A 54,801-nucleotide genomic window follows, 5' to 3' on the forward strand; every position below is an offset into this window, starting at 1 on the left:
CGGCAGGTGCTCGGCCAGCCGGTGGCCGGCCCGCTCGGGCAGACGTTCTGCGGCGGTGGCGACGTCACCGCGTGCCGCCAGGCGCTCGTCGACTCGCTGACCACCGCCGCCGGCCAGGCCGCGAACACCGTCTACCCCGGTGACGCGAACTGCTCGGCCGGTGACCAGTGGTGCGCCGACTCGATCGTGCAGAACCCGCTCGGCGGCATCACGCAGGACAAGATCAGCTGGCAGAACCGCCCGACGTTCCAGCAGGTCGTCGAGTACGCCGCCCACCGCGGGGACAACGTCGCGAACCTCGCGGCCACGAAGACGGTCAGCGCCACCAGCGCCGAGTCCGGCTTCTACAACTCGCCGGCGTCGAACGCGATCGACGGGAACGCCTCGACCCGCTGGGCCAGTGACTGGAGCGACGACCAGGCGATCACCGTCGACCTCGGCTCGGTCCAGCAGGTTTCGCGGGTGATGCTCGACTGGGAGTCCGCGTACGGCAAGGGCTACCGGATCCAGCTCTCGCCGGACGCGGTCACCTGGACGGACGCGGCCGTGGTGACCGACGGGAACGGCGGGCAGGACAACGTCTCGTTCGCCACGACCCCGGCCCGGTTCGTCAAGCTGCAGGGCGTCCAGCGCGGGACGAAGTACGGCTACTCGCTGTACGAGTTCGAGGTCTACGCGCACTGAGCCCGGCCGGGGCACTCGCGGACGCGTGAGTGCCCCGGCCTCCCCTTATCGTGGGCGGATGGACGACTGGACGCCCCGCACCAAGGCCATCGCCGCCGGCCGGCCGCACGGCCCCGGCGAGCCGCTGAACACCCCGCTCGTCGCCACCAGCACCTACCAGGCCGGTGGCGATTTCGTGTACGCCCGCGGCGACGGGACGCCGACCTGGCACGCGCTCGAAGAAGCCGTCGGGGCGTTGGAAGGCGGGCAGGCGACGGCGTTCGCGTCCGGGGTCGCCACGCTCTCCGCGGTGCTGGATTTGCTGCCGGTCGGGTCGCGGGTCGCCGTGCCGACGTTCAGCTACGCGGTGACACGCGGGGTGCTGGCCCACGCGCAGAAGCTCGGCAAGCTCGCCGTCACCGAGCTGGCGCCGACCGACACCGCCGCCTGGGTGGCCGAGGCCGCGACGGCCGACCTGGTCTGGCTCGAGTCGCCGACCAACCCCACCCTCGACGTGATGGACATCGAGACGATCGCCGCCGCGGCGCGCGGCCGGGTCGTCGTCGACAACACCTTCGCGACGCCGTTGCAGCAGCGGCCGCTCGAACTGGGCGCCGACGTCGTCGTGCACAGTGCGACCAAGCTGATCGGCGGCCACAGCGACCTGCTGCTCGGCGTCACGATCGCCAAGGACCCCGCCGTCGCGGAGGAACTGCGCGCCGCGCGGACGCGGGTCGGGTCGACACCGGGCGCCCTCGAAGCCTGGCTCGCCCTCAGGGGGCTGCGGACCATGCCCGTCCGGCTCGCGGAGCAGTCCCGCACCGCCGCGTTGCTGGCGGAGCGGCTCGCCGGGCACCCCGCGGTGCGGCGGGTGCGCTACCCGGGCTTCGGGATGATGGTCGCCTTCGACCTGGCCGACGCCGAGACGGCGGACCGGTTCTGCGCGTCGGTCCGGCTGATCCGGTCGGCGACCAGCCTCGGCGGGGTCGAGAGCCTGGTCGAGCGGCGGGCGTGGCTCGCCGGCGAGGAGCGCGTGCCGCCCGGCCTGATCCGGTTCAGCGTCGGCCTCGAGGACCCGGAGGACCTGTGGCGCGACCTCACGTTCGCCCTCTCGGAGTAACACGGCCGGGTGAATCGTCGATAGTCGCGACGTCGTAGGTCCACCGCCGTTGGGAGTCTCCGTGGGTAGAACGTTGAGCCGGGTCGCGGGAATCGTGTCCGCCGGTGCGCTGATCACCCTCGCCGCCGCGCCGGTCGCGCTGGCCGAGGACGAGACTCCCACGTCCGAGACGACCACGGCCACGGCGGAGACGACGACCACCACGGCACCGTCCTCGACGGAGACCACGGCACCGTCCTCGCCGGTCACGACCACCGGGACGACGTCGGCCCCGGCGACGACCGAGGTCACGACCACCACGACCCCGAAGACCACGTCTTCGGCGCCGGAATCGACCGAGCCGCCGAAGGACGACTACCAGGACAACGCCGGCCACGGTTTCGTCGGCGTCGGCGGCGAGGGTGTCCTGGTCATCGCGTGCGCGTCCGGCAAGCTCGGCGCGGTCTCGACCCAGTACCTGAGCGTCACCGGTGGTCCGGACCAGGACGAGTCCGACGGCCGCTACTGGAACTACTCGGTGCGCGTGGTCGACGCTCCGGCCGGCACGACGACCGCCAAGTTCAGCTGGACCTGCGACGGCGTCGAGGGCAACGGCACCGTCGACTTCGAGCAGGAGCAGCCGCCGGTGACGACGAGCACCAGCACCGCGCCGTCGAGCACCAGCACGGCGCCGTCGAGCACCAGCACGGCGCCGTCGAGCACCAGCGCTTCGCCGTCGAGCACCGCGCCGGTCACCACGGCGACCTCCAGCTCGGCGCCCGCGGCCGGGAACAGCGCGCCGAAGGCCCAGGTCAAGGTCGCGCCCAAGGGCGGGGTCGACACCGGCTTCGGCGGCACGGCCCGGTGACGGCCCGCCGGGCGGGCGCGGCGCTCGCCCTGGTGCTGACCCTGGCCGGGTGCAGCACCGCCGAGCCACCGAAGGCCGTGGCGCCCGTCCCTTCCTCGGTGCCGGTCAGCGTGCCGTTCAAGGGACTCCGGCCGACGTCGGTGAAGATCCCCAAGATCGGCGCGGAGTCCAGCCTGCTGGCCGTCGCCGTGAAACCCGACGGCTCGATCTCCGTCCCGTCGGTGCACACGCCGATGCAGGCGGCCTGGTACAAGCTCTCGCCGGTGCCTGGCGACGTCGGCCCGGCCATCGTGCTCGGGCACGTCGACGGCGACAAGAAGCCCGGCATCTTCTTCAAGCTCAAGGATCTCGCGCCCGGCGACGAGGTCGACGTCGACCGCAGCGACGGGAAGAAGCTGAAGTTCGTCGTCGACCGCGTCACCCAGGTCCCGAAGGACACGTTCCCGCGTGACGCCGTCTACGGCAACAGCGACAAACCGGAGCTGCGGCTGATCACCTGCGGCGGCGCGTTCGACCACGCCGAGCACAGCTACCGGGACAACATCGTCGTCTACGCGAACCTAGCCGACGCCTGAGCCGGGGTACGGGAACTCCGGTTTCAGCAGGGTTCCCGGGCAAACCCAGCGCCGCATGCCCGCGTCGCAGACCGCGTAACCCCAGTTGATCAGCTGGTCCTGCGTCGTCTCGGACATCCTGGCCAGCCGGGTCTTCGTCTCGGCGAGTTGCCTGGTCTGCTCGACGGGGGCCGGCAGGGCGTCCGGCAGCTCGAAGTTCTCGATGTTGCTGTAGGTCGCCCAGTACGTGCCCGCGTACGTCTTGTCCTCGTAGCACTTCAGCAGCGTGCCGGTCCGCAGTTCGCGGACCTGGTTGTCCATCACGGTCAGCACGCGCAGCAGCTGCATCGGCCAGTTGCGCTTCGGCTTGGCCTGGTGCTTCATCTTCTTGCCGGCGTCGCTGACCAGGACGGTCGCCCGCTGGTTCTCGATGGGGTCGAGGCCGAGGTTGTCGTACACGCCCGCGTCGCTGAGCACGATCTTGCGGCCGGGCTGGTGCGGGTCCGGGATCACGACCGGCGAGAGCATCGGCGGGAAGGCCGACGACGCGGCGACCGCGGTCGCGAGCGGGATCTGCCCGTGCGGGCCCGGCTGCCGGAAGAACCACCACAGCGAACCGTCCTGCAGGCTGGTCGCGGTGAACACGAAGTTCGGCCCGGCCGGGTCGAGGTCCGCGAGGCAGCAGTCCCCGAAGAGGTGCTCCGCGTAGCGGCGCGCGAGTTCCTCTCCGGCGCTTCGCCACGGGATGAACATCGCCTTCAGCGTGACCGGGATGTCGAGGTTGGTGCGGGCGAGTTTCCGCAGCGGCTGCACGACTTCCTTGCCGAAGTTCTCCGCGACGCCGTCTTCGCCGAAATACAGCTTGTGCCACGCGTGTGCGAGCAGCCCGGCCGCGATCGAACCGCCGGAGACGCTGGAGACCGTGGTCAGCTTCGGCAGCCAGCCGAGCTCGTTGAGCCGCCAGAGCGCGCCGGCGTGGAAGAGCATTGCGCGGTAGCCGCCGCCCGAGAGCGCGAGGCCGACGCCGTCCCGTTTCGCCGAATCCACGCGGCCGAGTCTAGGGCCGCAGCAACGGCGTGAGCAGCGGCCGTTGCCCAGCCGGGACGTATTCGGCGTAGTTGTCGTACAACGCCTGTTTGGCCAGGTGCGCCGCGCCGGCGCCGTCGGCCGACCGGATCGCGTCGAGCACCTCGGCGTGGTGCGCGAGCCACGTGCGCATCAGCGACGTCCGGTTGCTGGCGTGCTCGAGCTTGTCCTCGATCAGTTCCAGCACGACCCCGCGCACGACTTCTTCGCTGACGACCAGCAGCGGATTCCGGGAGATGCGCGCGATGACCTCGTGGAAGGCGACGTCGGCGCGGCTGAACTCGGCGTAACCGCGCGAGACGCCTTCGCGCATCGACTCCAGTGCCGCGTCGAGGCCGGTCAGGTCGGCTTCGGTGCGGAGCTCGGCGGCGAGCAGGTGCGCCGAGCCGTCGAGGATCATCCGGAACTGCAGCAGTTCGGCGAGCCCGACGTGGTCGGCGCGCGCGAGCCGGTGCATCGAGCGGTGCAACGCGGCGGGTGACGCGGCCAGCACCTCCGGGCCGCGCGGGTCGCCGGGCCGGGACCGGATCATCTCGGCCGCCTGCAGAACCCGCAGGGCTTCCCGGACCGTCGAGCGGCCGACGCCGAACTGCGTCATCAGCTCACGCTCGCTCGGCAGGCGTTCCCCCGGCTTGAGCGCGCCGCTGACCACGGCCTGCTCGATCTGCTCGACGACCCGCTCGTACGCGCGGACCGGAGCCACCGGTTCGAACCGCATCCCTTGACCTCGACGTCCGTCGCGTGCAGGCTACTGGTCTGACCAGTGTACCGACCTGGAGGACGAATGAAAGCCCGGCTTCACGTGCTGGCAGCGGCGCTGCTGCTCGTGGTGTCCGGTTGCTCGGCCGGCTCGTCGGCGAGCGTTTCCGCTGGCCCGGACACACTTTCCGTCGGCTTCACGGCGGAGCCGGCGAACTTCGACTTCACCCGCACCGACGGCGCCGCCATTCCGCAGGCGCTGCTCTACAACGTCTACGAAGGCCTGGTGAAGCTCGACGCGCAGGGCCGCGTGGTGCCGCTGCTCGCGAAGTCGTGGACGATCAGCCCGGACCGGCGGACCTACGATTTCCAGCTCCAGCCGGGCGTCAAGTTCAGCAACGGCGCCCCCTTCACCGCCGAGGACGTCAAGTTCTCGCTCATGCGGGTGAAATCGGACTGGACGATCTCGATCAAGTCGACGATGGACGTCGTCGACCACGTCGACGCCGTCGCGCCGGACCACGCGCGGGTCGTGCTGTCGAAACCGTCCAACGGCTGGCTGTTCAGCCTGACCAGCAGGCTCGGCGCGATGTTCAGCCCCACCGGCGTCGCCGACCTGGCGAACAAGCCGGTCGGCACCGGCCCGTACGTCGTGGCGGCGCGCAAGCGCGGCGACTCCGTCGTGCTCAAGGCGAATTCCGCGTACTGGGGCCGGAAACCGGCGTACGCCACGGTGGTCCTCAAGTACATCAAGGACCCGACCGCGCTGAACAACGCGCTCTACAGCAACGGCATCGACGTCATCTCGGCGATCACCGCGCCGGACTCGATCCCGCAGTTCCAGGCCGACGACCGGTTCCAGGTCGTCCAGGGCACGACGAACTCCGAGGTCACGCTGGCGTTCAACAACCAGCGCAAGCCGCTGAACGACGTCCGCGTGCGCCAAGCGCTCACGTACGCGATCGACCGGAAGGCGTTGCTGGACACGGCGTGGGCCGGGCGCGGCACGTTGATCGGCAGCATGGTCCCGCCGACGGATCCCTGGTACGAGGATCTGTCGAACGTCCACCCGTTCGATCCCGCGAAGGCCAAGGCGCTGCTGTCCGAGGCGGGCGCGACGAACCTGAACCTGCGGATGCGGATCCCGAACCTGCCGTACGCGGTGTCGGCCGCACAAGTCGTCCAGTCGCAGCTCGCCGACGTCGGCGTGCGGACCACGATCGAGCCCCTCGACTTTCCGGCGGTCTGGCTCAAGCAGGTGTTCACCGACCACGATTACGACCTGTCGATCATCCAGCACGTCGAGGCCCGCGACATCACGACGTTCGGCAAGCCGAAGTACTACTGGGGGTACGACGACAAGCGCGTCCAGCAGCTGCTCGCCGAAGCCGACAGCGGGACGCCGGAGCAGCAGGTCGCGGACATGAAGCAGGTGGCGCGGCAGCTGACCACCGAGGCGGCCGCGGACTGGCTGTTCCTGTTCCCCAACGTGATCGTCGCGAAGACGAAGGTCGGCGGGTTCGCGGCGAACCAGGTCAGCGAGTCGTTCGACCTCACCGGATTGGCGCCGCGATGACCGCCAGGGTGCTGCGCCGGGTGGCGATCTTCGCGGTCAGCGTGCTGGTCGCGTCGATCGTGGTGTTCGTGTTCATGGCCGTGCTGCCGGGCGATCCGGCGCAGGTCGCGCTCGGCGTCAACGCGACGCCGGAGCTGCTCGCCAAGACACGCGCGGAGTTCGGCATCGACCGTCCGCTGGTCACGCAGTACTTCGACTGGATCGGGGGCGTGCTGCACGGCGATTTCGGCCGCTCGTACGTGACGCGGGACGCGATCGGCCCGCAGTTGCTCGACCGTCTCGGCGTCACGCTGTGGCTGGTCGGCGCCGGCGTGCTGGTGGCGCTGGTGATCGCCGTGCCGGCGGGGACCTTCGCGGCGGTGAAGCACCGGAAGGCGGCCGGCGCGGGGGTGTCCGGGCTGTCGCAGATCGGCGTCGCGATCCCCGCGTTCCTCGCCGGGATCATCCTCGTGCAGATCTTCGCCGTGCAGCTGCGCTGGCTGCCCTCGGGCGGCTGGACTCCGCCCAACCAGGACTTCGGCGAATTCGCGCGTGGCCTGGTGCTTCCGGCGCTGTCGCTCGGCCTGGTCCAGGGCGCGGTCCTCACCCGCTACGTGCGCTCGGCGGTGCTCGACACGCTCGGCCAGGACTACCTGCGCACCGCGCGGTCGAAGGGGCTGCGTCCCGGGCAGGCGCTGGTGCGGCACGGCCTGCGGAACGCGTCCGTGCCCGTCGTGACCGTGCTGGGGCTGCAGCTGGCGACCCTCCTGATCGGCGCGGTCGTCGTCGAGCGCGTCTTCGTGCTGCCGGGACTGGGCTCGATGCTGCTGGACGCCGTCTCCGCGCGTGACCTGCTGACCGTGCAGGGCATCGTGCTCGTGCTGGTGGCCGGCGTGCTGCTGGTCAACTTCGTCGTCGACCTCCTCTACACGGTGCTCGACCCGAGATTGCGGGGTTCCTGATGCGCAATCTCCTCATCGGCGGGGTGCTCGTCGGCCTGGTCGTGCTGGCCGCGCTGCTGTCGTTCCTGTGGACGCCGTTCGACCCGGTGAAGGTGGACGCGACCCACCGGCTGCTCGGCTGCGGCGCGTCCCACTGGTTCGGCACCGACAAGTTCGGGCGGGACCTGCTGAGCCAGCTCATGGTCGGCGCCCGCACGACGCTGTACGTCGGTGTCGTCGCCGTCGGCATCGCCGCGGTGATCGGCACGCCGCTGGGCGTCCTCGCCGGGATGTCCCCGCGGTGGCTCGGCGAGTTCGTCATGCGCGCCAACGACCTCGTGCTCGCGTTCCCCGCGCTGCTGCTGGCCATCATGTTCGGCGCGGTGTTCGGGGCCGACACGCTGACCGCGATGGTGGCGATCGGCATCGCCACCATCCCGTCGTTCGCGCGGATCGCCCGGTCCGGGACGCTGCAGGTGATGAGCACCGAGTTCGTGCTCGCGGCCCGCGCGGGCGGGCGGTCGCGGCTGACCATCGCGCTGCGGCACGTGCTGCCGAACATCTCCGGCCTGCTGATCGTGCAGGCCTCGGTGTCGTTCGCGATCGCCGTGCTCGCCGAGGCGGCGCTGTCGTTCCTCGGCTTCGGCACGCGGCCGCCGACGCCGTCGTGGGGCCGGATGCTGCAGGAGTCCCAGGAACTGCTGACCGTGCAGCCGCGGCTGGCGCTCGTGCCGGGCATCGCGATCGCCGTCGCCGTCCTCGGCTTCAACCTCCTCGGCGACGGCCTGCGCGACCGCCTGGATCCCCGATTGGCGGCTCGCGTATGACGCTCTCGGTTGCGGGCCTTCGCGTCGGTTCCCTGGTCCGGGACGTGTCCTTCGAGATCGGCGCCGGCGAGCGCGTCGGCCTGATCGGCGAGTCCGGGTCCGGGAAGTCGCTGACGGCGTTGTCGATCATGGGCTTGCTGCCCGAGGAGCTGCCCGCCTCCGGCTCGGTTTCGCTGCACGGCCGCGAGTTGCTGGGCATGTCCGAAAAGGACCTGTCCCGGCTGCGCGGTGACGAGCTGGCCATGGTGTTCCAGGAGCCGATGACGGCGTTGAACCCGGCCATGCGCGTCGGCCGCCAGGTCACCGAGCCCGGCCGCATCCACGGACGCCGTCACCGCGCCGAGGACCTGTTGTCCGCGGTGGGCCTGCCGGGCACCGCCCGCGCGTACCCGCACCAGCTGTCCGGCGGGCAGCGGCAGCGGGTCGTGCTCGCGATGGCGCTGGCGAACGAGCCGTCGCTGCTGATCTGCGACGAGCCGACGACCGCGCTCGACGTCACCGTGCAGGCCCAGATCCTCTCGCTGATCAAGACGTCGTTGCCCGCCGACAGCGCGCTGCTGTTCATCACGCACGACCTCGCGGTGGTTGCGTCGGTGTGCGAGCGCGTGCTGGTGATGCTCGACGGCGAGATCGTCGAAGCGGGCTCGACGCGCGAAGTGCTGACGCAGCCGAAGCACGAGTACACGCGCAAGCTCTTGGACGCCTCGGATCTGGAGGCCCGGCGATGATCATCGAAGTCCGCGACCTCGAACGCCGCTACGCCCGCCGGGACGTGCACGCCTTGCGCGGTGTCAGCTTCGACGTCGAGGCGGGACAGCGGTTCGGCATCGTCGGCGAGTCCGGCTCCGGCAAGTCCACGCTGGTCCGGCTGCTGGCCGCGCTCGACAAGCCGACGTCCGGCACGGTCTCGTTCCAGGGCCGGCGCATCGACCACCTGCCGGAGCGTCGCCTCGGCTTCCTGCGGTCGGAGCTGCAGATCGTCTTCCAGGACCCGATGGGCTCGCTCGACCCGCGGATGCGCGTGCGCGACATCATTTCCGAACCCCTGGGACGCCGGGAGCCCGATCGCGTCGCGGAGCTGCTCGCCGCCGTCGGCCTGCCCGCCGACGCCGCTCAGCGCTACCCGCACCAGTTCTCCGGCGGCCAGCGGCAGCGGATCTCGATCGCCCGGGCGCTGGCGCCGAACCCGAGCGTCCTGATCGCCGACGAACCGGTCAGCGCCCTCGACGTCTCCGTGCGCGGCCAGATCCTCGACCTGCTCGGCTCGCTGGTGGAGCAGTTCGCGCTGACGCTGATCTTCGTGTCGCACGACCTCGGCGTCGTGCGGCACGTCTGCGACCGGGTCGCGGTGATGCGCCGCGGCGAGATCGTCGAGCTGGGCGACGTCGGCCAGGTCTACGGCGCGCCCCGGCACGAGTACACCCGGGAACTCCTGGACGCCGCGCCGAACCTGCGCGCGGAGCTGGCCCGGCTGCGTGGAGGTGATGATGGCTGACTATCCGGAAGGCCTGCCGGTCGGCGCGGGCTGGGTGTCCACTGTGGATACCGAAGAAATCGTTTTCCCCTACGACGGGAGCGTGGTCGGCGCCGCCCCGGTGGGAACGCCCGAGCTCGCGCGTCGCGCTGTGGACGAAGCTGTCGCCGTCGCGCGCGAAGTCGCTTCGCTGCCGTCGCGGACTCGCCGTTCTCTCCTCAACGACGTCGCGGCGGCCATCGCCGAGAGGCGCGAGGAACTCGAGAACCTGCTCGTCCTGGAGACGGGCAAGCCGCTGGTCGACTGCCGCGTCGAGGTCGCGCGCACGATCGTCACCTGGGAGGCCGCCGCCGAAGAGGTGTCGCGGCTGCACGGCGAGACCGTGCCGCTGGACCTCCTGCCCTCGGGTGACGGCCTGGTCGGCTTCTGGAAGCGCAAGCCGATCGGGGTCGTCGTCGGCATCGCGGGCTTCAACTACCCGCTGCTGCTGGCGTCGCACAAGATCGCGCCGTCGATCGCCGCGGGCTGCCCGGTGATCGTCAAGCCGGCGCCGCAGACGCCGCTGGCCACGCTGTGGCTGGTGCACCTGGTCAGGTCGGTCGCGCCGGTCCCGGCGATGGTCCAGCTGGTCACCGGGGACGCGTCCGTGGGCGCGGCGCTGACGACCGACCGCCGGATCGGCGCGGTGTCGTTCACCGGCTCGGCCGCGGTCGGGCACCGCATCGCGCGGGACGCGGCGCCGGTGAAGACGTTGCTGGAGCTGGGTTCGAACGCGGCCCTCGTGGTCGCTCCCGATGCCGATCTCGACGCGGCCGTGGACGCCGTGCTGCGCGGCGGGTTCTACGCCTCGGGCCAGGCCTGCATCTCGGTGCAGCGCGTGCTGGTCGTTTCGTCGGTGGCCGCGGAATTCACCGAACGGCTGCTGGCGCGGCTCGGCGAAGTCGTCGTCGGCGACCCGCGGGACGAGAAGACGCGGGTGTCGGCGCTGATCGACCCGGCCTCGACCGCCCGGGTGGCGGACTGGATCGCGGCGGCGGTCGACGCCGGCGCCCGGCAGGCCGGCGGCGGTGCCGAAGGCACGGTACTGCGGCCGACGGTCCTCCTGGACGTCCCGGACGGCGTCGAAGCCTGGGACGAAGAGATCTTCGGCCCGGTCGTCTGCGTGCGGACGGTGTCCGATGTGGACGAAGCGTTCGCCGCGGTGAACGCGTCCCGCTACGGGCTCCACGCGAGCGTCTACAGCAAGTCGCTGAACACGGCGTTCCGCGCGCTCGACGAGCTGGAGGTCGGCGGCGTCGTGGTCAACGAGGTGCCCGGCTTCCGCTCGGACACCATGCCCTACGGCGGCGTGAAGGACTCCGGCATCGGCCGCGAGGGGCCCCGGTTCGCCGTCGAGGAACTGACCGTGACGAGGATGGCGGTGCTGCGCCCGTGAACTACTCGACGTTGTTCCGGCTCGACGGACGGCGGGCCGTCGTGCTCGGCGCGGGCGGCATCGGCCGCGAGGCGGCCCGGGCACTGGCCGCGCACGGCGCTGACGTGGTGTGCGCCGATCGTGACGTCGAAGCCGCGCGCGAGGCGGGCGTGGGGGAGCCGTACGAGATCGACCTCCTGGCCCCCGGGGCCGTCGAACGCGCCGCGGCCGAATGGGGAGACGTCGACGTCGTCGTGCTGACCGCCGCGACGAACGTGCGCAAGCGGCTGGCGGACTACACCCGCGAGGAGTTCGACCGCGTCATCGCGCTCAACCTCGGCGCGAGCTTCGAAGTCGTGCGCGCGTTCGGTCCCCGCATGGCCGCGCGCGGGCGGGGCAGCATCATCGGGTTCTCGTCGATCCGCGGCACGACCGTCGAGCCCGGCCAAGGGCCGTACGCGGCGACGAAGGCGGGGCTCGTCCAGCTGTTCCGGACGGCGGCGGCGGAGTTCGGCCCGGCCGGCGTGCGGGTCAACGCGATCGCCCCCGGCGTTGTCGAGACGCCGCTGACCGCACAGATCAAGGCGAACCCGGAGTGGTACGACGCCTACGCGGCGAAGGGGGCGCTGGGCCGCTGGGCGCGTCCGGACGAACTCGCCGGAGCGGTCGTGTACCTCGCTTCGGACGCTTCGTCGTTCGTGACCGGCTCCGTGCTGGCCGTGGACGGTGGCTGGACCGCCGTCGACGGCCGCTTCGAACCGCCTGCCTCGTAAGGAGCGCTCATGACCGAGCTGCCTGATCTGACTGCTGTCGAACTCGTCGCGCAGTACCGCGCGAAGACGCTCTCGCCGGTCGAGGTGACCGAAGCCGTTCTCGCGCGCATCGAGGCGCGAGAGCCGGAGCTGCACGCGTTGTACGCGTACGACCCTTCCGGCGCTCTCGACGACGCGAAGGCGTCCGAAGCTCGCTGGGTGTCCGATGAACCGCTGGGTCCGATCGACGGCGTTCCGCTCACGCTCAAGGAGAACATCGCGACGCGCGGCACGCCGGTCCCGCTGGGCACGGCGGCGACGGCGTTGACCCCGGCCGCCGAGGACGCCCCGGCGGCCGCGCGGGTCCGCGAGTCCGGCGGTGTCCTGCTGGCCAAGACGACCATGCCGGACTACGGGATGCTGACCTCCGGGCTCTCGAGCTTCCACCCCACGGCCCGCAACCCCTGGCAGCCGTCGGCGACACCCGGCGGGTCCAGCGCGGGCGCGGGGGCCGCGGCGGCCGCGGGCTACGGCCCGCTGCACGTCGGCACGGACATCGGCGGCTCGATCCGGCTGCCCGCGGGCTGGTGCGGCCTGGTCGGCCTCAAGCCGAGCTTCGGGCGGGTACCGGTCGACCCGCCGTTCCTGGGCCGGGTCGCCGGCCCGATGACCCGCACGGTCGCCGACACGGCGTTGCTGATGAGTGTGCTCTCGCGCCCGGACGCGCGTGACCACCTGAGCCTGCCGCCGGCCGATCTCGAGTGGACGTCGCTCGACGGTTCTCTGCAAGGCCTGCGCGTCGGCCTGCAGCTCGAGCCCGGCCCCGGCCTCCCGGTGGACCCGGCGATCCGGGATGCGATCACCGCGGCGGCCCGGGCCTTCGAAGCCGCGGGCGCGGTCGTCGAGCCGGTCGGGCCGTTCCTCACCCGCGCCATGCTCGACGGCCTCGACGTCTTCTGGCGCACGCGTGCCTGGTCGGACCTGGCGGCCCTGCCGCCGGACCGTCGCACGAAGGTCCTGCCGTACATCGCGGACTGGGCCGCGGGCGGCGCGGAGGTGCCCGGTGTGGACGTCTACCGCGGCTTCGCCCAGATCGACGCGATCAGCGTCGCGGCCCTGCGGGCGACCTCGGCGTTCGACATCGTCCTGTCCCCGACCTGCCCGGTCGCGGCCCCGCCGGCGGAGTGGGCCTCCCCGACGAACGACCCGGCCCGGCCGTTCGAGCACATCGCGTTCACGGTGCCGTACAACATGTCCGGCCAGCCCGCGGTTTCGTTGAACTGCGGGTACACCGACGACGGCCGCCCGATCGGCCTCCAGCTCGCCGGCCGCCGCTTCGACGACCTCGGCGTCCTCCACGCAGCTGCGGCGTACGAGCAGCTCCGCGAGCCGCAGCGCCCCTGGCCGATCGGGTAGGGAAGAAGTTCCGGACCTTCGGCGAAGTGGTGGTGAAGCTGTCGCCGACGGAAAGGAACTTCATGACAGAGGCAGCCCCATGACGGCGGCCCCGGTGCTCGGCAGCGAGCAGTTCACCGAGGTGCACGACCGCTACTTCGCGGACATCCACCGGTACGTCGCCGGGCGCCTCGGTGCCCAGGCCGCGGAGGACATCGCCGCCGAGACGTTCCTCGTCGCCTTCGACCGCCGGAAGGCGTTCGACGCCGGCCGCGGCGACCTGCGCGCCTGGCTGTTCGGCATCGCGACGAACCTGGTCTCCCGGCACCGCCGCAAGGAGGCCCGGCACTACCGGGCGCTGTCGCGGCTCGACCCGCGCGAGGCTGCCGAAGGGCACGAAAGCCGCGTTGTCGCTTCGGTGACGGTCGCGCGGCTGGGGAAGGTGTTGTCCCGGCTTTCCGCCGGGGAGCGCGATGTCCTGCTGCTCGTCGCACTCGGCGATCTCGGCTACTCGGAGGTGGCCGAGGCGCTCGGCATCTCCCCGGGCACGGTCGGCTCCCGGCTGACGCGCGCCCGCAAGAAGCTCACCCCCGTTCTCACCCAGGAGGCTTTCGATGAATGACCTGCAGACCCTGCGGGCGGCGCTGCTGCCCGCCGAACCGTCCCAGGACGTCGTCGACCGGAGCCGGCACCGGTTGCAGAACCGGATGCTCGGCGCACCGCGGCGGCAGTTCCGCCCGCTCGCGCTCGGTGCGGGACTCGTCGCCGCCGCGGCCGCGGCGGCCGTCGTGGTGGCGACCCTGCCCGGCGCCCCGGCCGACGCACCGCCCCCGCGGGCGGTCGCCCCGGTCGCCCCGGTCGTCACCGGTCAGCAGGTCCTGCTGGCGGCGGCCACGGTGGCCGAGCACGCCCCGGACGGCACCGGCAAGTACTGGCACGTGAAGACGGTCGAGGACAAGAACACCTACGAGTACTGGTTCACCGCCGACAGCCACCTGTGGTTCCGTGGCGCGAAATCCGGTGGCCGGGTCGTGCCGCTGGGAGCGTCCCCGTTGCAGCTGGCCGCCACCGAAGTGACCTTCGAGCAGCTCCGCACCCTGCCCACCGACCCGGCAGCGCTGCGGGACTGGCTCGTGAACGCGATCGCGCACAGCAACGCCCGGACGAGCGCGGGCCCGCTGACCGCGAGCGACCGGGAACGCGAGCTGCTGCTGTCCATGGTTTCGCTGGTGTCGACCTTGCCCGCGCCGCCGGCCGTGCGGGCCACGGCCTTCCGCGCGATCGCGGCGTACCCGGGCGTCCAAGACCTCGGCGTCGTCCCGGGCGGCCGGGGATTCATGCTGCCCGGTGAGTACCGCCTGGTCGTCGACCCGTCGACCGGCCGCATCAACCGCACGTCGATGTACGTGTCCGCGGACGGCGCCATCTACGTGAACGCCGATCCGGATGGCTCCGAGGTCATTGCCGAGTGGACGGACTCGCTGCCGAAGTGAACCGCGCCGGTGGCCGGGCCGCGAGCCCGGCCACCGGCCGTCAGACCTTGACCGCCTCGGCCAGCGCCAGCACCCGGCGCGCGTTGTCGACGTGCAGGTTCTCGATCATCCGGCCGTCCACTGTCACCACGCCCTTACCGGACGCCTTGGCCTCTTCGAAGGCTTCGATGATCCGCCGCGACCGGTCGATCTCCTCATCGGACGGTGCGAAGATCCGGTTGCACGGCTCCACCTGCGCCGGGTGGATCAGCGTCTTGCCGTCGAAGCCGTACTGGCGGCTCTGCTCGCACTCGGCTTCGAAGCCGGCAAGGTCCTTCACGTCGTTGTAGACGCCGTCGAGGATCACCTTGCCCGTCGCCCGCGCGGCGAGCAGGCACAGCGAAAGGCCGCCGAGCAGCGGGCCGCGGCCGGGGACGAACTCCGCGTGCAGCTCCTTGGCCAGGTCGTTCGTGCCCATCACCAGCACGGTCAGCCGCTCCGACGCCGCCGCGATCTCCTCGGCGTGCAGCATCGCGACCGGCGTCTCGACCATCGCCCAGATCTTCGTGTGCTCCGGCGCGCCGCCCAGCTCCAGCGCACGCTCGATGTTGTGCACCTCGGCCGCCGAGTTCACCTTGGGCACGACGACCGCGGCCGGGCCGGCCGACGCGGCCGCGCGCAGGTCGGCGTCGTGCCACTCGGTGTCGAGGCCGTTGACCCGGATCGTCACTTCCCGTGAGCCGTAGTCGCCCGACGAAGCGGCAGCGCACACCCGCTCGCGGGCCGCTTCCTTCGCGTCCGGCGCGACGGCGTCCTCGAGGTCGAGGATCAGCGCGTCGGCCGGGATCGTCTTGGCCTTCTCCAGCGCCCGCTCGTTCGCGCCGGGCATGTAGAGGACAGAGCGCCTGGGCGAGGTCATCCCAGTACCTCCTTGGTGGCCGCGTCGTAGGCCGCGGCGAGTTCGGGGTCGTCCGCCGCGAGGGCGTCGGCCAGTTCGGCGACCACGCGGCACTGCTTCACCGACGCGTCGTCCTGCATCTTCCCGTCGATCATCACCGCGCCCGTGCCGTCGCCCATCTCGGCGATCACCCGGCGCGCCCAGGCCACATCGGACGGCGACGGCGAGAACACCTTCTTCGCGATGTCGATCTGCACCGGGTGCAGGCTCCACGCGCCGACGCAGCCGAGCAGGAACGCGTTGCGGAACTGGTCCTCGCACGCGACGACGTCGCGGATGTCCCCGAACGGCCCGTAGTACGGCAGGATCCCGTGCATCGCGCACGCGTCGACCATCCGCGCCACCGTGTAGTGCCAGAGGTCCTGCTGGTAGGTCGTCCGGCCCGCGGTCAGGTCGTCGCCGGTCGGATCGGTCCGCACCAGGTAGCCGGGGTGCCCGCCGCCGACGCGGGTCGTCTTCATCCGGCGACTCGCGGCCAGGTCGGCCGGGCCGAGCGAGATGCCCTGCATGCGCGGGCTCGCGCCGGCGATCTCCTCCACATTGGCCACCCCGCTCGCCGTCTCGAGGATGGCGTGGACCAGCAACGGCTTCGTCAGCCCGGCGCGCGCCTCGAGCTGCGCCAGCAGCCGGTCGACGTAGTGGATGTCCTGCGCGCCCTCGACCTTCGGCACCATGATCACGTCGAGCTTGTCGCCGATCTCGGTGACCAGCGTGATCAGGTCGTCGAGCACCCACGGCGAGTCCAGGCTGTTGACGCGCGTCCACAGCTGGGTCTTCCCGAAGTCGTTCGCCTTGGCGATCGCGACCAGGCCGGCGCGCGCGGCCTCCTTGCGGTCGGCGCGGACGGCGTCCTCGAGGTTCCCGAGCAGGACGTCGACCTTCTTCGCGATGTCCGGCACCTTCGCCGCCATCTTCTCGTTGCCGGGGTCGAAGAAGTGGATCATCCGGGACGGCGTCACCGGGATCTCCCGCACGGGGGCGGGCGCGCCCAGGGCGAGCGGGGCGAAGAAGTCCTTCGGGGAGCGCATCGGTCCTCCACGGCGGCGGCTAAGTGACTGGTGGGTAACTTTAGTCCGGCACGCGGGCGGCCGCTGCGGCGTAGCTCACCGACGGCCGGCTGACGGCGGACATCCGCAGCTCAGCGGCCTGCGTCCACTGTGGATCCGGCCCGGGTTGCGCCGAACGGGCTATTCCCGGGTGGGTGATCCGGGTTTCGCGGTTTGTGCCCGGGGTAATCGATCGCCGTCGGACGGTAATGCCACTCACCTTGCCCTCACTCGGTTGGCCGCACCGTTCGACCGAAGTCCGATGACCGCCTACCGACCGGTCATCGACCGCTGGGCGCCGCCGATCGCAGCCACTCTCGCTACCCGGCGACGCCGCGCCGCCGCGCTGTTAGACAAGTGAGGTGCCGGTTTTCCCCGGTCACGAAGCGGTGCAGGGTTAGAAGGAGGCGGACTCGTGGCGGCTACACCTCAGAACACCGAGCGCTCGACGGTCGCCGGTGGCGCGCAGCGCAGCCGGTCGATGCCGAGCCGCGTGGTGCCGCCGATCGAGCTCCCCGCGAGCGTCGACGAGCTCGCCCGCACGGCGGCCGCCCAGCTGGGCTGGAACGGCGTCGTGCTCCCCGAGACCACGATCCTCGGCCGCAAGGTCTGCGTGGTCGCCAAGCTCCGCACCGACGTGCACGCCGAACGCATCGCGATGGGTGTCGGCCCGGTGGCCGACCGCGCCACCGTCGACACCTGGACCTGGCCGGAGCTGGCCGGAACCGCCCCCGCCCCGGCCGCCGAGATCGTCGGCGTCCTGGCCGTCGCGCGCCACTGGCGCACCGCGATGGCCTCCGCGGTTCCGTTCGCCCGCTACGGCGAGGCCGCGATGGTGCTCCCGTCGCCGGTCGCGCTGACCGAGGACTACGTCGGCAACTGCCTGCCGCGCGCCCGCGCGTACGGCCTCGCCGTCGTGACCGCCGACCCGAACAAGGTCGTCGACCTCGACCTGGAGGGCCGCTCCGAGCGCGTCGTGCTGGCCGAGGACCCGGTCTCCCGCCTGGTGAACGAGCTGGTCTACGACCACCTGCTCCGCACCGCCGAGGCCTCCGCCTCGCTCGACTGACGCTCGTGATCGCACCGGGATAAGGTCGGCTCATGCGAGTCGTCATTGCTGGTGGACATGGTCAGATCGCACTGAGGCTCGAGCGGCTTCTCGCCGCGCGCGGGGACGAAGCGGTCGGCATCATCCGCAACCCCGCCCACGCGGCGGACCTCGAAGCCGCCGGTGCCCAAGCCGTCGTGCTCGACCTGGAGAACTCCGATGTGGACGCCGTCGCCGAGGTGCTGAAGGGCGCCGACGCCGCGGTGTTCTCCGCGGGCGCGGGGCCGGGTAGCGGCACCGCGCGCAAGGACACTGTGGACCGTGGCGCGGCGGCGCTGTTCGCCGAAGCGGCCGAGCGGGCCGGCGTCCGGCGGCACATCCAGGTGGGCTCCATCGGGGCCGACAACCCGGAGAACCCCGACGTCACCGAGGAGTTCCGGCACTACCTGCGCGCCAAGCGCGCGGCGGAGGACGACCTCAAGGCCCGCGACCTCGACTGGACGATCCTCCGCCCCGGACAGCTGACCGACGACCCCGGCACCGGCCTGGTGCTGCTGGCCGAGCAGACCGGCCGCGGACCGGTGCCCCGCGACGACGTCGCCGCCGTGCTCGCCGGCCTGCTCCAGGCGCCGGCTTCGGTGCGCCGCACCCTGACGCTGATCTCGGGTGAGGCCGCTATCGGCGAAGCGATCTCCGCGCTGTGATCACTCAGGCATCCAGGGAAATCGCCGTCTTCAGCGGCAGCGCGCACCCCGAGCTGGCCGAAGAGATCTGCACCCACCTCGGCGTGCCGCTGCGGCCGGTCGAGATCCAGCGGTTCGCCAACGACTGTCTCGAGGTGCAGCTGCAGGCGAACTGCCGCGAGCGGGACGTCTTCATCATCCAGCCGCTGGTCAAGCCGGTGCAGGAGCACCTCGTCGAGCTGCTGCTGATGCTCGACGCGGCCCGCGGCGCCTCGGCGTCCCGCATCACCGCCGTGATGCCGCACTACTCGTACGCGCGCTCGGACAAAAAGGACGCGCCGCGCATCTCCATCGGCGGCCGCTTGGTCGCCGACCTGCTGGTGACCGCCGGGGCCAGCCGCGTGCTGGCGATGACCCTGCACTCGCCGCAGGTGCACGGCTTCTTCAGCGTCCCGGTCGATCACCTGCACGCGCTGCAGGAGCTGGCCAAGCACTTCCGCCAGTACGACCTTTCGCGCGCCACCGTCGTCTCGCCCGACCTGGGCAACGCGAAGGAGGCGTCGCACTTCGCGCGGCTCCTCGGTGTCCAGGTCGCGGCCGGGGCCAAGGAGCGTTTTCCCGACGACCGCGTCCAGATCACGTCGGTGATCGGCGAGATCACCGGCCGGGACGTGATCGTGCTCGACGACGAGATCGCCAAGGGCAGCACGGTGCTCGAGCTGCTGGACCGGCTGGCCGAGCTGGAACCGCGCTCGATCCGCGTCGCGTGTACGCACGGGCTGTTCGCGGCGAAGGCCATCGAGCGCATCGGCAGCCGGCCGGAGGTGCTGGAGATCGTCTGCACGAACACGGTCCCGGTGCCCGAGGAAGAACGGACCGAGAAGCTGAAGATCCTCTCGATCGCGCCGGCCCTGGCCGAGGCGATCCGCCGGATCCACAACGGCGAATCGGTCTCCGCGCTGTTTTAGGCGGGGCCCAGTACCCGATCCAGGTAGGTGTTGGTGAAGACGCCGCTGGGGTCGGTTTCCTTGCGCACGCGCAGGAAGTCGTCGAAGTGCGGGTAGCGCGAGCGGAGGACGCCGGCGTCGAGGTCGTGCATCTTGCCCCAGTGCGGGCGGCCCCCGACGGCGCCGGCGATCTTCTCGAACGCGCTGAAGTACTCGCGGTACGGCATGCCGACGAACTGGTGGATGGCGATGTAGGCGGAGTCGCGGCCCTGCGCGGTCGACAGCCAGATGTCGTCGGCGGCGGCGACCCGCACCTCGACCGGGAACATCACCGGGTCCTTGAGCTTCGGCACCAGCGCGCGCAGCTCGGCGAGCACGTCGAGCACTGATTCACGTGGAACAGCGTATTCCGTCTCGGTGAACCGGACGTTCCGCGCGGTGACGAAGACGCGGTGCGAGAGGTCGCTGTACTCGCGGGCGGAGAGGGCGTTCGAGGCGAAGCTGCCGAGCGACGGCACGAGCCGCGGCATCAGCCGTCCGGTCCGGCAGAGCCCGCCGAACGCGACGTTCTCCATGATCCGGTAGTCGACGAACTCCCGCACCTTGCTCAGCGGCTGGGCGGTCTCGCACCGGTTGTTGCGCTTGACCAGGGCGTTCTTGCCGTACGGGAACCAGTAGAACTCGAAGTGGTCGTTGTCCTCGGCGAAGTCGTGGAAGCCTTCGAGCACCTGCTCCAGCGGCTCCGGCCGCTCCTGCGCGTGCAGGTAGAACGAGGGTTCGCACTTCAGCGTCACGGTGGTGATCACGCCGAGCGCGCCGAGGCCGACGCGGGCGGCGGCGAAGAGGTCCGGCCGCTCGCCGGCCGAGCAGGTGACGACCGAGCCGTCCGCGAGGACGAGTTCGAGGGCGACGATCTGGGTGGCGAGGCCGCCAAGCTTCGCGCCCGTGCCGTGGGTACCGGTGGAAATCGCGCCGGCGATGGTCTGCGCGTCGATGTCGCCGAGGTTGGCCATGGCCAGCCCGAGCGCGTCGAGTGCGGTGTTGAGCTCCCGGATCGTCGTGCCCGAGCGGACGGTGACGTGGCCGCTTTCGAGGTCGACGCGCTCGATGCCGGTCCAGTGGCGCAGGTCGAGCGCGTCGGAGTCGGCGACGGCGATCGCGGTGAAGGAGTGCCCGCTGCCCCAGGGACGCACGGTCCGGCCGGCCGCGGCGACGCTTTCGACGGTCGCCGCGATTTCAGCCGCGTCGCGCGGCTGGTGAACGTGCTGCGGCGAGGCGGAGGCCGTGCCCGCCCAGTTGGTCCACCGGGTCATGCGCGCGCACCCTTCATCCGTCGAGTGCCCGAAACAGTAAGTGAATACTATTCGCGTTTCAAGCCTTCGTGTCGTACTTTAGACCTCGTGACCAGTGCGACGGTGTACGACTTGGCGACCAAGGACCTCGATCCGCCCTTGGCCGTGGTCGACTTGGCCGCGTTCGACGCGAACGCCGAAGACCTCCGTCGCCGCGCGGCGGGCAAGCCGATCCGCGTCGTCAGCAAGTCGGTGCGCTGCCGCGCGCTGCTGGAGCGGGTGCTCGCGATGCCGGGCTTCGAGGGCCTGATGTGCTACTCGCTCGCCGAGGCGATCTGGCACGTCGAGCAGGGCACGACCGATGACATCGTCGTCGCCTACCCGACGGCCGACCACGAAGCCCTCCGCCGCCTGGCCGCTTCCGATGAGGCCCGCTCGTCGATCTCGATCATGGTGGATTCCGCCGAACACCTGGACCTGGTGGACGCCGCCCTCGGCCACGGCCACCCGGAGGTCCGGGTCTGCTTGGAGCTGGACGCCTCGTGGCGCCCCCTGCCGGGAGTCCACGTCGGCACGCGGCGCTCCCCGGTGTTCACCCCGAAGCAGGCATCGACGTTCGCCCGCCAGATCGTCGCCCGCCCGGGCTTCCGCCTGGTGGGCGTGATGGCGTACGAAGGCCAGATCGCGGGCCTCGGCGACGCGGCCGGCCGCCGCCTGAACCAGGCCCTGGTCGGCTGGATGCAACGCCGATCGGCGGCCGAGCTGGCCCGCCGTCGCGGCGCAGTGGTCCGAGCGGTCCAGGCGGTGACGCCCTTGGAGTTCGTCAACGGCGGCGGCACGGGCAGCCTCGAGTCGACGGGCGCGGACGCGGTGGTGACGGAGATAGCGGCGGGCTCAGGTCTGATCGGCCCCACGCTCTTCGACGGCTACACGCGCTTCAAGCCCCGCCCGGCGGCGTTGTTCGCGTTGCCGGTGGTCCGCCGCCCCACTCGCAAGATCGCCACCCTGTTTTCGGGTGGGTACATCGCCTCAGGCCCGACAGGCCCATCCCGCCAGCCGTCGCCGTACCTGCCGGCGGGCTTGAAGTTCCTCGGCTTCGAGGGAGCAGGCGAGGTCCAGACCCCGGTAACCGGCCGAGCGGCACGAACGCTGAAGCTCGGCGACCGGGTATGGCTCCGGCACGCAAAGGCGGGCGAGCTGGCCGAGCGGTTCACGCACTACCACCTGGTGCTGGGCGACCGGGTGGAGCGAACGGTCCCGACGTACCGGGGCGAGCACCAGAACTTCGGCTGACCAGCCTGTCGGCCGGAAACATCCCCCGCCCATCGGCGGCAAAGTCCGCGGACCGAGCCGGCTCCGCGCCGACGGCGGGGCGGGCAGCTCAAGCGACATCACACGCCGGGGCTTCGCCCTCGCAGCCCCGGCCATCATGGCTTTGCCGGAACCGTGGGGCGGCAAGAAGAAATCGTTGGGCCTTCTCCGGCGCGCGAGCTGGCCCGAGCGGTTCACGCACTACCACCTGGTGCTGGGCGACCGGGTGGAGCGAACGGTCCCGACGTACCGGGGCGAGCACCAGAACTTCGGCTGACCAGCCTGTGGGCCAGGGGCGCGGCCGGAAAACATCCCCCACCCATCCCGGGGGGCGTCCCCAAGTCCAGTCTATCGGCACCCCCCGACGAACCCGCCCCGAACCACGGACTTGTCCACAGCTGTGCATGCCTGTGGACAACTTCTGTGGACAGCTACGACCGCTCCCCGAACCGGGCCGCCAGATACCCCTTCACCACGTACTTCGCCTCGGCGACGATCTTCTCGTCGCCCCGGGGTTCCCGTCGGAAAGCCAGCTTCAACAGCGCGTCGGCCACCTCGTTGGCGATCGTGATCGCGAACCGCAGGTCCTCCACCGGCCGATCCACCTGCGTGGCCACCAGGTCCGTCAGGGAATCGACGATCACCGCGTTGTTGTCGCGGGTCTCGTCCAGCAGTTGCCGGTCGATGATGTCGCCGAAGTGGACCTTCGAGAAGCCCGGGACCGTGCGGTGCATCTCCAGGTAGATGTCGAGGATCGAGTCGACCACGTCCCACCAGTGCTCCGGGCCCAGCTGCGTCAGCCGCTCGTTCACCGCCGCCATGAAACGTTCGAGGTTCCGGGCCGTAAGCGCTTGCACGACCGCGCGCTTGTCCGGGAAGAACTGGTACAGCGAACCTACGGCGACGCCCGCTCGTTTGGCGATCAAGGTCGTCGTCAGCGCGTCGTAACCGAGCTCGTCGATCAACGCCGCGCTGGCGTCGAGCATCTGCTCGACCCGCTTCGCGCTGCGTTGCTGAACCGGCTGACGGCGTAAGGGGGTGGCTTCTGCCGGCACCTTCGCGGCCTGGATGTCGGACACGGCGCTCCTCCTCGTCTGATCTGGGACTTTATCGTGCCGACGGGCTTCCCCACGGACGAGTGAAGACCTAGTATATGAGAACTTTTCATGTTCACCCGTACGGGTGGCCTGACGAAGGGGTCAGCAGCCGGTGCAGAACCCGATCTTCCCGCCCGACTTCCTCTGGGGTGTTTCGACATCGGCGTTCCAGATCGAAGGAGCTACCAGCGAAGGTGGGCGCGGACCGTCCATCTGGGACACGTTCACCGCGACCGAAGGCAAGATTGCCCGCGGTGAACAAGCCAACGTAGCCGCCGACCACTACCACCGCTACCCCGAGGACATCGCGCTGATGGCGGAGCTCGGCGTCGGTGCCTACCGGATGTCCATCGCCTGGCCGCGCATCCAGCCCGACGGCAAGGGCGCGCCCCATCCCGAAGGGCTCGGCTTCTACGACAAGCTCATCGACGCCGTTTGCGAAGCGGGCATCGCGCCCGCCGTCACGCTTTACCACTGGGACACCCCGCAGGCCGTCGAGGACGAGGGCGGCTGGCTCTCCCGCACTACCGCTGAGCGCTTCGCCGAGTACGCCCAAATCCTCGGAGACCGCTTCGCCGATCGGGTGAAACTGTGGATTCCGCTCAACGAGCCCATGGTCATGTCCATCTTCGGTTACGGGATCGGTGAGTACGCGCCCGGCAAGATGCTCCTGCTCGACGCCATCCCCACCGCGCACCACCAGAACCTCGCGCACGGCCTCGCCGTCCAGGCCCTGCGCGCGGCGGGCGCGACGAACATCGGCACCGCCAACAACCACTCGCCCATCTGGCCCGCCGACGACACCGTCGAGGACGAAAGAGCCGCCGTGTGGCTCGACGCGCTCCTCAACCGGCTCTACGCCGATCCCGTGCTGCTCGGCAGCTACCCCGAGCAGCTCCACGACCACCTCCCCGCCGGGTTCGCCGACGACCTGCCGACCATCGCGCAGCCCCTCGACTTCTACGGCGTCAACTACTACGAGCCGCAGGGGGTCGCGAAACCCGGCCCGGGCAACCCGCTGCCCTTCGAGCTCCGCGCGGTCGAGGGCTACCCGATGACGACCAACGACTCGCCGATCGTCCCGCACGCCCTGCGCGAGCTGCTGCTCGACTTCCACCACCGCTACCGCGACAAGCTGCCGCCGATCCAGATCACCGAGAACGGCTGCAGCTTCGCCGACGAGGTCGCCGAAGGCGGTGGGGTCCACGACCCCGAACGCATCGACTTCCTGCACAGCCACCTGGTCGCGCTGCGCGAGGCGATGGACGCCGGCGTCGACGTCCGTGGCTACTTCTGCTGGTCCCTGATGGACAATTTCGAGTGGTCCAAGGGCTACGCGCCGCGCTTCGGCCTGGTGCACGTCGACTACGAGACCCTGCGGCGGACGCCGAAGGACTCGTTCCACTGGTACCGGAAGCTGGTGCGGGATGAGTAGTGAGACGACCGAGGCCACCGGTGTACCGGAAGCGCTCGCCGAGCCCGTCCTGCGGGTGCGGCCCGGCTGGATGAGCCTGCTGTTCTTCGCGAACATCGCGCTCTGGCTGGGCATCTACGCGCCGATCCAGGTGCTGCTGCCGCAGCAGGCCGAGCTGCTCGACCAGGTGAACAAAGAGTTCGTGCTCGGCCTGGTGATGGGCGTCGGCGCGGTCGTGGCGCTGATCGTCAACCCCGCGGTCGGGCTGCTGTCGGACCGGACGTGCTCGCGGTTCGGCCGTCGCCACCCGTGGACGGTGATCGGTGCGGCGGTCGCCGCCGTCGGGCTGCTGGTGCTGGCGTTCGCGCCGAACGTCGCGCTGCTGATCACCGGCTGGTGCCTCGTCCAGGCCGGGCTCAACGGCATGCTCGCGACGCTGATGTCCGCCATCGCCGACCGCGTCCCGGTCGGGCAGCGCGCGCAGGTCGGCGGGCTCGTCGGCATCGCGCAGATGCTGGGCACCGTGCTGGGCGCGGTCGTGGTCGTCGTCATGCTCGGCATCGCCGGGTTGCCGCTGGCTTACGCGGCCTGCGCCGGGATCGTCCTGGTCGGCGCCGCGTTCTTCGTCCTGCGGACGCCGGACGCGCACCTGCCGGTGGAGTACCGCCCGTCGTCGGCGGCCGGCGAAGTCATCCGCAACCTGTGGGTCTCGCCGCGGCGGTTCCCGGACTTCGCGTGGGCGTGGGCGTGCCACTTCATGATCAACCTCGGCAACGCGTTCGGCACGCTCTACCTGCTGTTCTTCCTCAAGGACGCGGTGCACTACCCGGACCCGGACACCGGGCTGCTCATCATGATGGCGCTGTACGGTGTCGCGCTCGTGGCCGGCGCGCTCGTGGCCGGGCACTTTTCGGACCGGTCCGGCCGGCGCAAGCCGTACGTGCTCGCGGCCTCCGGGGTGATGGCCTTGGCGGCTCTGCTGCTGGTGATCTGGCAGAGCTGGCCGGTCGCGCTCGTGGCGTCGCCCCTGCTCGGCGTCGGGTTCGGGGCGTACATGGCGGTCGCGCTGGCGATGCTGACGCAGGTGCTCCCGACGGCGCAGGACCGGGCGAAGGACCTCGGCGTCATCAACATCGCGAACTCGCTGCCGCAGGTGGTCGCCCCGCTGGTGACGCCGCTGGTGCTCGCCTACCTCGGGGGCTACGCGGGACTGTTCGCGGCCTCAGCCGTCGCGACCCTGCTGGCCGCGGTGCTCGTACTACGGGTCAAGGCGGTGCGCTGACCCAATTCGGGATGTGGAACCGCGGGCCGGTGCCGGTCGGGGGAGGGGAGTGCAACGGCACCGGCCCGCGGAATTCAGGGGCCGCTCGAGGCGGGGCACGAGGGCGATCACCTGCATGATCTCCGCCGTGTGTGTTGATCAATCTAGCGGGGGATTACGGCCTGGGCTAGGCCTAACGCGGATTTTTTTCGATTAATCGCGATGCGGTCTGGGTGGCCGAGGACTGGTTCGCGCTGCTCGGGGGTGCGGGCGAAACAGCCCTCGGCCGGGGCGAGTGCAGGCGCGGGTCCGATGGGGCGATCGGTCGGCCGCGCTCGCCGGTCTGAAGGGTCAGGCGGTGACCGCTCGGCGCGGATTCACCAACGCGTGGCGCCCGGTGGTCTCGGCCGCGGTGGGCGGTGCGGGGTGCGTCGGCACCGGGCTCTTGCGGCGGCCCTGCAGCCGGCTGTCCGATGAGGACGGCTGCTGCGGCGCCAGCCCGCCGGCCACCAGGTGTTCGTGGGCGACCTGCCAGACCGAGCACGGCGCCTTGCAGCGGTGCCACCGGGTCGAACAGGTCGGGCAGTCACCGCGCTCGTCGGGCTCGTGCATCTTCAGCATCGCGCGCCACGCCTCGGTCAACCGGGGCAGTTCGGAGCGCGCGACCGAGACGAGCGACTGGGCGTCGGCGCGGTTCGCCAGGTCGGTCAGCATGTCGAGGCGCTCCCAGACCGCATTGCGGAGGACCTGCCCGAGTACCTGATCCATGTCAGCTCACCGTTACCTTTCCGCCATCTTGGCGGCTTCGTTGAGCGCGGCGCGCAGCTGGCCGAGCTGGCCGGACGTCAGCCGCGCGGTCTCGCCGGGAGGCGAGACCAGTACCACCTGGTTGTCTTCGACGAACACCGTCACCGCCCGCTCCCGGCTGATCAGGTCGCCGCACTGCACCCGCCACACGAGCTGACCCCCCTCGTAGTGGCGGACGCTCGCGGTGCGGGGGTCCACCGCCGCGGCGGGGGTGACGGGGCGGACGGCGGAGACGGGAGAGACCGTCGCGACCGCCGGCCGCACAGCGCGGGTGGCCGTGCCGGCATGTCCCCCTGCGAACGAGTCCACGAACTCCACGCCCTTCTCCGCTCTGTCGAAAGTCTTCGAAGATGCCTTCTGCAACATCGCTTGCACAGCGCTGCGGTTTTCGTAGCTCTCCGTGATCGCTACCGGTGTCCGGGCGGTGACGGAGATCTGACAACTACAGTGAGGTGAAACCGGGTGAGTTAGAAGGTGGAATCGACGTCACAGCGGTGACTGGGCTCGGTTCCACGGTAAGCGGTCACCGGACTTCGCCCCGACCGATCAGGGCACCAGTTCGGCTGTTCACACGGTTTCCCAGGTTTGCCTACGCTGTTTCACAGACGCCCGACCGGACAGTGGAGGGGGCGCGATGGACGCCAGTAACGGTGGCAGTGCCGAAGCCCGGCAGAGCCACGCAGTTCCCGCTGACGCGTGGGAGCAGCCGGAGATGAGAACGGCTCTCGCGTCGCGCGAGATCAGCGCCGTCTACCGGCTCCTGCGCAAGCACGGTGTCTCGCAGCGCCAGATCGCCGCGATGACCGGCCAATCCCAGTCCGAGGTGTCGGAGATCCTCAAGGGTCGCCAGGTCATGGCCTACGACGTGCTCACGAGGATCGCCGACGGCCTGGGCGTCCCCCGTGGATACATGGGCCTCGCCTACGACGAGGCCACGGCGATACGGGTCGTCGGCTCCGCCGACGGCCAGCAGGCTGAGGAGGACGAGTCCGTGAAGCGACGGAGGTTCCTCGCGCACGCCGCCCAGGTCACGATGGGTGCGGCGGTGTTCGGTCCGGAATCGGGCACGTGGTCGGCCGGGCCGGCCAGGACGCCGGCGCCCGGGCGCATCGGCATGACCGACGTGCGCCAGGTCGAAGCCGCAACGCGGGCGCTCCGGGCGCTGGACTACCAGTACGGCGGCGGGTTCTGCCGTGACGCCGTCGTGGCGCAGCTGTCCTGGGGACAGCAGATGCTGGAGTCGAGCGGCACCGAAATGGTGAAGAACCGGCTCTACGTCGCCCTCGCCGACCTGCACTCCCTCGCCGGCTGGACCTCCTTCGACACCGGGCTGATGGACTCTGCCCGCGGTCACTTCGCGAACGCGCTGGACCTGGCCAAGCAGGGCGAAAACCACCCGCTGGTGGCCAACGTGCTCTACCGCATGGGCCGCGTCTACCTGCACCAGGACGCCCCGAACGACGCCTTGAAGCTGTTCCAGCTGGGTCAGATCGCCGCTCAGGAAAGTGGTTCCGAGCTCGCCGTCTCGGTGCTCTGCGCGAACGAGGCGTGGGCCTACGCGATGATGGGCAACGAAGAGCAGGCGGTGAAGCTGCTCGGCCGGAGCAAGGACGAGTTCGAGCGCGCCAACCTGGCCGAAGCCGAATCGTGGGTCAAGTTCTTCACCGAGACCGACGTCTACGCCATGGTCGGCACCGTCCACACGGTGCTCGCGCAGAAGAACGCCGAGCACACCAAGTACGCGATCCCCGCGCTGAGCAGGGCCGTCGAGTCCTACGACGACGAGATGGCCCGCTCCAAGACGTTCATGCTGAGCGCGCTCGCCACCAACCACCTGCTGGACGGCGACCTCGACCACGGCGCCAAGGTCGGCGGCAAGGCCATCGACTGCGCCGAGGGCATCAAGTCCGAGCGGGTCAAGGACCGCATGCGGCCCCTGCAGGAAGAGGCCGAGCGCCGCCGCAACAACGCCGACGCCCGTGACCTCGCCGACCGCCTTCACGCTTTCTACGCCGCTTAACGTCGAAGGCGCCGGCGCGGTTTTGGACGGCCGGTTCACCTCCGGGAAGCTGCGCGGCGTGCTGGCCGAGACCTGCGCGCTGCTGGGTCTCGACCCGGCGGGCGCGCGGCTGCTGCGGTTCACCAACAACGCGGTGTACGCGCTGGTCACGGCCCCTGTCGTGATCCGGATCGTCGGCTCGACGCGGCTGCGGCACCGCGTCGGCACCGTCGTGCGCGTGGCCCGGCACTTCGAACGCCACGGCGTCCCCGCGATCCGGCTGCTCGACGACGTCGAGCAGCCCCTGGAAGTCGGCGGGCACTTGGTGACCGTGTGGCACCAGGTGCCGAGCATCGGCCGTCCGGCGACGTCCGCCGACCTGGCCCGGCTGTTGCGCCAGGTCCACGCCCTGCCCGCGCCGCCCGGCCTCGCCGAATGGGCGCCGTTCGCCGCGGTGCGGGCCCGGGTGTCCGACGCCGAGGAGATCAGCGACGCCGACCGGGAGTTCCTGCTCGGCCGCTGCGCCGAGCTCGAAGCCGCGCTGGCCGAACTGGAGTTCCCGCTGCCCAGGGGCCTGGTGCACGGCGACGCGTACCCCGGCAACGTCATCCCCGGCCCGGACGGGCCGGTGCTCTGCGACTTCGATTCGTCGTGCGTCGGCCCGCCGGAATGGGACCTGACGCCGCTGGCGGTCGGCCGTGAGCGGTTCGGCGACCCGTCGGTGCGCTACCGGACGTTCGCCGCGGAGTACGGCTTCGACGTGACCTCGTGGCCCGGATTCGCGGTCCTCCGCGGCATCCGCGAGCTGAAGCTGACGACCAGCGTGCTGCCGATCCTGCGCAGCCGGCCGCAGGTGCGGCCGGAGCTGTACCGGCGCCTGGACGACTTGCGGAACGCGCGGACCGACACGCGGTGGACGCGTTACCGCTGACCCCGATCTGTCACTTGGTGTGATCGGCGCCACAATCTGCACGTGCATTCGACGACTGCAAATGACCGTTCGTCGCATCCGAAAAGCGGCCCGCTCTGGGTAGAAAGTTCGGCTCGACCCATCGCCCCCAATGGGTCAGCAGTCATCCCAATGCGCAAGTTGCAGCTACTCGCCGTGACTTCTCACCTGGTCCTACCTGCGGGGACGAGATTCAGGAGGCGACGACCGGCGCCCGCGTCAGCACGACGGCGAACCCGAACGCCAGCCCCATGACGGTCAGCTCGAGCGTCGCCCATGCGGCGAGCGCCGTCCGGTCGTGCCGGACGATCCGCGGCATCAGCCGCCAGCGGACTCCTGCGCCGAGCAGGGCGATGACGCCGGTGCACGCGGTCTTCAGGATGAGCAGCTGCCCGTACGGCGTCGTGAAGATCGCCGTCCAGAAGCCGATGGTCGGGTTGAGCGACACCTCGACCAGGCCGTTGAACAGCCCGGTCGCCGCGGAGATGACCAGGCAGAGCGTCGCGAGCTTCGAGAACCGGGGCAGCGCGTGCGCCAGCAGCGTCCGGTTCGCCACGAGGAGCACGGTCATCGCGCCGAGGCCGCCGGTCCAGGCGACAGCGCTCATGACGTGCAGCTCCATCGAGATCATCGTGTAGTCGTGGTAGTTCCAGTTCGACGCGTGCCCGGTAACCGGCAGCGGCAGCAGCGCGAACAGGCCGAGCCCGACGCGGACCTCGGCGGGCACCTTCTCGCCGAAGCGCAGGGCCAGCGCGCCGATCCCGGCGTGGACGAGGGCGAGCACGGCGACGATGACGAGCGCCTTCCCGGCACCGACGTCGCCGATGTACTGGCCGATGTCGCGCGGCGAGAGCGTCGAGGTGCCCGGCTTGAACTCCGCGGTCTGCAGGATCAGCGCGACGACCGCGGCCGTGGCCCAGACGAGCGCGGCCGCGACGCCGGCCGGGCGGGCCAGCCGCATGACCGGCTCGGTGAGTTTCGGCCGGTCGTAGCCGACGAGCACGGAAAGCAGCGCGAGCCCGATCGTGGTGACCGCGGCGAGGTCGAGCAGCACCCGAACGACCGGGATGCCGGCCGAGACCACCGCGCCGGGCTGCACCACGCCGGGGACCGGGGTGGTGGCGGTGAGCGCGACGCCGATGAGGGCGCCCAGCAGTCCCGCCGTCACGACGCACAGCAGGGTCGAGTAGCGGACCTTCGTGGTGGTCTCGGCCTGGGTCATCCTGGTGTCTTCTCTACTGGTTCTCTTCGACAGCCCTGCCGCCCGCTCGCAGGGCCACGGTCAGCCCGATGGCCAGCAGCACGACCGCGCCGGCGATCCAGACCCAGATCGGCACGCCGCTCGAGGTCGACTGCGGCGCCGCCGAAGACGAGCCGCCCGGCGACCTCGCCGCGTCGACGGTCGCCGGCGTGCCGGTGCCCGCGGTCGTCAGGGTGAAGGTGAGCTCACCGGTCACCGGGTGGCCGTCCGCGGACAGCACCCGGTAGCCGACGGTGTACTTCCCGGCCGGCCCGAGCGGCCGCAGGGGCGCACTGATGACGTTGTTCACCACGCTGATCGGCCCTTCGGCCCACTGGCCGCCGCCGGGTCCGGTCACCGCGATCTGGTTGACGTCTGCGCCCTGCACGTACTGGTCGAACGTCAGGCTGAGCTTCGGCGGGCCGGCGGCGACGGACGAGCCGTTCGCCGGGTCCGAGGAGATCAGCACGTTGTGGGCCAGCGCCGGGGTGGCCGTGCCGAGCACGGCCACCCCGGTCAGTGCCAGCGCGACGAGCGCCTTGCGCATCTAGTTGGTGCCTCCCGACTTGGCCGTGGCCTTGCGGGCCCGGACGGTTGCGCCGGCCCCGACGCCGAGGCCGATGGCGCCGACGAGCAGGCCGGCCCCGCCGAGCCAGCGGGCGGTGTTGTCGGACGTCGCCGCCGCGGCTTCAGTGTGCTCCCCGGTGGTGGAGGCCGTGCCCGCGGCCATCCCGCCGTGCTCGTCGTCCGTCTTCGCGGCCAGCTTGACCGCCGGGGCCGGGTGCTCCGGCTCCTCGCCGCCGGCCGGAGTCGGCTGGTTCCAGTCGACGACCTTGCCGTCGCTGTAGGTCTGGTGCGCCGGGAACTCCACCTGGTCGACGTTGGTCGGCAGGGGCCCGAAGCTGACCGAGAACTCCTGGTAGTCGGTGGCCTTCAGCTCACTGCCCGGCTGCGCGGTCCAGGTCACCGCGGTGACGGCTTCGGTGATCTGCGTGCCGTTGTCCTTGGTGATCGGGGCGGGCAGCTTCGACTTGACGACGTCGGCGGTCCAGCCGGGGACCGGCTTGGTGCGCACCGAGCCGATGCCGTAGTCCGCCTTGAAGTCGACGGTGACCTTCGTGGTGGTGACGGGGGCCTTCTCCTCGCTCGGCACGCGGAACACGATCGCGGCGTAACCGCCCTTGGTGGGCTGGGCGCCGTAGACGTTGGCGGTGACGTGCGCGGACGCCGCGCCCGCGCCGAGGAGACCGGCGACACCGACGGTGGCGGCGAGGAAACCGGCGCGCTTGAAGACGTGCTGGGACATGGGTTCACTCCTGATGAACTCAAGAAAGGCAGCGGACCGGGGGGTCCGCTGTGTCGGGGGACGAGCTGGGTTTCAGGAGTGAACGGGTGGGCCGCGCCGCCCGCGGATCCGGCGGAGGTCGACGCCGACGAGGTGGTCCGGGCCCTCCACGCGGGCCGGGACGAGCGCGGGAGCCGCGGCGGGCACCGGCAGCGGTGTGAGCAGCCGCGGCAGGATCATCCGCAGCACGGCCAGCACCGTGAGCAGCATCGTGTCCGCGCGGGAGAGCAGGAGCGCGGTCAGCACGGTTGCGACGGTGTGCGCGGCGATCATGCCGAGCCCGGTGCGGCCGGGCATCGCGTACATGTCGTGGTGGCCGGCGAGGGTGGTGAGCAGGAGGTGCATCACCAGCTGGGCCGCTCCGAGCAGGACGATCGTGGCGACCGGTCCGCGCCCCTTGCGGGCGAGCGCGGCCGCGGTCCAGCCGAACAGGCCGGTGAGCAGCGCGGTCATCGCGGGATCCGGCAACCCGCCGTCGGCGAGCCGGTGGGCGGTGACGGAAAGCACTCCCGCACTCACGGCGAGCAACACCCCACGGGTAGCGCCGAGCACGGCGGGACGCCGTGCCGGAACGCTCATGAGGAGCAGCCTAGGCGACCTGCTCCGCCGTGAACGTGTGATCCCGTGAAGTGAGCACACACCGAGTTCACGGCCCGCGCCACGCCGTGGTTCAGGCGAATTGTTGCCGATCTCCGCCGGTTAGGCCACGGTGGGCCGAAGACAGGGGTTTGGGGCGGCCGTGCCCTGGGTACTGAGCCGTCGGTCAGGAACTAGCCCGTTCGGGTGAAGGCCTGTACGAAGGGCGGGAGAGCGGACACGGATGAACCTCTTCGACTACATCTCCGACCGGGCGAGCAAGCTGTGGCTGGAGGCCTACCTGCACACCAGCTTGGTGGTGCAGTGCACGATCATCGCCGCGGTCCTCGGGGTGCTGATCGGGGTCGCGGTCTACCGCAGCCCCGTCGGCTCCGCCGTGGCCACGGCGCTGGCCAGCACGATCCTGACGGTTCCGTCGTTCGCCCTGCTGGGCCTGCTGATCCCCATCTCGGGGCTCGGTCCGACGACGGCCGTCATCGCGCTGGTGCTCTACGGCCTGCTGCCCATCGTCCGGAACACCATCGTCGGGCTCTACGGCGTCGACCCGGCGGTCACCGATGCCGCGCGCGGCATCGGGATGAGCCGCTTCGGGGTGCTCACCCGCGTCGAGCTGCGGCTGGCGTGGCCGGCGATCCTCGCCGGCATGCGCGTCGCGACGCAGATGCTGATGGGCATCGCGGTGATCTCCGCCTACGCGAAGGGCCCGGGCTTCGGCGCCGAAGTCTTCTCCGGGCTCACGAACGCGGGGAGCACGAACTCCCTCAACCAAGCCGTCACCGGCACGGTCGGGGTGGTCATCCTCGCCCTGCTGCTCGACGGCATCTACGTCCTGATCAAGCGCTTCACCATCTCTAGGGGTGTCCGTGGCTGAGAACGAGGAAGTCTCCGGCGTCGAGATCGAGCTGGAGCACGTGACCAAGCGGTACCCCGGCACCCGCGAGCCTGCCGTCGACGACTTCTCGATGGTCGTGCCCGCCGGGAAGATCGTCGTCTTCGTCGGCCCGTCGGGCTGCGGCAAGACCACCACGATGCGGATGATCAACCGGCTGATCGAGCCGACGTCCGGCCGGATCACCATCGGTGGCGAGGACGCGCTGAAGCTGGACGTCGACACGCTGCGCCGTCGCATCGGCTACGCCATCCAGCAGGCCGGGCTGTTCCCGCACTTCACCGTCGCGCAGAACATCGCGGTGGTGCCGGGCCTGCTCGGCTGGGACAAGAAGAAGGTCAACGACCGGGTCGAGGAGATGATGGACCTGGTCGGGCTCGACCCGGCCGACTTCCGCGACCGGTTCCCGCGCCAGCTGTCGGGCGGGCAGCAGCAGCGCGTCGGCGTGGCGCGGGCGCTCGCCGCGGACCCGCCGGTGCTGCTGATGGACGAGCCGTTCGGCGCGGTCGACCCGATCACCCGCGGCAACCTGCAGGACGAGCTGCTGCGCCTGCAGGGCGAACTGCAGAAGACGATCGTGTTCGTCACGCACGACTTCGACGAAGCCGTGAAGCTGGGCGACAAGATCGCGGTGCTCGGCAACCAGTCGTCGATCCTGCAGTACGACACCCCCGAAGCGATCCTGGCGAACCCGGCGGACGACACGGTCGCGGGGTTCGTGGGCGCGGGCGCGTCGCTGAAGCAGCTGACGTTGCTGCGCGTCCGCGACGTCGAGCTGCAGCAGGACGCGCTCACGGTGACCGTCGACGAGTCGCCTGCTTCGGTCCGGGAGAAGCTCGACAAGTCGCGCCGGCACTTCGCGCTCGTGCTGGACGCGCGCCGTCGTCCGACGCGGTGGGTGCACGCCCGCGAGCTGACTTCGGCGTCTTCGCTGGCCAACCTCGGCCGGCCGTTGCGGGACGTCGTCAGCCTGCAGTCGACGCTCCAGGACGCGCTCGAGGCGATGCTCGCCGAAGGCGGGTCGGTGCCGGTCACCGGCGCGCGCGGCGAGTACGCGGGCACCATTCAGCTGGACACCGTGATCGCGACGATCCAGCAGCTGCGCGACGAGCACTCGAACGGCGAAGAGGTGTCCGCATGACGGCTGCCGTCGATACCGGTTTCAGCACCGAGTCCGGCTCGAAACGCGCGGAACGCGTCCGGCTGTTCGCCCAGCCCGTCGTGGTGCTGGTGATCGTCGCGGTGACGCTGGTTTCGGTGTTCTCCAGCGGGCTGACCGCGACGGAGAAGGCGACGCTCAACGCGTCGTCGTTGCTGACGGCGCTGTGGGACCACCTGCTGATGACGCTCGTGGTGACGGCGATCGTCGTGCTGGTCGCGGTGCCGCTCGGGGTGATCGTGACGCGGCCGTGGGCGCGCTTCCTGGCCCCGGTCTTCCTGGCGATCGCGAACATCGGGCAGGCCGCGCCCGCGCTGGGCGTGCTGGTGCTGTGGTTCATCATCACCGGCGCGACCGGCGGTATCTGGGTGGCGGCGCTGCCGCTGGCGTTCTACTCGCTGCTGCCGGTGCTGCGGAACACGATGGTCGGCATCCAGCAGGTCGATCCGGCGCTGATCGACGCGGGCCGCGGCATCGGGATGTCGGCGACCGCGGTGCTGTGGCGCGTCGAGCTCCCGCTGGCCGTCCCGCTGATCCTGGCCGGCCTGCGCACGTCCCTGGTGCTGGCGGTCGGCACGGCGACGTTCGGCATGTTCGTCAACGCCGGCGGCTTCGGGCTGCTCATCGACACCGGCTACAAGCTGAACCTGACGTCGGTGCTGGTCACCGGCTCGGTGCTGGCCGTCGCGCTGGCGCTGCTGGTGGACTGGCTGGGCGCGGTCGCCGAACAGTACTTCGGGCCGAAGGGGCTGCGATGAAACTCCACCGGTTCACGGCGGCGTTCGCCGCGGCCCTGCTGTGCGGCACGCTCTCGGCGTGCGGCCTGACGGTCAACCAGGCGGTCCCGTACGACATCCGGCCGGGCACGATCCAGCCGATCCCCTCGCTGCAGGGCCTGAAGGTGACGGTGGGGTCGAAGGACTTCACCGAGAACATCATCCTGGCGTACATGGCCGAGATGGCGTTGACGGCGGCGGGCGCGGACGTGGTCGACCTGTCCGACATCAAGGGCTCCAACTCCTCCCGCCAGGCGCTGCTGTCCGGGCAGACGGACGTCACGTGGGAGTACACGGGAACGGGCTGGATCAACTACCAGGGCAACGAACTCCCGGTCCCGGGCGGCGAGCAGGCCCAGTACGAGGCGACGGCCAAGGCGGACGAGGAGAAGTTCGGCGTCACGTGGCTGAACTATTCGCCGCTGAACGACCAGTACGCATTCGCCGTGACCGAGGCGTACGGCGCGAAGAACAACCTGAAGACGACGTCAGATTTGGCGGCGTTCATCAAGCAGAAGCCGGATCAGGCGGTGTTCTGCCTGGAGACGGAGTTCACCAGCCGCCAGGACGGCTTCCCGGCGGCGGTCAAGGCGTACGGCTTCCAGAACCCGACGGTGAAGAACTTCGGCATCGGCACGATCTATTCGGCGGTGGCGAGCGGAACCTGCCCGGTGGGCGAGGTCTTCACGACGGACGGCCGCATTTCGGGCCTGAACCTGCGAGTGCTGGAGGACGACAAGAAAGCGTTCCCCCAGTACAACGCGGTGGCGACGCTGCGCACGGAGTGGCTGAAGCAGCACCCGGAGGTCCGCGGCCCCCTGGAGAAGGTGAGCGCGGCGATCGACAACGAGCAGATGGTCCAGCTCTGCAAACAGGTGGACGTCGACGGCCAGGACGCGGGCAAGGTGGCCCACGACTGGATGGTCAAGAAAGGCTTCGTGAAGTAGCGGATTTGACAAACGCCCGGGCTGCGCTCACGCGGCCCGGGTGTTTGTCAAATCCGCTGTCCACAGGTACGGAGTTGTCCACAGATTTCCGCGGCACCCGTTTTTGGCCCCTACCGCCGATAGACTGGACCAGGGGACGCCCCCCGGGATAGGGCGGGGGCTGCGGTCAGATCCCCAGCCGGTGCAGCAGCTGCCCCTCCAGCCGTTCGAGCTCGCCGGCCACCGCTCGGTGCGCCGACTTCCGCCGGGCCGCCGGCATCCGCTCCGCGGCGCGGACCGTCGCCGCCAGCTGCTCCAATGTTCCCAGCGAATCGCGGGCGAACGATTTGTCCTCCGCGGAGGCCTTCTCCGACTTCTCCAAGTCGTGGCAGCCCTCCGCCAGGCCCGCGATCCGGGCGTGCAGGGCCGCGCCGCGGCCGGTGTACTCGCCCAGCCGGTCGACCGAGATCCCCAGCTTGCGTGCCTGGTAGCGGTCGTACGCCTCCCGGGCCGCGCCCGCCGCGCGCACCGCGAGGGGCGCCACCACCGGGATCACCGCCGGGCCGAGCACCTTCGCCACCGCGATCGCGTTCTTCGCCCTCTTTGGGGTGAACCTGGCATCACCCTCGACCTTGGCCTTGCGCGCCATGGCACCTCCTGCGACGTGTCGAGGTCGAACTTACTGGTCGCCTGGGTGGCGGGCATGTCGGCTCGGCGGTGGGAATCTAGAGTGATCTCCATGAACACCGAGGTGGTACTCGACGCGGGCGCGGTCAGCCGCTGCCGTCGCCGCGTGCACCTCGAGCACGACCCGGCCATGCGCGAGGTACCGCTTTCCCCGCCCGACCCCACCGCGCAGCAGCGGATCGACGACGCCGCCGCCCACCGCGAGGACATCGTCAGCCGGCTGATGGCCGCCAACCCCGGCCACTGGGTGAAGATCGCCCGGGACCTCCCGGCGCACGAGCGCGTCGAGCGGACCGAACAGGCCTTCGCCGAAAAAGCGCCGTACATCTGGGGTGCGCTGCTGCCGGTCGACGCGGCCGGGCACCGGCGGGGCGGCATCGACCTGCTCGTCCGCACCGGCCACGGCTACGTCCCGGTGCTCGTCGTGCGCCACCGCATCACCGACCGCGGTACCGGCGCCGTCGTCACCGGCCTGACCGACCTCGACCCGGCGCACCGCGCGGCCGACAACGGGCGCAAGGTCCGGTCGCAGCCGCGTGACCAGCTCCGGCTCGTGCACATCCGCCGCATGCTGCAGACGCTCGGGCAGGCCGACGAAAGCCTCGCCCTCGGCGGCGTGATCGGCCTCGACGCCGACGTCGTCGTCTGGCACGACCTCACGGCGGGCACCTGGCCGGGCGGGCGCAACGCGCTCACCGAGTACCAGGTCCGGTTCGCCGACCGGCTCGCCATCGCCACCGCGGCGGCCAACGGCGAGGAGCCCCTCGCGGAGCCGTCGCGCGTGCTGGAGTGCCGGCGCTGCCCGTGGTGGCCGACCTGCGAGGTCGTGCTGACCGAATCCCGCGACGTCAGCCTCGTCGTCCGCGGCGAGGACGCCGTCGAGCTGCGCCGGGCCGGCGTGTCCACTGTGGACAAGCTGGCGGCGCTCGACCCGGCGGGCGAGCCGCCGGCGGTGAACTGGACGGGCGTCACCTTCCCGGACGCCGTCGTGCTCGCCCGGGCGTGGCTGGCCGACCTGACGCTCGTCCGCCGCGTCGAGGAGGTCGAGGTGCCGCGTGCCGACGTCGAGGTCGACGTCGACATGGAGAGCTTCGGCGACGCCGGCGCGTACCTCTGGGGCTGCCTGCTCAGCGGCGCCGACATCGGCGTCCCGCAGGGCTACCGCGCCTTCGCGACGTGGGACCCGTTGCCCACCGACGACGAGGCCCGGTCCTTCGCCGAGTTCTGGGCCTGGCTCACCGACGTCCGCGAGCGCACCGAAGCGGCCGGTCTGACCTTCCGCGCCTACTGCTACAACGCGCTCGCCGAGAACCGCTGGCTCTTCGGCTCCGTCGAGCGCTTCGGCGACCACCCCGGCGTTCCGGGGAAGAAGATCATTCAGTCCTTTGTGGACTCCGAGCAGTGGGTGGACCTCTTCCGCAGCGTCACCGACCAGTTCCTGTGCTCCCACGGCAAGGGCCTGAAGGTGATCGCGCCGGTGGCCGGCTTCTCCTGGCGCGACCCCGAGGCGGGCGGCGAGGCGTCGATGCGCTGGTACCGCGACGCCGTGGGCATGGACGGCGAGCAGCCGGACGACGAGCAGCGCGAGCGGCTCCTGCGCTACAACGAGGACGACGTCCTCGCGACCCGGGCCCTGCGCGAGTGGATCAGCGCACGGGCGCAGGCCGAGGTCCCGTACATGCGCGACCTCTGAGGTGCTTTGTCGACTAAGACACTTGCCCGCTGACGCGTCCTACGCAATACTCGTCCACGAGTACTCGTAGACGAGGAGTTCGATGAAGCGGCGGAAGGTCGGCAACATGCTCGGCTTGGCCGTGCTGTCCGTCGTGCTGGAACGCCCCATGCACCCGTACGAGATGGCGGCCGTGCTGAAGCAGCGCGGCAAGGACGCCGACATGCCGATCAAGTGGGGGTCGCTGTACACCGTCGTCGCGAACCTCGAAAAGCACGGCTTCATCGAGGCCGTCGAGAGCGTGAAGGACGGCGGTCGGCCCGAGCGGACCGTCTACCGGATCACCCCGGCCGGTCGCGAGGAGTTCGAGGACTGGGTCCGCGAGCTCGTCGGCACGGTCGACCCCGAACCCCCGCGGTTCCGGTCGGGGCTGTCGATGATGGGCGTCCTCGGCCCGGACCAGACGATCAGCCGGCTCCGGCAGCGGCTGGGAGAGCTCGACGAACGGGCCGGGAAACAACGGGCCGTGCTCGAGCAGCTGCGGCCGATGATGCCGCGGGTGTTCCTGATCGAGGTCGAATACGACATCGCGATGACGGAGGCCGAAGCCCGCTGGGTGCGCGGCTTCCTCGACGAACTGACCAGCGGCGCCTTGCCCGGCATCGACGCGTGGCGGCGCTACTACGAGACCGGCGAATTCCCCGATGACCTGGGGGAGTTCGTGGAACAGGAATAGCACGGACCCCGGGTGGTGCTGGCACACCGCCCGGGGTCCTCGACCCCGAACCGAGCACGCCCGGCCACGAGGTGGCACCGCAAGGATAACCGGGTGCGCTCTTCGGTTCGGCTCAACCGAAGAGGAGAGATCCATGGAGACGACCCGCAAGCACAAAGTGCCCGAGATGGAGGGCTTCCAGGCCCGCTGGTACGCCAAGAACCGGGGTACCGAGGCCCAGCTCGCGCAGTACCGGCGGCAGGCGGCCGAGGTGACCGCCGGCCTGGCGGACGGCGCCGAGATCCTGGAGGTGGCGCCCGGTCCCGGCTTCTTCGCCGTGGAGCTGGCGAAGCGCGGCTTCCGCGTCACCGGGCTCGACATCAGCCACACGATGGTCGAGATCGCCCTCGAAGAAGCCCGGAAGGCGGGTGTGGAGGTCGGCTTCCGGCAGGGGGACGTCACGAAGGCGCCCTTCGCGGCTGAGTCGTTCGACTTCGTGATCTGCCAGGCCGCGTTCAAGAACTTCCGGCAGCCGGTGGCGGCGCTGAACGAGATGCACCGGGTGCTGCGCCCGCGCGGGTTCGCGGTGATCCACGATCTCAACCACGCGGCCACCAGCGCGGACATCGAGCGTGACGTCGCCGGGATGCACCTCGGCGCGGTCAGCGGCTTCACCGTGCGGCAGACGCTCGGGTGGCTGCGGCGCCGCGCGTTCACGCCCGCGCAGTTCGAGGCGCTGGCGGCGGAAAGCGCGTTCGGCGGCTGCTCGGTCACCGCCGACGGCATCGGCTTGGAAGTCCGGCTGACGCGCTGACCGCAGGGGCGGCACTTCCGGTGGGAAAGTGCCGCCCTTCGGGTCAGCGCGGGGCCATCCGCAGCGAGCCGTCCATCCGGACGACCTCGCCGTTCAGGTAGTCGTGGTCGATGAGCGACAGCGCGAGCTGCGCGTACTCGTCCGGCCGCGCGAGCCGCTTCGGGAACGGGACGCCGGCGGCCAGCGACGCGCGGAAGTCGTCGCTGACCGTGGCGAGCATCGGGGTGTCGACGATGCCGGGCGCGATGGTCAGCACGCGGATGCCGTGCGAAGCGAGGTCGCGGGCCGCGGGGAGCGTCATGCCGACGACGCCGCCCTTGGACGACGAGTAGGCGACCTGCCCGATCTGGCCGTCGAACGCCGCGATGGAGGCGGTGTTGATGATGACGCCGCGGGCGTCGTCGTCGAGGGGCTCGGTCTTGGCGATCGCCTCGGCCGCGATGGTCAGCACGTTGAACGTGCCGACGAGGTTGATCTGGATGACCTTCGCGTACAGCGCCAGGTCGTGGCGGCCCTTCTTGGACAGGATCCGCGCGGACGGCCCGATGCCGGCGCAGTTGACGACGGTCCGCAGCGGCACGCCGGCGCCCGAAGCGGTCGCGACGGCGGCTTCGACCTGCTCGACGTCGGTGACGTCGGCCTCGACGTAGGTGATGCCGTCGATCGGCTCGGCCTTCTCGATCGACGCCGCCAGGTCGAGCGCGAACACCCGCGCGCCCTTGGCCGCGAGGGCCTTCGCCGTGGCTCCGCCGAGGCCGGACGCGCCCCCGGTGACGAGCGCCGCGGTGTCGGTGATCTGCATCGTTGCCGTTCCCTTCGTCTTCGCTGTCGCGGAGACAGGTTAACGCTCGTTCGCACGCGAGGTTCGTGTCTTCGCTCACCGCTCCCGGGGGCGACCGGTTCCGTTAGCGAAGTGGCCAACTCCGGCTGTCAGCTTCAACGGCATGACGCCAGCTCGGATCGTGGTGGTGGGAACCGGATACGTCGGCTTGACCACGGGGGCCTGCCTGGCCAGTCTGGGACATTTCGTCACCTGCGTGGACGTCGACCGCGCGAAGGTCTCCCGCTTGGGCGCGGGCCGCGTCGACATCCTCGAACCCGGGCTCACCGACCTGGTGCACCGCGGGATCGCGACCGGGCGCCTCCAGTTCGTCGTCGGCGCGCGGGACGCGGTCCGCACCGCGCAGGCGGTGTTCCTGTGCGTGCCGACGCCGATGGGGGCCGGCGGTTCCGCGGATCTGCGTGCGGTCGAGGCGGTGACGGCCGAGATCGGTGACGTCCTGCCCGCCGGCTGCGCGCTCGTCACCAAGTCGACCGTGCCGGTCGGCACGTCGACGCGGATCCGGCAGCTGGTCGGCCGGACCGACGTGCCGGTGGTGTCGAACCCGGAATTCCTTCGCGAAGGCACCGCGGTCGCCGACTTCCTCGGCCCGGACCGGATCGTCGTCGGCTCGGACGATCCCGCCGCCGCGCGCTGGGTCGGCGAGCTGTACGCGGCGCTCGACGCACCCCTCGTCGTCGCCGACGCGGCGAGCGCGGAGCTGGTGAAGTACGCCGCGAACTGCTACCTCGCGCTGAAGCTGTCCTACGTCAACTCGATCGCCGAGCTGTGCGAACGGCTCGGCGCGGACATCGACCTCGTCACCGAGGGCATGGGCCACGACCGGCGCATCGGGCGGACGTTCCTCAAGCCCGGCCCCGGCTGGGGCGGGTCCTGCCTGCCGAAGGACACCAGCGCCCTGGTCAAGGTGGCCGAGTCGGTGAACTACGACTTCACCATGCTGACCTCGGCGATCGACGAGAACCTCGCCCAGCGCGACCGGATCGTCGCGAAGATCGCCGGCGCGGTCGGCGGGACACTGGCCGGCGCCCGGATCGGCGTGCTGGGGCTGGCCTTCAAGGCGGGCACCAACGACCTGCGCGACTCGCCCGCGCTCGCCGTGTCGTCGGTGCTGTGCGCGCTGGGCGCCGAGCTGATCGCCTACGACCCGGCGGTCGACGGCGGGATCGCCGGGATGACCGTCGTCGACGACGCCTACCAGGTCGCGAAGGACGCGGACGCCGTCGTCGTGCTGACCGAGTGGGCCGAGTTCAAGCACCTCGACTGGGCGGTGATGGCCGAGCTCATGGAGGGCATCGACGTCGTCGACACGCGCAACCTGCTCGACCCGCGGGTCATCGTGGCCGCCGGGCTGTCCTGGCAGGGCGTCGGGCGGCCGCGGGCGGCGGCGCGGATCAAGGTTTCGTGAGCGTCCGATCTTGGTTAGGCTGGCCGCACGGCATCGCGTGTCGGTCACCGGCTGGGTGAGGCATGGAGGTGGCGGGAGTGCCCTCGGAGGCATTTAACCTTGTCCGTTCCTGTATCCGTTGAATTGAACCATTTGATCGTCCCGTCCCGGAACAACCGGGAATCCGCCGAATTCCTGGCGAACCTGCTCGGCCTCGAAGTCGGGGAAGAATGGGGTCCGTTCATCCCCGTCGAGACGCGCAACGGCGTCCGGCTGGACTTCGCGACCATCCCCGAAGAAGACCTTCGCCTGCAGCACTACTGTTTCCTGATCCCGGAAGACGACTTCGACGCCGTCTTCGCGCGGCTCGTCGAAAGCGGCGTGGCGTACCACGCCGATCCGATGGGAAAGCAGATGGGCGAAATCAACCACAACCACGGCGGCCGTGGTGTCTATTTCCTCGATCCCGGCGGGAACGGGATCGAAATCATCACGCAGCCGTACGAACCGGACCGGCGGCGTCCGACGGTTTGGTAGTTCGTTAGCTTTGCGTACTATCGGGTCATGTTCACGACGAGGCCCGAGCTGGCCGGCACCTTCGGGATGGTGGCATCGACGCACTGGCTGGCTTCGGCCACCGGGATGGCGGTGCTGGAAGACGGCGGCAACGCGTTCGACGCGGCGGTCGCCGCCGGGTTCGTCCTGCAGGTCGCCGAGCCGCACCTGTGCGGCCCGGCGGGCCAGGTGCCCGGCCTCTTCGTGACGGCGGACGATCCGACCCCGCGGGCGCTGGCGAGCCAGGGCCCGTCGCCCGCGGGGGCCACGCCGTCGCATTTCGAGTCCTTGGGCCTGGACCTCATCCCGGGCAGCGGCCTGCTCCCGGCGACCGTCCCCGGCGCGTGGGACGGCTGGCTCCTGCTGCTTCGCGACTACGGCACGAAGCCACTTCGCTCGGTGCTCAGCTACGCGATCGGCTACGCGCGGAACGGCGTCCCGCTGGTGTCGCGGGTCGGCGACACGATCCGCGCCGTCGAGCGGCTGTTCGTCGAACACTGGCCGACGTCCGCGGAGTTGTGGCTGCCGGACGGCAAGCCGGCGGCCGGGCTGCACCGGAACCCGGCGCTGGCGGCCACCTGGGAACGGCTGCTGCGGGAGGCGGAGTCCGTCTCGGGCCGCGAAGCGCAAATCGATGCGGGCCGTCGGGCCTGGTCACAGGGCTTCGTCGCCGAAGCGATCGAGGAGTTCAGCCGGACCGCGTTCCGCGACGACTCCGGCCGCGACCACGCGGGCCTGCTGACCGGCGACGACCTGGCGTCGTGGTCGGCGTCGTACGAGGAACCGGCATCGGTCGACGTCGGCGACTGGCGCCTGGTCAAGATGGGTGGCTGGACGCAGGGCCCGGCGCTGCTGCAGCAGGCGCTCCTCCTGCACGGCTTCCGCGACGAGTTGTCTTACGCAGACGGCGTGCCGTCGGAGCGCACGGTGCACTTGGCGGTCGAAGCGGCGAAGCTGGCCTTCGCGGACCGCGAGGCCTGGTACGGCGACACCGACGTCCCCCTGGACGTGCTGCTCTCTTCTGACTACACGGATTCCCGGCGCGCTTTGATCACCGACACGGCGTCACCCGACCTTCGCCCGGGTGACGCGCGCGGGCCGGCGCGGCTCCCGGCGATCCTGAACTCGCTGCAAGGCATGGCGGTGCAGGGCGGCGCGACCGGCGAGCCGACGGTCGGTCCCCAGGGCCAGACGCGCGGCGACACGGTCCACCTGGACGTCGTGGACGCGGCGGGCAACCTGGTGTCCCTGACCCCGTCCGGCGGCTGGCTGCAGTCGAGCCCGGCGATCCCGTCACTGGGCTTCTGCCTGGATTCGCGCGGACAGATGTTCTGGCTGGAGCAGGGCCTGCCCAACTCCCTGGCGCCGCGCAAGCGCCCCCGCATCACGCTGTCGCCGTCCCTGGCCCTGCGCGACGGCGTCCCGACCCTGGCGTTCGGCACCCCGGGCGGCGACCAGCAGGACCAGTGGCAGCTGTGCTTCTGGCTCGCCCACGTCTACGGCGGCCTGAACCTCCAGGAAGCGATCGACACCCCGGCCTGGCACACGACGGCGTTTCCGAGCTCGTTCTACCCGCGCTCGTGGAACCCGCGCGAGCTGGTGGTGGAGTCCCGCCTGGGCAAGTCCACATTGGACGGCCTACGCGCCCGCGGCCACGAGATCGTGGACGCGGGCGACTGGGCATTGGGCCGACTCTCGGCAGTCTCCCGCTCCGACGGCCTCCTCCGCGCGGCGGCCAACGCGCGCGGCATGCAGGGCTACGCGGCGGGCCGCTAGCTCCGCGGCTTTTCCCAGAGCCAGAACTCGATGCCCTGGTTGTCGGTGCAGTCCGCGGTGGTCCCGTACGGGTGGTTCTCCACCTCGCCCGCCTGGCCGCCCTGCTCGCGCACCCGCGTCAGGGCCGCCTCCAGGTCGTCGACCGCGTACATCAGCTTCCAGCCGACCTGGCGGTCCCCGGCCCACAGGCCACCTTCGAGACCGGGGCCCGAGAACCCCCAGGCGTCGGACACCGAACCGGGCGTGAACTGCCAGCCCAGCACCGCGCCGTAGAACGTCTTCGCCGGCTCCGCTTCCGGGACCTGGAACGTGAAGTACATCGCCTCGCCGGGCTTCGGCTGGGGCTTCGGTGCCGCCTGGGACACCAGCCAGCGCTGGCCGAACGGGTCGCGGAACGAGCCGCCCCGGCCGTACGGGGAGTCGCTCACCGCGCGGATCAGCGTCGCGCCCAGTTCCACCGCCCGCGCCACGCTGGTGTCGGGATCCGGGACCTCGACCCGCACCGAAGCGCCACCCTCGCGCGGGGCGACGTGCCCGATCTCGGGGTACTCCTCGGCGAGCATCAGCACGGCGTCGCCGATGGCCAGCTCGGCGTGCCCGATCCGGCCGTCGTCCATCAGGATCGGTTCGCCGCGTCGCGTCGCGCCGAAGACCTCGACGTAGAAGTCGAGTGCGGCCCGGGCGTCGGACACGGCGAGGTACGGCGTCAGCGAGCGCAGTTCGGCGCTGGTCGCGGGCGCTTCGGTGGTGGTCATGTCGGCTCCGTTCAAGATGACGCGACGCAGGTTGTCGCGCAGTTCGGCGGCGAAGTCCGGGTCGGGGGCGACCCGCTCGGAGGGACGGCGAAGCGCGTCGAAAGGCTCAGGCATCGCGACCCTCCTTCTCCTCGTAAGCACGCCGGAACGCGGCGCGGGCCCGCACGAGCAACGCCTCGGTGGCGTGCACGCTGCGCCCCAGGTGGCCGGCGACCTCGGGGACGCCGAGGCCGTCGACGTAGCGCAGGGTCAGCGCGGCCCGGTGGTGCGGCCCGAGCGATTCGAGCACCTGTCTCGCGCGCAGGGCGTCGAGCTGCTCGTCCCACGGGTCCTCGACGTCCGGTTCACTGTCGTGGACCAGCCGCAGTCCGCGTTCCTCACGTGCTTTGCGCCGCCAGTGGTCGGCGAGCTTGTGCCGGGCGACGCCGATCAGCCACCCGGTGCTCACTGGAGGTGCGTACTCCTTGCGACAGGCGGCGACCGCTCCGAGGAACGTCTCGGACGTCAGCTCCTCGGCGAGCGTGCGGTCGCCGCACCGGGACAGCAGGTACCCGTAGACCTCCGGCAGGGCCGTCTCGTACAGCCCGAGCAGCGCGAAGGCCGGGTCCGGTCGTACCCGAGGTTCCGTCACACCCTCATCGTCGCTCCGCGCGCGCCTTTTCCGACGGGTGAATCCCGGATTTCTCAACCCGCGGGTCCGGCAGCCGCCGTCCGGTGATCGCGACGATCGTCGCCAGCACCGCCACCAGGCCGATCACCAGCGCGAACGCGTCTCGGCTGCCCAGCGAACCGGAAAGCGCCGCGTACAGACTCCCGAGCGTCGCCACGCCGAGGGCCAGTGACGTCTGCTGGGTCGTCGTCAGCACGCCGCTGCCCGCCCCGGCCAGATCCGTCGGGACATGGGACAGCACGATCCGGAACAGCGTCGTCATCGCCAGCGCGTTCCCGACGCCGATCGCCACCATCGCCGGCGCCAGGTCGAGGATCGTCACGTGCGGCCACGCCGACATCGTCGTGCAGAGCAGCGCCACCATGCCGATCGCCGTGATCGCACCGCCCACCGGGACGACCTTCGGGCCGTAGCGCGCCACCAGGCGGCTGCTCAGCATCGACACCGTGAAGTACGCGACCGCCAACGGGGTCAGCGCACCGCCGGCACCCAGCGGCCCGAAGTGCAGGTCCTGCTGCAACGTCATCGCGGACACGAACATGAACGAGCCGAACGCGCCGAAGAACGGGACCGCCACCATCAGCCCGCGGCGCACGCTCGGCAGCCGCATCACCGACGGCGGCAGCAGCGGCGTTCCGCCCCGCCGTTCCAGCCGCCGTTCGACGTGGACGAACGCCGCGGCCGAAACCGGCGACACGATCAGCAGGGCGAGAGTCCACGCCGGCCAGCCCAGCGCGCGGCCTTCCATCAGCGGCACGAGCAGGGACAACAGCGTCACGGCCAGCAGCACCGTGCCGAGGCGGTCGACGCCCAGCGGGTTGTGCGCACGGCTCTCCGGCAGCTTGCGGGCCAGCACCAGCACCACCAGGCCGATGGGCACGTTCACCAGGAAGATCGGCCGCCAGCCGGTGCCCCACAGGTCGGCCGCCACCAGTCCGCCGCCGAGCAGCTGCCCGACGACCGTCGAGATGCCGCCCGTCGCGCCGAACAGGCCGAGCGCGCGCGACCGCTTCTCGCCCGAAGTCGTCGTCGCCTGGATGATCGAGAGCACCTGCGGCAGCAGCAGGGCCGACGCCGCCCCCTGCGCGGCGCGGGCCACCACCAACGTGCCGGCCGTCGGAGCGATTCCGCAGGCCAGGGACGTCAGGGTGAACAGCCACAGCCCCCAGAAGAACAGCCGCCGCCTGCCGAACGAGTCGCCGAGGCGGCCGCCGACCACCAGCAGCACCGCGTAGGCGATGCCGTAGGCGGCGACCACCAGTTCCAAGGTGGCGGTGGACGCGTGGAGGTCGGCGTCGATCGTCGGGAGCGCGACGTTGACGATGAAGAAGTCGATGATCGGCAGTGCGGCCCCCAGCAGTACCGTGACCAGGCCGGCGGGGGTCAGTCCCGGCCGGGCCGGGACGCCGGCCGCGCTCGGCGCGAGTTCAGTCGTGGTCATGGGTACTACGATCAACCCCGTTTGAAACTGGTACCAGTTGCTGTTTATCCGGGTATTGACCACTACCTGGTACCAGGTTCGGGAGCGTGTCATCCTGGCACCATGACCGCCGCTGTCGAATCCGACCTTCGCCGCCAGGAGCTGGCGAGGTTCCTGCGCAGCCGTCGGGAGCGGATCACGCCCGAGCAGCTCGGCCTTCCGATCGTGGGCCGCCGCCGGACGCCGGGGCTGCGCCGCGAAGAGGTCGCGCAGCTCGCCGGGGTCGGGGTCACCTGGTACACGTGGCTCGAGCAGGGCCGCGACATCAACGCTTCCGAGCAGGTGCTGCAGGCGATCGCCCGCACCCTGCGGCTCGACCCGCACGAGCACGTCCACCTGTTCCGCCTGGCCGGTGCCCCCGAGCCCGAGCGCGAGAAGGACTGCCAGGTCATCACGCCGGCGATGGAGCTGATGCTCGAGAAGCTGGAGCCGTACCCGGTCGCGATCCGCAACGCCCGGTGCGACCTGCTCGGCTACAACCGCGGCTACACGTGGCTGATGGGCGACGTCGACGCGATCCCGTTCGAGGACCGGAACACCCTGGTCCAGTGCCTGCTCAACCCGGAGTGGCGCAAGCGGATGCTGGACCGGGAGACGAACATCCCGCGCGTGATCGCGTCCTTCCGCGCGGCGATGGCCGACCACGTCGCCGAGCCGGCGTGGAAACAGCTGGTGAAGCGGCTGAAGGCGGAGTCGCCGCTGTTCGCCGAGCTGTGGCCGCACCACGACGTCAACTCGGAGCCGATCCGCACCAAGCGGTACCTGCACCCGGACGTCGGGCTGCTGCAGTTCAACTTCACGTACCTCTACTACGGCCGGCGGTCCGAGATCACCATGTCGACCTACACGCCTGCCGACGAAGAAACGGCGGCGAAGCTGCCGCTCATGTTCGACTGACGACGTACGCCGGCAGTGCGCTTCGAGACGGACGCGCTGCCCGGCCGCGACCGGTAGTTTTCGCGGCATGACATGGCCGCCATGGGTGGGACGCGTGGTGCGCACCGTCGTCGTCACCGCATTCGTGCTCGGGGCGACCAGCGGTGCGTCGCGCTGGCAGCCCGGCGCGGCGCCGATGACCCCGCTCGCGGCCGGGTGGCTCGCGGCCACCGGGCTGACCCTGCTGGTCGTCCACCGCTTCCCGCTCACGGTCTTCCTGCTGACCGCCGCCTCCGCGTTCGGCTACTACGCCTCCGGCCTGCCCGGCGGACCGGTCATCCTGGTGCCGACCATCGCGTTGTTCGTGCTGACCCGGCAGCGCGGGCCGCTCAACGCGGGCAGCGCCGGCGCGGCAGTGCTCGCCGCCTACGTCGTGCACATCGTCCTGACCAGGTCGTTCGCGCTGGAGTCCGGCGCCGGGTTCCTCATCGTCTGGCTCACCGCGGTGATCGGGGTCGGCACCGCCGTCCGGTACCAGCTCGACGCGCTCGCCGCCCGCCGCGCGCAGGCCGACGAGCACCGCCACCGGCTCGCGGAGCAGGAGCGGCTGCGCATCGCCCGCGAGGTCCACGACGTCGTCGCGCACAGCCTCGCCATGATCAACGTCCAGGCGGGGGTCGCCGCGCACGTCGCCGACCGGCGGCCCGAGCAGGCGAAGGAAGCGCTGCTCAACATCAAGTCGGCCAGCGCGTCCGCGCTCAAGGACCTGCGCGCCACCCTGGCCGTGCTGCGGTCCGGCGAGGACAAGGCGCCCGCACCGAGCCTCGCCCAGGCCGGTGAGCTGCTGGCACACGCCCGTGACGCCGGGCTCACGGTCGACGTCCACGGCGACGCCGGCGAGCTCCCGGCGCCCGTGGACGCCGCCGCCTACCGAATCCTGCAGGAGTCGCTGACCAACGTCGTCCGGCACGCCGACCAGCCGGAACACGTCGACGTGCGATTCGAACGGCAACCAGGGTCCGTCACGCTCCGGGTCCGCGACGACGGCCGCGGCACCACCCGGCCGACGCCCGGTCACGGCCTGCGGGGCATGGGTGAACGCGCCGCGGCGCTCGGCGGGCGGTGCACCGCGGGGCCGGTCGAGGGCGGTTTCGAAGTGTGCGTCGAGCTACCGATCGAGGGGGAAGCATGATCCGCGTCCTGCTGGCCGACGACCAGATCCTGGTCCGCGCCGGGTTCCGCGTGCTGCTGGAGACCGAAGACGGCTTCGAGGTCTGCGGTGAAGCGGGCGACGGCGAACAGGCGGTCGCGCTCGCGCTCGAACACCAGCCCGACATCGTGGTGATGGACGTCCGCATGCCCGGCGTCGACGGTCTCGAAGCGACCCGCCGGATCACCGCGAACCCCGGCCTCGCCGGGACGAAGGTGCTGGTCCTGACCACGTTCGACGTCGACGAGTACGTCTACGAAGCCCTGCGCGCGGGCGCCAGCGGGTTCCTGCTGAAGGACACCGAGCCGGTCGAGCTGCTGCGCGCGCTGCGGGTCGTCGTGAACGGGGAGGCGCTGCTGGCGCCGACGGTCACGCGCCGCCTGATCCAGGAGTTCGTCGGGCGCCCGGAGAACCGGCGCATCGACACCAGCGCCGTCCGCGAGATCACCGACCGCGAGCGCGAGGTGCTGGGCCTGGTGGCGGGCGGCATGTCGAACGACGAAATCGCCGCCCACCTGGTGATCTCGACGGCGACGGCGCGCACCCACGTCAGCCGCATCATGACGAAGATCGGCGCTCGCGACCGCGCCCAGCTGGTGGTGCTGGCCTACGAGTCCGGGCTGGTCACACCGCGTCGCCCCGCCTGACCCGGCGCACCACGCGGACCGCGCGCACCAGGAACACCACGGCGAGGACACCGACCAGGCAGATCCAGATCACGGCGCCTCCTCTCCCGGCCGATGCTCTGCTCATAAGGCGTCCGGGAGGGGGACGGCGTTCACCGACACGGCGAACGTCACACGTTCAGGTCAGTTGTTCGTGCGTTCCGTCGGCGGCGCCTTCTGGACCTGGGCGGTCAGCAGCGTCTTGAACGAGCTGAGCGTCGCGTCCTTGGACGGGCCGAACGAGTCGATGATCACGACCCGGCTGTACAGCACGTAGACCGCGCGGTAGACCTGCTGGTTGCTGTCCGCCGCCGAGAACACCTGCACCCCGTGGAGGGACAGGTTGCGGTTGACGGTCAGGCCGCCTTCCTGCTCGGCGTTCCCGTACTCGGCGGCCACCGCGGCGGCGGCCTGCGGGTTGGGCAGCTCCAGCGCGAACAGGCCCAGCGTGACGTCGCCGTCCTTGGTCGTCTTGAGCAGGCCCTCGGTCATGCCGCTCTGCTTGCACTTCTCGATGACCGTGGTCGGCAGGTACTTGGCCGACTGCAGCTTGTCCATGTCGAACTCGCCACCGCCGGCGCGGGTGGTGCCCGCCGGGGTGACCAGCGCCGACGAGTTGTCGCTCGGCTCGGGCTTGGCCGCGGGCGGCTCCGGGAGCGGCTTGACGGTGGGCGCGGGCGGCGGCTGGGGGCTCGAGCTCTGGGCCACCGGCGGCGTCGTTCCGCCGTTGTCCTTGATGAACAGAGCCCAGACGCCGAAGCCGAGGCCGGCCACCACGAGCACCGCGACCACGGCGAAGGCGATCTTCTTGCCCTTGCCCGACGACGGCTGCGTCTGGAAGCTCTCCGGACCCTGGCTGATCCAGTCCGCGTTGTTCGACGGCGACAGCGGCGGGAACTCCGAACCGCCCCACGGCGGGCTGACGTCCTGCTGCGCCGCGCCCCACGGGTTCTGCTGCTGCTGCTGCATCGGCTGGGCGAACCCGCCGGCGGGGGAGTGCTGGGCGTACGGGGGCGGCGGCTGCTGCTGCATCGGCTGCGGGAACCCGCCCGACGGCGAATTCGGGTGCTGCTGCCACTGCGGGACGACCTGGGTCCGCTCGCCACCCCCGGCGTCGGCCGCGGAGACGACCTGCGTCGCCTCGGCCGAGTTCGCCTGCTGGGCCGGCTGCCCCACCGGGGTCACCGGCGCGATGATCTGCGTGTCGTCGGCGGTGCTCGGCCCCTGCTGCGGAGCGGGCTGGGCGGTGGCCTGGGCCTGGTCGCCGGTCGAGACCGCCATGGACAGCACCCGATCACGTCGCGCCCGGTATTCGTCGGCCGTCAGGTTTCCCGCCGCGAGCTCCTCGTCGAGCCTGCGCAGCTCTTCCTGCCAGGTCACCCCGGTACCCCCTTGGGTATATCGCCCTGCGAATGCGAACGTGTGGGTGCTGCTCACGCGGAGCGTGGCCGCACGGAGTCATTGTGCACGGGTGCGCCGACCTGTTCGTCGCCCACCACCCCGTCGTTACCTCGGTGTGGTGGACCCAGGGCCGCGGGTCAGCGCGGATGCGCGGCGAGCACCTGGCCGAGCAGGTCGATGGTCTGGTCGCGCAGGAGCGCGGACGACCCGCCGATGACGCTGCGCTCGACCATCTCGAAGGTGATGATGTCGCGGTCGGCGAACAGGCTCGTCATCTCCTGCGCCGAGCTTTGGGCGACCGTCTCGGTGTGCACGATGGTGACGTCCTGGCAGGTCGCGGCCAGGAACGGACTGGCGAACTGGCTGAACGAGTCGGCCACGACCGCCATGTCGGGGGCGATCGAGCCGGCGGGCGTGGCGCCGTCCGGCTGGGTCAGGTGCAGCGGGCTCTTGAAGTCGCTGGCGATGTAGCGGGTCCGGTCGGCGCCGCCGTCGGTGGACAGGCTGTACGTCGTCAGCTGCCGCTGTTCGGTCCGGCCCAGCACCCTGGCCAGGTCCGCGGGCCATTGCCGGACGCCGTTCGGCGCCGTCTGCCAGCCGGCGGTGCTGCCGGGCGCGATCGCCGCAACCAGCGCGTACGTCATGACCAGGCCGCCGTCGAACGACCAGTGCGTGTCGTTGCGGTCGTACAGCGGGTGGCCGACCCGCTTTTCGGCGTCGGCGAGCGCGGGCCGCAGGTCGATCGCACCGGTCTCGCGCGGCACGCGGTTCCAGAACTCCGCGGTCCGCGCCTGCGCGCACGGCTTGCCGACGTAGCTGTCGGGCAGGTGGGCCGGTTCTTCGCTGTACTTGTCCGGCGCGATGACCAGCTCGAACTTCCGCCCGGAGCGCTCCACCACGGCGCGCAGTTTCCGGAGGGCGGCGACGACGTGGTCGGTGTCCATCACCGGACGGCAGCGGGCGTTGACGTCCTCGCCGAGGTACAGCCAGCCGTCCTTGCCCGGCAGCACGGTGGGGTAGACGTACCCCGGGACGTCGCCGTTGTCCGGCTTCCCCTGGTCGACGCCGACCGTGCCGCCGTCGTGGCTCGTGCCCTGGCCGGAGCCGGGCGGGTCGCCGAAGACGCCGGTGCCGACGGCGTCGGCGGCCTGGACCCCGGCCTGCCGCAGTGGCAGGTGGTCGGTCGCCCAGCCGGCCATGCCGGTGAAGAACCCCCAGCCGTCGCCGAGGCTGGGGAACTCGCGCAGCGGCCGGTTCTCGAAGGCGGTGGGGCGCACGCCGACGGCCGACAGGAACAGCGGCGTGACGAAGAAGACGGCCGCGCAGGCCAGGGCCGTGCGCTGGCGCTTGCTGTGCCGGGGCCGGTAGAGGTTGTGCTCCTTCGGCAGCCACGACTCCGGGGTCCTCGGCAGGCCCTGCTCGGCGGGCAACTGCGACGGAGGACGGGACGACACAGCCGTATCCTAGCGCCGGGCCGGTGACGGGCGGTCCGGATCCGTGATCTCGGAGGGGACGTGCGATGAGCGGTGGCCGAGGGCCGGGCTACGACCAGCGGCTGGCCAGGGAGCGCGAGACCTTCGCCGGCCAGGAGGAGATCCACGGCAACCTGCCGCCGTCGGCGCACCGGTGGTCCAACCGGCACGTGCGCCCGAAGCTGGAAGCGCTCGGCGTGCCCGGCCTCGACGAGCTGATCGTCGGGCAGATCGCCGAACGCGCGCAGCGGCTTTCCCGGGACGCCGTGGTGCTGTCGCTGGGCAGCGGCAACGGCGACCAGGAGCTCGGCTGGCTGCGTGGCCTGACCGCCGCCGGTCTGGACAACGTGCGGCTGCGGCTGCTCGAACTGAACCCGGAGATGCAGGCGCGCGCCGAGGCGTCGGCCCGCGCGCAGGGCGTGGCCGACCGCGTCGAGCTGATCACCGCGGACTTCAACACCTGGCGCGCCGACGCCGAGCACGACGTCGTCGTCGGGTTCCAGGCGCTGCACCACGTGCTCGACCTCGAACACCTCTACGGCCAGATCAAGAGCAGCCTCACCGCGGACGGCGTCCTGGTGGTGCACGACATGATCGGCCGCAACGGGCACCGCCGGTGGCCCGAGGCCCACGAAGTCGTCGACCGGATCTGGGCGACGCTGCCGCCGGAACTGCGCCGCAACGCACTGACCGGGCAGATCGACGAGCAGTTCGTCGACGTCGACTGCGCCGCGGACGGCTTCGAGGGCATCCGGGCCCAAGACGTCCTGCCGGTGCTCCTCGACGTCCTCCACCCGAGCCTGTTCCTGCCCTACGGCAACGTGATCGACCCGTTCGTCGACCGCATCTACGGCCACAACTTCGCCATGGACAACGCCGGGCACGTCGCCCTGATCGACGAGATCGGGGTGCTCGACGACAGCCTGCTCGACCTCGGGCTCGTCACCGGAACGCGGCTGACCGCGCTCTTCCACCCGGCGCCGCAGCCGCTGCGCGTCCACGGCAACCGGACGCCGGAGCGGTCGGTGCGGGACACCCGGGTCGTCGACCCGGCCGGCCGCGTCTCGTTCCGGCCCGGCGGGACGAACGGCGAACGGCTGGTGCGCGGCGCCGGGATCGTGACCGGCCGGATGAACGGCGTCGCCCACGACGACTGGGCGGCCCCGTCGGTCGAGTTCCCGGTCCTCACCACGGCACCGGTCGACGCCGTGGAGTTCCGGACCTACCTGCCGGACGACGCCGCCGAGCACGGCAGCGTCACCGTGTCCGTCGACGGCGTTCC

The 54,801-nt window shown here is 70.9% G+C and carries 56 protein-coding genes (2 of these 56 running past the window's edge); 37 read left to right on the forward strand and 19 right to left on the reverse strand.

All coding sequences use genetic code 11. The annotated features are described in order from the left end of the window. The 4 genes from AB0M80_RS09200 to AB0M80_RS09215 form a co-directional block, all read left to right on the forward strand. On the forward strand, window positions 1-684 hold the 3' end of the coding sequence (locus AB0M80_RS09200; protein WP_364561149.1) for a penicillin acylase family protein. It extends 2,535 nt beyond the left edge of the window; the window shows 684 of its 3,219 coding nt (coding positions 2,536-3,219); the start codon falls outside the window, past its left edge; the stop codon is at window positions 682-684. 58 nt (window positions 685-742) lie between these two features. Beyond that, window positions 743-1,783, forward strand: a complete 1,041-nt coding sequence (locus tag AB0M80_RS09205) for a PLP-dependent transferase (protein WP_364561152.1) — start codon at window positions 743-745, stop codon at window positions 1,781-1,783. A 61-nt stretch (window positions 1,784-1,844) separates the two neighbouring features. Further along, the gene (locus AB0M80_RS09210) at window positions 1,845-2,630 is read left to right on the forward strand and encodes a hypothetical protein (protein ID WP_364561155.1); all 786 of its coding nucleotides are present in this window, start codon (window positions 1,845-1,847) and stop codon (window positions 2,628-2,630) included. Further along, window positions 2,627-3,205 carry a class F sortase gene (locus tag AB0M80_RS09215; RefSeq protein ID WP_364561158.1) on the forward strand — a complete coding sequence of 193 codons (579 nt, stop codon included), beginning with the start codon at window positions 2,627-2,629 and terminating at the stop codon, window positions 3,203-3,205. Before AB0M80_RS09210 ends, AB0M80_RS09215 begins: the two co-directional genes overlap by 4 nt. Here the strand turns inward: AB0M80_RS09215 and AB0M80_RS09220 are convergent. Then, window positions 3,191-4,231 carry a patatin-like phospholipase family protein gene (locus tag AB0M80_RS09220; RefSeq protein WP_364561161.1) on the reverse strand — a complete coding sequence of 347 codons (1,041 nt, stop codon included), beginning with the start codon at window positions 4,229-4,231 and terminating at the stop codon, window positions 3,191-3,193. The two genes, AB0M80_RS09215 and AB0M80_RS09220, sit on opposite strands and share 15 nt — an antisense overlap. Window positions 4,232-4,241: 10 nt before the next feature. Further along, complete coding sequence (locus AB0M80_RS09225; RefSeq protein WP_364561164.1) at window positions 4,242-4,988, reverse strand: FadR/GntR family transcriptional regulator; 747 nt, start codon at window positions 4,986-4,988, stop codon at window positions 4,242-4,244. A gap of 66 nt (window positions 4,989-5,054) precedes the next feature. Between AB0M80_RS09225 and AB0M80_RS09230 the strand changes: the two genes are divergently transcribed. The 10 genes from AB0M80_RS09230 to AB0M80_RS09275 all read left to right on the forward strand — a co-directional run bounded on the left by AB0M80_RS09230 (window position 5,055) and on the right by AB0M80_RS09275 (window position 14,820). Further along, window positions 5,055-6,545 (forward strand): ABC transporter substrate-binding protein, encoded by a 1,491-nt coding sequence (locus AB0M80_RS09230; RefSeq protein WP_364561167.1) that lies wholly within the window; start codon window positions 5,055-5,057, stop codon window positions 6,543-6,545. Further along, window positions 6,542-7,486 carry an ABC transporter permease gene (locus tag AB0M80_RS09235; protein WP_364561169.1) on the forward strand — a complete coding sequence of 315 codons (945 nt, stop codon included), beginning with the start codon at window positions 6,542-6,544 and terminating at the stop codon, window positions 7,484-7,486. The genes AB0M80_RS09230 and AB0M80_RS09235 overlap by 4 nt, the downstream gene beginning before the upstream one ends. Next, window positions 7,486-8,292, forward strand: a complete 807-nt coding sequence (locus tag AB0M80_RS09240; protein ID WP_364561172.1) for an ABC transporter permease — start codon at window positions 7,486-7,488, stop codon at window positions 8,290-8,292. The genes AB0M80_RS09235 and AB0M80_RS09240 overlap by 1 nt, the downstream gene beginning before the upstream one ends. Continuing rightward, complete coding sequence (locus AB0M80_RS09245; protein ID WP_364561175.1) at window positions 8,289-9,020, forward strand: ABC transporter ATP-binding protein; 732 nt, start codon at window positions 8,289-8,291, stop codon at window positions 9,018-9,020. The genes AB0M80_RS09240 and AB0M80_RS09245 overlap by 4 nt, the downstream gene beginning before the upstream one ends. Continuing rightward, complete coding sequence (locus AB0M80_RS09250; RefSeq protein ID WP_364561178.1) at window positions 9,017-9,787, forward strand: ABC transporter ATP-binding protein; 771 nt, start codon at window positions 9,017-9,019, stop codon at window positions 9,785-9,787. The genes AB0M80_RS09245 and AB0M80_RS09250 overlap by 4 nt, the downstream gene beginning before the upstream one ends. Beyond that, on the forward strand, window positions 9,780-11,201 hold the full coding sequence (locus tag AB0M80_RS09255) for an aldehyde dehydrogenase family protein (protein ID WP_364561181.1): 1,422 nt from the start codon (window positions 9,780-9,782) through the stop codon (window positions 11,199-11,201). Before AB0M80_RS09250 ends, AB0M80_RS09255 begins: the two co-directional genes overlap by 8 nt. Beyond that, entirely contained in the window at window positions 11,198-11,953 is a 756-nt protein-coding gene (locus tag AB0M80_RS09260) for an SDR family oxidoreductase (RefSeq protein ID WP_364561184.1), read from the forward strand. Before AB0M80_RS09255 ends, AB0M80_RS09260 begins: the two co-directional genes overlap by 4 nt. Before the next feature lie 9 nt (window positions 11,954-11,962). Continuing rightward, on the forward strand, window positions 11,963-13,348 hold the full coding sequence (locus AB0M80_RS09265; protein WP_364561186.1) for an amidase: 1,386 nt from the start codon (window positions 11,963-11,965) through the stop codon (window positions 13,346-13,348). A 79-nt stretch (window positions 13,349-13,427) separates the two neighbouring features. After that, the gene (locus AB0M80_RS09270; protein WP_364561189.1) at window positions 13,428-13,949 is read left to right on the forward strand and encodes a sigma-70 family RNA polymerase sigma factor; all 522 of its coding nucleotides are present in this window, start codon (window positions 13,428-13,430) and stop codon (window positions 13,947-13,949) included. Next, a complete protein-coding gene (locus AB0M80_RS09275) occupies window positions 13,942-14,820 on the forward strand; it encodes a CU044_5270 family protein (protein WP_364561192.1) in 879 nt (292 codons plus the stop codon). Before AB0M80_RS09270 ends, AB0M80_RS09275 begins: the two co-directional genes overlap by 8 nt. A 40-nt stretch (window positions 14,821-14,860) precedes the next feature. On the opposite strand, the gene AB0M80_RS09280 is transcribed toward AB0M80_RS09275, so the two are convergent. Both AB0M80_RS09280 and AB0M80_RS09285 read right to left on the reverse strand, forming a co-directional pair. Further along, entirely contained in the window at window positions 14,861-15,718 is an 858-nt protein-coding gene (locus AB0M80_RS09280; protein WP_364561195.1) for a CoA ester lyase, read from the reverse strand. Then, window positions 15,715-16,785 (reverse strand): CoA ester lyase, encoded by a 1,071-nt coding sequence (locus AB0M80_RS09285; protein ID WP_364561197.1) that lies wholly within the window; start codon window positions 16,783-16,785, stop codon window positions 15,715-15,717. Before AB0M80_RS09285 ends, AB0M80_RS09280 begins: the two co-directional genes overlap by 4 nt. 433 nt (window positions 16,786-17,218) lie before the next feature. Here AB0M80_RS09285 and AB0M80_RS09290 point away from each other — a divergent pair, with 433 nt between their 5' ends. Genes AB0M80_RS09290 through AB0M80_RS09300 form a run of 3 tightly spaced genes read left to right on the forward strand, consistent with a single transcriptional unit; the run spans window position 17,219 to window position 19,502 of the window. Beyond that, window positions 17,219-17,872, forward strand: a complete 654-nt coding sequence (locus tag AB0M80_RS09290; protein WP_364561199.1) for a hypothetical protein — start codon at window positions 17,219-17,221, stop codon at window positions 17,870-17,872. Window positions 17,873-17,904: 32 nt separating this feature from the next. Next, on the forward strand, window positions 17,905-18,555 hold the full coding sequence (locus tag AB0M80_RS09295; protein WP_364561201.1) for an SDR family oxidoreductase: 651 nt from the start codon (window positions 17,905-17,907) through the stop codon (window positions 18,553-18,555). Next, the gene (locus AB0M80_RS09300; protein ID WP_364561204.1) at window positions 18,552-19,502 is read left to right on the forward strand and encodes a ribose-phosphate pyrophosphokinase; all 951 of its coding nucleotides are present in this window, start codon (window positions 18,552-18,554) and stop codon (window positions 19,500-19,502) included. The genes AB0M80_RS09295 and AB0M80_RS09300 overlap by 4 nt, the downstream gene beginning before the upstream one ends. Here AB0M80_RS09300 and AB0M80_RS09305 read toward each other — a convergent pair. Further along, window positions 19,499-20,794, reverse strand: a complete 1,296-nt coding sequence (locus tag AB0M80_RS09305; RefSeq protein WP_364561207.1) for a D-arabinono-1,4-lactone oxidase — start codon at window positions 20,792-20,794, stop codon at window positions 19,499-19,501. The genes AB0M80_RS09300 and AB0M80_RS09305 overlap by 4 nt on opposite strands. 87 nt (window positions 20,795-20,881) lie before the next feature. Here AB0M80_RS09305 and AB0M80_RS09310 point away from each other — a divergent pair, with 87 nt between their 5' ends. Together AB0M80_RS09310 and AB0M80_RS09315 are read left to right on the forward strand one after the other, a co-directional pair. Further along, a complete protein-coding gene (locus AB0M80_RS09310) occupies window positions 20,882-22,066 on the forward strand; it encodes an amino acid deaminase/aldolase (RefSeq protein ID WP_364561209.1) in 1,185 nt (394 codons plus the stop codon). A 136-nt stretch (window positions 22,067-22,202) separates the two neighbouring features. After that, window positions 22,203-22,361, forward strand: a complete 159-nt coding sequence (locus AB0M80_RS09315) for a hypothetical protein (protein WP_364561212.1) — start codon at window positions 22,203-22,205, stop codon at window positions 22,359-22,361. Between the two features lie 154 nt (window positions 22,362-22,515). Here AB0M80_RS09315 and AB0M80_RS09320 read toward each other — a convergent pair whose 3' ends face one another. Next, entirely contained in the window at window positions 22,516-23,163 is a 648-nt protein-coding gene (locus tag AB0M80_RS09320) for a TetR family transcriptional regulator (protein ID WP_364561215.1), read from the reverse strand. 130 nt (window positions 23,164-23,293) lie between these two features. Between AB0M80_RS09320 and AB0M80_RS09325 the strand changes: the two genes are divergently transcribed. Together AB0M80_RS09325 and AB0M80_RS09330 are read left to right on the forward strand one after the other, a co-directional pair. Then, window positions 23,294-24,616: a GH1 family beta-glucosidase gene (locus AB0M80_RS09325; RefSeq protein ID WP_364561218.1), complete on the forward strand. Its 1,323-nt coding sequence runs from the start codon at window positions 23,294-23,296 to the stop codon at window positions 24,614-24,616. Then, window positions 24,609-25,877 carry an MFS transporter gene (locus AB0M80_RS09330; RefSeq protein ID WP_364561221.1) on the forward strand — a complete coding sequence of 423 codons (1,269 nt, stop codon included), beginning with the start codon at window positions 24,609-24,611 and terminating at the stop codon, window positions 25,875-25,877. Before AB0M80_RS09325 ends, AB0M80_RS09330 begins: the two co-directional genes overlap by 8 nt. Window positions 25,878-26,207: 330 nt before the next feature. Here the strand turns inward: AB0M80_RS09330 and AB0M80_RS09335 are convergent, their stop codons facing one another. Together AB0M80_RS09335 and AB0M80_RS09340 are read right to left on the reverse strand one after the other, a co-directional pair. Continuing rightward, a complete protein-coding gene (locus tag AB0M80_RS09335; RefSeq protein WP_364561224.1) occupies window positions 26,208-26,624 on the reverse strand; it encodes a hypothetical protein in 417 nt (138 codons plus the stop codon). A 12-nt stretch (window positions 26,625-26,636) separates the two neighbouring features. Then, window positions 26,637-26,981 carry a hypothetical protein gene (locus AB0M80_RS09340; protein WP_003069007.1) on the reverse strand — a complete coding sequence of 115 codons (345 nt, stop codon included), beginning with the start codon at window positions 26,979-26,981 and terminating at the stop codon, window positions 26,637-26,639. 316 nt (window positions 26,982-27,297) lie between these two features. On the opposite strand from AB0M80_RS09340, the gene AB0M80_RS09345 reads away from it, so the two are divergent. Both AB0M80_RS09345 and AB0M80_RS09350 read left to right on the forward strand, forming a co-directional pair. Further along, a complete protein-coding gene (locus tag AB0M80_RS09345) occupies window positions 27,298-28,683 on the forward strand; it encodes a helix-turn-helix transcriptional regulator (RefSeq protein ID WP_364561227.1) in 1,386 nt (461 codons plus the stop codon). Between the two features lie 22 nt (window positions 28,684-28,705). Further along, entirely contained in the window at window positions 28,706-29,593 is an 888-nt protein-coding gene (locus AB0M80_RS09350; RefSeq protein ID WP_364562017.1) for an aminoglycoside phosphotransferase family protein, read from the forward strand. A gap of 211 nt (window positions 29,594-29,804) precedes the next feature. Here AB0M80_RS09350 and AB0M80_RS09355 read toward each other — a convergent pair whose 3' ends face one another. From AB0M80_RS09355 to AB0M80_RS09370, 4 genes are all read right to left on the reverse strand, one after another. Beyond that, complete coding sequence (locus tag AB0M80_RS09355; RefSeq protein WP_364561229.1) at window positions 29,805-30,833, reverse strand: CopD family protein; 1,029 nt, start codon at window positions 30,831-30,833, stop codon at window positions 29,805-29,807. A 13-nt stretch (window positions 30,834-30,846) separates the two neighbouring features. Continuing rightward, the gene (locus AB0M80_RS09360; protein WP_364561232.1) at window positions 30,847-31,398 is read right to left on the reverse strand and encodes a copper resistance CopC family protein; all 552 of its coding nucleotides are present in this window, start codon (window positions 31,396-31,398) and stop codon (window positions 30,847-30,849) included. Next, a complete protein-coding gene (locus AB0M80_RS09365; protein WP_364561234.1) occupies window positions 31,399-32,157 on the reverse strand; it encodes a YcnI family protein in 759 nt (252 codons plus the stop codon). 72 nt (window positions 32,158-32,229) lie between these two features. Beyond that, window positions 32,230-32,724 carry a hypothetical protein gene (locus tag AB0M80_RS09370; protein ID WP_364562019.1) on the reverse strand — a complete coding sequence of 165 codons (495 nt, stop codon included), beginning with the start codon at window positions 32,722-32,724 and terminating at the stop codon, window positions 32,230-32,232. 292 nt (window positions 32,725-33,016) lie between these two features. On the opposite strand from AB0M80_RS09370, the gene AB0M80_RS09375 reads away from it, so the two are divergent. The 4 genes from AB0M80_RS09375 to AB0M80_RS09390 are packed head-to-tail and all read left to right on the forward strand — an operon-like array spanning window position 33,017 to window position 36,564. Next, entirely contained in the window at window positions 33,017-33,664 is a 648-nt protein-coding gene (locus AB0M80_RS09375; protein WP_364561237.1) for an ABC transporter permease, read from the forward strand. Further along, the gene (locus AB0M80_RS09380; RefSeq protein ID WP_364561240.1) at window positions 33,657-34,823 is read left to right on the forward strand and encodes an ATP-binding cassette domain-containing protein; all 1,167 of its coding nucleotides are present in this window, start codon (window positions 33,657-33,659) and stop codon (window positions 34,821-34,823) included. The genes AB0M80_RS09375 and AB0M80_RS09380 overlap by 8 nt, the downstream gene beginning before the upstream one ends. Continuing rightward, window positions 34,820-35,599, forward strand: a complete 780-nt coding sequence (locus AB0M80_RS09385; RefSeq protein WP_364561242.1) for an ABC transporter permease — start codon at window positions 34,820-34,822, stop codon at window positions 35,597-35,599. Before AB0M80_RS09380 ends, AB0M80_RS09385 begins: the two co-directional genes overlap by 4 nt. Further along, window positions 35,596-36,564, forward strand: coding sequence for a glycine betaine ABC transporter substrate-binding protein (locus AB0M80_RS09390; RefSeq protein WP_364561245.1), 969 nt, complete (start codon window positions 35,596-35,598; stop codon window positions 36,562-36,564). Before AB0M80_RS09385 ends, AB0M80_RS09390 begins: the two co-directional genes overlap by 4 nt. Before the next feature lie 166 nt (window positions 36,565-36,730). On the opposite strand, the gene AB0M80_RS09395 is transcribed toward AB0M80_RS09390, so the two are convergent. Continuing rightward, complete coding sequence (locus tag AB0M80_RS09395) at window positions 36,731-37,192, reverse strand: DUF6474 family protein (RefSeq protein WP_364561248.1); 462 nt, start codon at window positions 37,190-37,192, stop codon at window positions 36,731-36,733. Window positions 37,193-37,282: 90 nt separating this feature from the next. Between AB0M80_RS09395 and AB0M80_RS09400 the strand changes: the two genes are divergently transcribed. The 3 genes from AB0M80_RS09400 (at window position 37,283) to AB0M80_RS09410 (ending at window position 40,431) form a co-directional block, all read left to right on the forward strand. Continuing rightward, window positions 37,283-38,923 carry a TM0106 family RecB-like putative nuclease gene (locus AB0M80_RS09400; RefSeq protein ID WP_364561250.1) on the forward strand — a complete coding sequence of 547 codons (1,641 nt, stop codon included), beginning with the start codon at window positions 37,283-37,285 and terminating at the stop codon, window positions 38,921-38,923. A gap of 82 nt (window positions 38,924-39,005) precedes the next feature. Next, window positions 39,006-39,638, forward strand: coding sequence for a PadR family transcriptional regulator (locus AB0M80_RS09405; protein ID WP_364561251.1), 633 nt, complete (start codon window positions 39,006-39,008; stop codon window positions 39,636-39,638). Window positions 39,639-39,771: 133 nt separating this feature from the next. Continuing rightward, window positions 39,772-40,431: a class I SAM-dependent methyltransferase gene (locus AB0M80_RS09410; protein WP_364561254.1), complete on the forward strand. Its 660-nt coding sequence runs from the start codon at window positions 39,772-39,774 to the stop codon at window positions 40,429-40,431. A 43-nt stretch (window positions 40,432-40,474) separates the two neighbouring features. Here the strand turns inward: AB0M80_RS09410 and AB0M80_RS09415 are convergent, their stop codons facing one another. Beyond that, window positions 40,475-41,233 (reverse strand): SDR family NAD(P)-dependent oxidoreductase, encoded by a 759-nt coding sequence (locus AB0M80_RS09415; protein WP_364561257.1) that lies wholly within the window; start codon window positions 41,231-41,233, stop codon window positions 40,475-40,477. 142 nt (window positions 41,234-41,375) lie between these two features. On the opposite strand from AB0M80_RS09415, the gene AB0M80_RS09420 reads away from it, so the two are divergent. The 3 genes from AB0M80_RS09420 (at window position 41,376) to AB0M80_RS09430 (ending at window position 44,990) form a co-directional block, all read left to right on the forward strand. Further along, window positions 41,376-42,680 (forward strand): UDP-glucose/GDP-mannose dehydrogenase family protein, encoded by a 1,305-nt coding sequence (locus tag AB0M80_RS09420; RefSeq protein ID WP_364561259.1) that lies wholly within the window; start codon window positions 41,376-41,378, stop codon window positions 42,678-42,680. Window positions 42,681-42,812: 132 nt separating this feature from the next. Next, window positions 42,813-43,196, forward strand: a complete 384-nt coding sequence (locus AB0M80_RS09425) for a VOC family protein (protein ID WP_364561262.1) — start codon at window positions 42,813-42,815, stop codon at window positions 43,194-43,196. Between the two features lie 27 nt (window positions 43,197-43,223). Then, entirely contained in the window at window positions 43,224-44,990 is a 1,767-nt protein-coding gene (locus AB0M80_RS09430) for a gamma-glutamyltransferase (protein ID WP_364561265.1), read from the forward strand. Here the strand turns inward: AB0M80_RS09430 and AB0M80_RS09435 are convergent. Genes AB0M80_RS09435 through AB0M80_RS09445 form a run of 3 tightly spaced genes read right to left on the reverse strand, consistent with a single transcriptional unit; the run spans window position 44,987 to window position 47,856 of the window. Further along, on the reverse strand, window positions 44,987-45,859 hold the full coding sequence (locus AB0M80_RS09435; protein WP_364561268.1) for a VOC family protein: 873 nt from the start codon (window positions 45,857-45,859) through the stop codon (window positions 44,987-44,989). The two genes, AB0M80_RS09430 and AB0M80_RS09435, sit on opposite strands and share 4 nt — an antisense overlap. Beyond that, a complete protein-coding gene (locus AB0M80_RS09440) occupies window positions 45,852-46,376 on the reverse strand; it encodes a sigma-70 family RNA polymerase sigma factor (RefSeq protein ID WP_364561270.1) in 525 nt (174 codons plus the stop codon). Before AB0M80_RS09440 ends, AB0M80_RS09435 begins: the two co-directional genes overlap by 8 nt. A 4-nt stretch (window positions 46,377-46,380) precedes the next feature. Then, window positions 46,381-47,856, reverse strand: coding sequence for an MFS transporter (locus AB0M80_RS09445; protein WP_364561272.1), 1,476 nt, complete (start codon window positions 47,854-47,856; stop codon window positions 46,381-46,383). Window positions 47,857-47,958: 102 nt separating this feature from the next. Here AB0M80_RS09445 and AB0M80_RS09450 point away from each other — a divergent pair, with 102 nt between their 5' ends. From AB0M80_RS09450 to AB0M80_RS09460, 3 genes are all read left to right on the forward strand, one after another. Beyond that, a complete protein-coding gene (locus AB0M80_RS09450) occupies window positions 47,959-48,792 on the forward strand; it encodes a helix-turn-helix transcriptional regulator (protein ID WP_364561275.1) in 834 nt (277 codons plus the stop codon). A gap of 67 nt (window positions 48,793-48,859) precedes the next feature. Next, a complete protein-coding gene (locus AB0M80_RS09455; protein WP_364561278.1) occupies window positions 48,860-49,963 on the forward strand; it encodes a sensor histidine kinase in 1,104 nt (367 codons plus the stop codon). Beyond that, window positions 49,960-50,628, forward strand: coding sequence for a response regulator transcription factor (locus AB0M80_RS09460; protein ID WP_364561282.1), 669 nt, complete (start codon window positions 49,960-49,962; stop codon window positions 50,626-50,628). Before AB0M80_RS09455 ends, AB0M80_RS09460 begins: the two co-directional genes overlap by 4 nt. Before the next feature lie 162 nt (window positions 50,629-50,790). Here AB0M80_RS09460 and AB0M80_RS09465 read toward each other — a convergent pair whose 3' ends face one another. After that, window positions 50,791-52,026 carry a DUF1707 domain-containing protein gene (locus AB0M80_RS09465; RefSeq protein ID WP_364561285.1) on the reverse strand — a complete coding sequence of 412 codons (1,236 nt, stop codon included), beginning with the start codon at window positions 52,024-52,026 and terminating at the stop codon, window positions 50,791-50,793. Between the two features lie 158 nt (window positions 52,027-52,184). Then, window positions 52,185-53,501, reverse strand: a complete 1,317-nt coding sequence (locus tag AB0M80_RS09470; RefSeq protein ID WP_364561287.1) for a hypothetical protein — start codon at window positions 53,499-53,501, stop codon at window positions 52,185-52,187. Between the two features lie 65 nt (window positions 53,502-53,566). Between AB0M80_RS09470 and AB0M80_RS09475 the strand changes: the two genes are divergently transcribed. Then, window positions 53,567-54,801: the 5' portion of a methyltransferase domain-containing protein gene (locus AB0M80_RS09475; protein ID WP_364561290.1), read on the forward strand. It continues 172 nt past the right edge of the window; the window shows 1,235 of its 1,407 coding nt (coding positions 1-1,235); the start codon lies at window positions 53,567-53,569; its stop codon lies off the right edge, out of view.

The organism is Amycolatopsis sp. NPDC051045 (genome assembly GCF_040682955.1).
Taxonomy (GTDB): Bacteria; Actinomycetota; Actinomycetes; order Mycobacteriales; family Pseudonocardiaceae; genus Amycolatopsis.

Excerpts from the sequence above, each read along its gene's own strand:
- AB0M80_RS09400 (WP_364561250.1), top strand. The coding sequence starts at position 37,283 with ATGAACACCGAGGTGGTACTCGACGCGGGCGCGGTCAGCCGCTGCCGT.
- AB0M80_RS09450 (WP_364561275.1), top strand. The coding sequence starts at position 47,959 with ATGACCGCCGCTGTCGAATCCGACCTTCGCCGCCAGGAGCTGGCGAGG.
- AB0M80_RS09280 (WP_364561195.1), bottom strand. The coding sequence starts at position 15,718 with ATGACCTCGCCCAGGCGCTCTGTCCTCTACATGCCCGGCGCGAACGAG.
- AB0M80_RS09285 (WP_364561197.1), bottom strand. The coding sequence starts at position 16,785 with ATGCGCTCCCCGAAGGACTTCTTCGCCCCGCTCGCCCTGGGCGCGCCC.
- AB0M80_RS09405 (WP_364561251.1), top strand. The coding sequence starts at position 39,006 with ATGAAGCGGCGGAAGGTCGGCAACATGCTCGGCTTGGCCGTGCTGTCC.
- AB0M80_RS09250 (WP_364561178.1), top strand. The coding sequence starts at position 9,017 with ATGATCATCGAAGTCCGCGACCTCGAACGCCGCTACGCCCGCCGGGAC.
- AB0M80_RS09385 (WP_364561242.1), top strand. The coding sequence starts at position 34,820 with ATGACGGCTGCCGTCGATACCGGTTTCAGCACCGAGTCCGGCTCGAAA.
- AB0M80_RS09275 (WP_364561192.1), top strand. The coding sequence starts at position 13,942 with ATGAATGACCTGCAGACCCTGCGGGCGGCGCTGCTGCCCGCCGAACCG.
- AB0M80_RS09330 (WP_364561221.1), top strand. The coding sequence starts at position 24,609 with ATGAGTAGTGAGACGACCGAGGCCACCGGTGTACCGGAAGCGCTCGCC.
- AB0M80_RS09460 (WP_364561282.1), top strand. The coding sequence starts at position 49,960 with ATGATCCGCGTCCTGCTGGCCGACGACCAGATCCTGGTCCGCGCCGGG.
- AB0M80_RS09270 (WP_364561189.1), top strand. The coding sequence starts at position 13,428 with ATGACGGCGGCCCCGGTGCTCGGCAGCGAGCAGTTCACCGAGGTGCAC.
- AB0M80_RS09225 (WP_364561164.1), bottom strand. The coding sequence starts at position 4,988 with ATGCGGTTCGAACCGGTGGCTCCGGTCCGCGCGTACGAGCGGGTCGTC.
- AB0M80_RS09360 (WP_364561232.1), bottom strand. The coding sequence starts at position 31,398 with ATGCGCAAGGCGCTCGTCGCGCTGGCACTGACCGGGGTGGCCGTGCTC.
- AB0M80_RS09445 (WP_364561272.1), bottom strand. The coding sequence starts at position 47,856 with ATGACCACGACTGAACTCGCGCCGAGCGCGGCCGGCGTCCCGGCCCGG.
- AB0M80_RS09205 (WP_364561152.1), top strand. The coding sequence starts at position 743 with ATGGACGACTGGACGCCCCGCACCAAGGCCATCGCCGCCGGCCGGCCG.
- AB0M80_RS09420 (WP_364561259.1), top strand. The coding sequence starts at position 41,376 with ATGACGCCAGCTCGGATCGTGGTGGTGGGAACCGGATACGTCGGCTTG.
- AB0M80_RS09410 (WP_364561254.1), top strand. The coding sequence starts at position 39,772 with ATGGAGACGACCCGCAAGCACAAAGTGCCCGAGATGGAGGGCTTCCAG.
- AB0M80_RS09315 (WP_364561212.1), top strand. The coding sequence starts at position 22,203 with ATGGCTTTGCCGGAACCGTGGGGCGGCAAGAAGAAATCGTTGGGCCTT.
- AB0M80_RS09375 (WP_364561237.1), top strand. The coding sequence starts at position 33,017 with ATGAACCTCTTCGACTACATCTCCGACCGGGCGAGCAAGCTGTGGCTG.
- AB0M80_RS09395 (WP_364561248.1), bottom strand. The coding sequence starts at position 37,192 with ATGGCGCGCAAGGCCAAGGTCGAGGGTGATGCCAGGTTCACCCCAAAG.
- AB0M80_RS09345 (WP_364561227.1), top strand. The coding sequence starts at position 27,298 with ATGGACGCCAGTAACGGTGGCAGTGCCGAAGCCCGGCAGAGCCACGCA.
- AB0M80_RS09230 (WP_364561167.1), top strand. The coding sequence starts at position 5,055 with ATGAAAGCCCGGCTTCACGTGCTGGCAGCGGCGCTGCTGCTCGTGGTG.
- AB0M80_RS09245 (WP_364561175.1), top strand. The coding sequence starts at position 8,289 with ATGACGCTCTCGGTTGCGGGCCTTCGCGTCGGTTCCCTGGTCCGGGAC.
- AB0M80_RS09265 (WP_364561186.1), top strand. The coding sequence starts at position 11,963 with ATGACCGAGCTGCCTGATCTGACTGCTGTCGAACTCGTCGCGCAGTAC.
- AB0M80_RS09415 (WP_364561257.1), bottom strand. The coding sequence starts at position 41,233 with ATGCAGATCACCGACACCGCGGCGCTCGTCACCGGGGGCGCGTCCGGC.
- AB0M80_RS09455 (WP_364561278.1), top strand. The coding sequence starts at position 48,860 with ATGACATGGCCGCCATGGGTGGGACGCGTGGTGCGCACCGTCGTCGTC.
- AB0M80_RS09240 (WP_364561172.1), top strand. The coding sequence starts at position 7,486 with ATGCGCAATCTCCTCATCGGCGGGGTGCTCGTCGGCCTGGTCGTGCTG.
- AB0M80_RS09305 (WP_364561207.1), bottom strand. The coding sequence starts at position 20,794 with ATGACCCGGTGGACCAACTGGGCGGGCACGGCCTCCGCCTCGCCGCAG.
- AB0M80_RS09355 (WP_364561229.1), bottom strand. The coding sequence starts at position 30,833 with ATGACCCAGGCCGAGACCACCACGAAGGTCCGCTACTCGACCCTGCTG.
- AB0M80_RS09235 (WP_364561169.1), top strand. The coding sequence starts at position 6,542 with ATGACCGCCAGGGTGCTGCGCCGGGTGGCGATCTTCGCGGTCAGCGTG.
- AB0M80_RS09435 (WP_364561268.1), bottom strand. The coding sequence starts at position 45,859 with ATGCCTGAGCCTTTCGACGCGCTTCGCCGTCCCTCCGAGCGGGTCGCC.
- AB0M80_RS09365 (WP_364561234.1), bottom strand. The coding sequence starts at position 32,157 with ATGTCCCAGCACGTCTTCAAGCGCGCCGGTTTCCTCGCCGCCACCGTC.
- AB0M80_RS09255 (WP_364561181.1), top strand. The coding sequence starts at position 9,780 with ATGGCTGACTATCCGGAAGGCCTGCCGGTCGGCGCGGGCTGGGTGTCC.
- AB0M80_RS09430 (WP_364561265.1), top strand. The coding sequence starts at position 43,224 with ATGTTCACGACGAGGCCCGAGCTGGCCGGCACCTTCGGGATGGTGGCA.
- AB0M80_RS09335 (WP_364561224.1), bottom strand. The coding sequence starts at position 26,624 with ATGGATCAGGTACTCGGGCAGGTCCTCCGCAATGCGGTCTGGGAGCGC.
- AB0M80_RS09390 (WP_364561245.1), top strand. The coding sequence starts at position 35,596 with ATGAAACTCCACCGGTTCACGGCGGCGTTCGCCGCGGCCCTGCTGTGC.
- AB0M80_RS09295 (WP_364561201.1), top strand. The coding sequence starts at position 17,905 with ATGCGAGTCGTCATTGCTGGTGGACATGGTCAGATCGCACTGAGGCTC.